General features: G+C 69.2%; 52 protein-coding genes (2 of these 52 only partly in view). 22 read left to right on the top strand and 30 right to left on the bottom strand.

What is annotated here, in order from left to right:
- Together OED01_RS16175 and OED01_RS16170 are read left to right on the top strand one after the other, a co-directional pair.
- Positions 1-603: the 3' portion of an N-acetylneuraminate synthase family protein gene (locus OED01_RS16175; RefSeq protein WP_264156309.1), read on the top strand. 270 nt of this gene lie to the left of the window's left edge; only the last 603 of its 873 coding nucleotides appear in the window; its start codon lies beyond the left edge, outside the window; the stop codon is at positions 601-603.
- Positions 600-2057: a DUF6716 putative glycosyltransferase gene (locus tag OED01_RS16170; RefSeq protein WP_264156308.1), complete on the top strand. Its 1458-nt coding sequence runs from the start codon at positions 600-602 to the stop codon at positions 2055-2057. Before OED01_RS16175 ends, OED01_RS16170 begins: the two co-directional genes overlap by 4 nt.
- 35 nt (positions 2058-2092) lie before the next feature.
- On the opposite strand, the gene OED01_RS16165 is transcribed toward OED01_RS16170, so the two are convergent.
- The 6 genes from OED01_RS16165 to OED01_RS16140 form a co-directional block, all read right to left on the bottom strand.
- Positions 2093-3130 (bottom strand): LacI family DNA-binding transcriptional regulator, encoded by a 1038-nt coding sequence (locus OED01_RS16165; protein WP_264156307.1) that lies wholly within the window; start codon positions 3128-3130, stop codon positions 2093-2095.
- 4 nt (positions 3131-3134) lie between these two features.
- On the bottom strand, positions 3135-5927 hold the full coding sequence (locus OED01_RS16160; protein ID WP_264156306.1) for an FAD-binding and (Fe-S)-binding domain-containing protein: 2793 nt from the start codon (positions 5925-5927) through the stop codon (positions 3135-3137).
- Positions 5924-8500, bottom strand: coding sequence for a glycosyl hydrolase (locus tag OED01_RS16155; RefSeq protein ID WP_264156305.1), 2577 nt, complete (start codon positions 8498-8500; stop codon positions 5924-5926). Before OED01_RS16155 ends, OED01_RS16160 begins: the two co-directional genes overlap by 4 nt.
- Positions 8501-8502: 2 nt before the next feature.
- Positions 8503-9336, bottom strand: coding sequence for a carbohydrate ABC transporter permease (locus tag OED01_RS16150; protein WP_264156304.1), 834 nt, complete (start codon positions 9334-9336; stop codon positions 8503-8505).
- Positions 9333-10265: a carbohydrate ABC transporter permease gene (locus OED01_RS16145; RefSeq protein ID WP_264156303.1), complete on the bottom strand. Its 933-nt coding sequence runs from the start codon at positions 10263-10265 to the stop codon at positions 9333-9335. Before OED01_RS16145 ends, OED01_RS16150 begins: the two co-directional genes overlap by 4 nt.
- 70 nt (positions 10266-10335) lie before the next feature.
- The gene (locus tag OED01_RS16140; protein WP_264156302.1) at positions 10336-11640 is read right to left on the bottom strand and encodes an ABC transporter substrate-binding protein; all 1305 of its coding nucleotides are present in this window, start codon (positions 11638-11640) and stop codon (positions 10336-10338) included.
- Positions 11641-11962: 322 nt separating this feature from the next.
- On the opposite strand from OED01_RS16140, the gene rpsF reads away from it, so the two are divergent.
- The 4 genes from rpsF to rplI are packed head-to-tail and all read left to right on the top strand — an operon-like array spanning position 11963 to position 13582.
- The gene (rpsF, locus tag OED01_RS16135) at positions 11963-12328 is read left to right on the top strand and encodes a 30S ribosomal protein S6 (RefSeq protein WP_264156301.1); all 366 of its coding nucleotides are present in this window, start codon (positions 11963-11965) and stop codon (positions 12326-12328) included.
- A gap of 5 nt (positions 12329-12333) precedes the next feature.
- Complete coding sequence (locus tag OED01_RS16130) at positions 12334-12837, top strand: single-stranded DNA-binding protein (protein WP_264156300.1); 504 nt, start codon at positions 12334-12336, stop codon at positions 12835-12837.
- Between the two features lie 26 nt (positions 12838-12863).
- The gene (gene rpsR / locus OED01_RS16125; RefSeq protein ID WP_071641238.1) at positions 12864-13118 is read left to right on the top strand and encodes a 30S ribosomal protein S18; all 255 of its coding nucleotides are present in this window, start codon (positions 12864-12866) and stop codon (positions 13116-13118) included.
- Between the two features lie 11 nt (positions 13119-13129).
- On the top strand, positions 13130-13582 hold the full coding sequence (gene rplI / locus OED01_RS16120) for a 50S ribosomal protein L9 (RefSeq protein WP_264156299.1): 453 nt from the start codon (positions 13130-13132) through the stop codon (positions 13580-13582).
- Between the two features lie 70 nt (positions 13583-13652).
- Here rplI and OED01_RS16115 read toward each other — a convergent pair whose 3' ends face one another.
- From OED01_RS16115 to OED01_RS16105, 3 genes are all read right to left on the bottom strand, one after another.
- Positions 13653-14603 carry a DNA topoisomerase IB gene (locus OED01_RS16115; RefSeq protein ID WP_264156298.1) on the bottom strand — a complete coding sequence of 317 codons (951 nt, stop codon included), beginning with the start codon at positions 14601-14603 and terminating at the stop codon, positions 13653-13655.
- A 258-nt stretch (positions 14604-14861) separates the two neighbouring features.
- Positions 14862-16904, bottom strand: a complete 2043-nt coding sequence (locus OED01_RS16110) for a beta strand repeat-containing protein (RefSeq protein WP_264156297.1) — start codon at positions 16902-16904, stop codon at positions 14862-14864.
- A gap of 101 nt (positions 16905-17005) precedes the next feature.
- Positions 17006-18154 carry a hypothetical protein gene (locus OED01_RS16105; protein WP_264156296.1) on the bottom strand — a complete coding sequence of 383 codons (1149 nt, stop codon included), beginning with the start codon at positions 18152-18154 and terminating at the stop codon, positions 17006-17008.
- A gap of 503 nt (positions 18155-18657) precedes the next feature.
- Between OED01_RS16105 and dnaB the strand changes: the two genes are divergently transcribed.
- Both dnaB and OED01_RS16095 read left to right on the top strand, forming a co-directional pair.
- Positions 18658-20055 (top strand): replicative DNA helicase, encoded by a 1398-nt coding sequence (dnaB, locus tag OED01_RS16100; RefSeq protein ID WP_264156295.1) that lies wholly within the window; start codon positions 18658-18660, stop codon positions 20053-20055.
- Between the two features lie 35 nt (positions 20056-20090).
- Complete coding sequence (locus tag OED01_RS16095) at positions 20091-21038, top strand: alpha/beta hydrolase (protein ID WP_264156294.1); 948 nt, start codon at positions 20091-20093, stop codon at positions 21036-21038.
- A gap of 33 nt (positions 21039-21071) precedes the next feature.
- On the opposite strand, the gene OED01_RS16090 is transcribed toward OED01_RS16095, so the two are convergent.
- The gene (locus OED01_RS16090) at positions 21072-21371 is read right to left on the bottom strand and encodes a Dabb family protein (RefSeq protein WP_264156293.1); all 300 of its coding nucleotides are present in this window, start codon (positions 21369-21371) and stop codon (positions 21072-21074) included.
- A gap of 198 nt (positions 21372-21569) precedes the next feature.
- Here OED01_RS16090 and OED01_RS16085 point away from each other — a divergent pair, with 198 nt between their 5' ends.
- Positions 21570-21878 carry an Rdx family protein gene (locus OED01_RS16085; protein ID WP_264156292.1) on the top strand — a complete coding sequence of 103 codons (309 nt, stop codon included), beginning with the start codon at positions 21570-21572 and terminating at the stop codon, positions 21876-21878.
- 78 nt (positions 21879-21956) lie between these two features.
- Complete coding sequence (locus OED01_RS16080; RefSeq protein ID WP_264156291.1) at positions 21957-22904, top strand: NADP-dependent oxidoreductase; 948 nt, start codon at positions 21957-21959, stop codon at positions 22902-22904.
- A gap of 19 nt (positions 22905-22923) precedes the next feature.
- Here OED01_RS16080 and OED01_RS16075 read toward each other — a convergent pair whose 3' ends face one another.
- From OED01_RS16075 to OED01_RS16050, 6 genes are all read right to left on the bottom strand, one after another.
- Positions 22924-26277 carry an AAA family ATPase gene (locus OED01_RS16075; RefSeq protein WP_264156290.1) on the bottom strand — a complete coding sequence of 1118 codons (3354 nt, stop codon included), beginning with the start codon at positions 26275-26277 and terminating at the stop codon, positions 22924-22926.
- 85 nt (positions 26278-26362) lie between these two features.
- Positions 26363-29293, bottom strand: a complete 2931-nt coding sequence (locus OED01_RS16070) for a hypothetical protein (protein WP_264156289.1) — start codon at positions 29291-29293, stop codon at positions 26363-26365.
- Positions 29293-31836, bottom strand: coding sequence for a S8 family serine peptidase (locus OED01_RS16065; RefSeq protein WP_264156288.1), 2544 nt, complete (start codon positions 31834-31836; stop codon positions 29293-29295). The genes OED01_RS16070 and OED01_RS16065 overlap by 1 nt, the downstream gene beginning before the upstream one ends.
- A 143-nt stretch (positions 31837-31979) precedes the next feature.
- Positions 31980-32207 (bottom strand): RNA-binding S4 domain-containing protein, encoded by a 228-nt coding sequence (locus OED01_RS16060; RefSeq protein ID WP_264156287.1) that lies wholly within the window; start codon positions 32205-32207, stop codon positions 31980-31982.
- A gap of 9 nt (positions 32208-32216) precedes the next feature.
- Positions 32217-32759 carry a putative immunity protein gene (locus OED01_RS16055; protein WP_264156286.1) on the bottom strand — a complete coding sequence of 181 codons (543 nt, stop codon included), beginning with the start codon at positions 32757-32759 and terminating at the stop codon, positions 32217-32219.
- Entirely contained in the window at positions 32756-33202 is a 447-nt protein-coding gene (locus tag OED01_RS16050; protein ID WP_264156285.1) for a DUF6194 family protein, read from the bottom strand. The genes OED01_RS16055 and OED01_RS16050 overlap by 4 nt, the downstream gene beginning before the upstream one ends.
- Before the next feature lie 82 nt (positions 33203-33284).
- Between OED01_RS16050 and OED01_RS16045 the strand changes: the two genes are divergently transcribed.
- Positions 33285-33983, top strand: coding sequence for a MerR family transcriptional regulator (locus OED01_RS16045; protein ID WP_264156284.1), 699 nt, complete (start codon positions 33285-33287; stop codon positions 33981-33983).
- A gap of 27 nt (positions 33984-34010) precedes the next feature.
- Here OED01_RS16045 and pnuC read toward each other — a convergent pair whose 3' ends face one another.
- Positions 34011-34724 carry a nicotinamide riboside transporter PnuC gene (pnuC, locus tag OED01_RS16040; protein WP_264156283.1) on the bottom strand — a complete coding sequence of 238 codons (714 nt, stop codon included), beginning with the start codon at positions 34722-34724 and terminating at the stop codon, positions 34011-34013.
- A gap of 29 nt (positions 34725-34753) precedes the next feature.
- The gene (locus tag OED01_RS16035) at positions 34754-35764 is read right to left on the bottom strand and encodes a LacI family DNA-binding transcriptional regulator (protein WP_264156282.1); all 1011 of its coding nucleotides are present in this window, start codon (positions 35762-35764) and stop codon (positions 34754-34756) included.
- A gap of 112 nt (positions 35765-35876) precedes the next feature.
- On the opposite strand from OED01_RS16035, the gene OED01_RS16030 reads away from it, so the two are divergent.
- Genes OED01_RS16030 through OED01_RS16010 form a run of 5 tightly spaced genes read left to right on the top strand, consistent with a single transcriptional unit; the run spans position 35877 to position 41749 of the window.
- Positions 35877-37256 (top strand): extracellular solute-binding protein, encoded by a 1380-nt coding sequence (locus OED01_RS16030; protein ID WP_264156281.1) that lies wholly within the window; start codon positions 35877-35879, stop codon positions 37254-37256.
- 59 nt (positions 37257-37315) lie between these two features.
- On the top strand, positions 37316-38299 hold the full coding sequence (locus tag OED01_RS16025) for a carbohydrate ABC transporter permease (RefSeq protein ID WP_264156280.1): 984 nt from the start codon (positions 37316-37318) through the stop codon (positions 38297-38299).
- A complete protein-coding gene (locus OED01_RS16020; protein WP_264156279.1) occupies positions 38296-39111 on the top strand; it encodes a carbohydrate ABC transporter permease in 816 nt (271 codons plus the stop codon). The genes OED01_RS16025 and OED01_RS16020 overlap by 4 nt, the downstream gene beginning before the upstream one ends.
- Before the next feature lie 2 nt (positions 39112-39113).
- On the top strand, positions 39114-41531 hold the full coding sequence (locus OED01_RS16015; protein ID WP_264156278.1) for a glycoside hydrolase family 31 protein: 2418 nt from the start codon (positions 39114-39116) through the stop codon (positions 41529-41531).
- Between the two features lie 38 nt (positions 41532-41569).
- On the top strand, positions 41570-41749 hold the full coding sequence (locus OED01_RS16010) for a hypothetical protein (protein WP_264156277.1): 180 nt from the start codon (positions 41570-41572) through the stop codon (positions 41747-41749).
- 16 nt (positions 41750-41765) lie between these two features.
- Here OED01_RS16010 and OED01_RS16005 read toward each other — a convergent pair whose 3' ends face one another.
- Complete coding sequence (locus tag OED01_RS16005; RefSeq protein WP_264156276.1) at positions 41766-42737, bottom strand: FUSC family protein; 972 nt, start codon at positions 42735-42737, stop codon at positions 41766-41768.
- A 104-nt stretch (positions 42738-42841) separates the two neighbouring features.
- Between OED01_RS16005 and OED01_RS16000 the strand changes: the two genes are divergently transcribed.
- Complete coding sequence (locus OED01_RS16000) at positions 42842-43228, top strand: SHOCT domain-containing protein (protein WP_264156275.1); 387 nt, start codon at positions 42842-42844, stop codon at positions 43226-43228.
- 67 nt (positions 43229-43295) lie between these two features.
- Here the strand turns inward: OED01_RS16000 and OED01_RS15995 are convergent, their stop codons facing one another.
- The 4 genes from OED01_RS15995 to OED01_RS15980 form a co-directional block, all read right to left on the bottom strand.
- Complete coding sequence (locus OED01_RS15995; protein WP_264156274.1) at positions 43296-43967, bottom strand: GAP family protein; 672 nt, start codon at positions 43965-43967, stop codon at positions 43296-43298.
- Positions 43967-45625 carry a SulP family inorganic anion transporter gene (locus tag OED01_RS15990; protein ID WP_264156273.1) on the bottom strand — a complete coding sequence of 553 codons (1659 nt, stop codon included), beginning with the start codon at positions 45623-45625 and terminating at the stop codon, positions 43967-43969. The genes OED01_RS15995 and OED01_RS15990 overlap by 1 nt, the downstream gene beginning before the upstream one ends.
- A 93-nt stretch (positions 45626-45718) precedes the next feature.
- Positions 45719-46621, bottom strand: a complete 903-nt coding sequence (locus OED01_RS15985) for a DnaJ domain-containing protein (RefSeq protein ID WP_264156272.1) — start codon at positions 46619-46621, stop codon at positions 45719-45721.
- A gap of 138 nt (positions 46622-46759) precedes the next feature.
- Positions 46760-47275: a GNAT family N-acetyltransferase gene (locus OED01_RS15980; RefSeq protein WP_264156271.1), complete on the bottom strand. Its 516-nt coding sequence runs from the start codon at positions 47273-47275 to the stop codon at positions 46760-46762.
- 128 nt (positions 47276-47403) lie between these two features.
- On the opposite strand from OED01_RS15980, the gene msrA reads away from it, so the two are divergent.
- Positions 47404-47940, top strand: coding sequence for a peptide-methionine (S)-S-oxide reductase MsrA (gene msrA, locus OED01_RS15975; protein WP_264156270.1), 537 nt, complete (start codon positions 47404-47406; stop codon positions 47938-47940).
- Between the two features lie 105 nt (positions 47941-48045).
- Here the strand turns inward: msrA and OED01_RS15970 are convergent, their stop codons facing one another.
- From OED01_RS15970 to OED01_RS15955, 4 genes are all read right to left on the bottom strand, one after another.
- Positions 48046-48963 carry a DUF808 domain-containing protein gene (locus OED01_RS15970; protein WP_264156269.1) on the bottom strand — a complete coding sequence of 306 codons (918 nt, stop codon included), beginning with the start codon at positions 48961-48963 and terminating at the stop codon, positions 48046-48048.
- A gap of 33 nt (positions 48964-48996) precedes the next feature.
- Positions 48997-50184 (bottom strand): MFS transporter, encoded by a 1188-nt coding sequence (locus tag OED01_RS15965; protein ID WP_264156268.1) that lies wholly within the window; start codon positions 50182-50184, stop codon positions 48997-48999.
- Between the two features lie 184 nt (positions 50185-50368).
- The gene (locus OED01_RS15960) at positions 50369-51511 is read right to left on the bottom strand and encodes a sensor histidine kinase (RefSeq protein ID WP_264156267.1); all 1143 of its coding nucleotides are present in this window, start codon (positions 51509-51511) and stop codon (positions 50369-50371) included.
- 1 nt (position 51512) lies between these two features.
- Positions 51513-52235, bottom strand: coding sequence for a response regulator transcription factor (locus OED01_RS15955; protein WP_264156266.1), 723 nt, complete (start codon positions 52233-52235; stop codon positions 51513-51515).
- 112 nt (positions 52236-52347) lie between these two features.
- Between OED01_RS15955 and OED01_RS15950 the strand changes: the two genes are divergently transcribed.
- The 3 genes from OED01_RS15950 to OED01_RS15940 are packed head-to-tail and all read left to right on the top strand — an operon-like array spanning position 52348 to position 54355.
- Positions 52348-53010: a glycosyltransferase family 2 protein gene (locus OED01_RS15950; protein ID WP_264156265.1), complete on the top strand. Its 663-nt coding sequence runs from the start codon at positions 52348-52350 to the stop codon at positions 53008-53010.
- Positions 53007-53690: a TIGR04282 family arsenosugar biosynthesis glycosyltransferase gene (locus OED01_RS15945; RefSeq protein WP_264156264.1), complete on the top strand. Its 684-nt coding sequence runs from the start codon at positions 53007-53009 to the stop codon at positions 53688-53690. Before OED01_RS15950 ends, OED01_RS15945 begins: the two co-directional genes overlap by 4 nt.
- Positions 53687-54355, top strand: a complete 669-nt coding sequence (locus tag OED01_RS15940; protein ID WP_264156263.1) for a methyltransferase domain-containing protein — start codon at positions 53687-53689, stop codon at positions 54353-54355. Before OED01_RS15945 ends, OED01_RS15940 begins: the two co-directional genes overlap by 4 nt.
- A 94-nt stretch (positions 54356-54449) precedes the next feature.
- Here OED01_RS15940 and OED01_RS15935 read toward each other — a convergent pair whose 3' ends face one another.
- The 3 genes from OED01_RS15935 to OED01_RS15925 are packed head-to-tail and all read right to left on the bottom strand — an operon-like array spanning position 54450 to position 55874.
- Positions 54450-54701: a hypothetical protein gene (locus OED01_RS15935; protein ID WP_264156262.1), complete on the bottom strand. Its 252-nt coding sequence runs from the start codon at positions 54699-54701 to the stop codon at positions 54450-54452.
- Positions 54701-55309: a molybdopterin-dependent oxidoreductase gene (locus OED01_RS15930; protein WP_264156261.1), complete on the bottom strand. Its 609-nt coding sequence runs from the start codon at positions 55307-55309 to the stop codon at positions 54701-54703. Before OED01_RS15930 ends, OED01_RS15935 begins: the two co-directional genes overlap by 1 nt.
- On the bottom strand, positions 55302-55874 hold the full coding sequence (locus tag OED01_RS15925; RefSeq protein ID WP_264156260.1) for a cytochrome b/b6 domain-containing protein: 573 nt from the start codon (positions 55872-55874) through the stop codon (positions 55302-55304). The genes OED01_RS15930 and OED01_RS15925 overlap by 8 nt, the downstream gene beginning before the upstream one ends.
- 142 nt (positions 55875-56016) lie before the next feature.
- Between OED01_RS15925 and OED01_RS15920 the strand changes: the two genes are divergently transcribed.
- Positions 56017-56125, top strand: the 5' portion of a protein-coding gene (locus OED01_RS15920) for an MTAP family purine nucleoside phosphorylase (RefSeq protein ID WP_264156259.1). 752 nt of this gene lie beyond the right edge of the window; 109 of the gene's 861 nt are visible here — the first part of the coding sequence; the start codon lies at positions 56017-56019; its stop codon lies off the right edge, out of view.

The raw sequence follows: 56125 nt of genomic DNA, 5'->3' as shown, positions 1-56125 counted from the left end.
TACATCGAGATCGGCGACCACGCGACCATGCTCGGTCTCGACTGGTTCGCCTCCCCGTGGGATGTGCCCAGCGTGCACTTCCTCGAGGACCTCAACGTCGTCGCCCACAAGGTCGCCTCGGCGAGCCTGACCGACACCGAGTTGCTCGAGGCGCTGCGCGCGACCGGCAGGCCGGTGATCCTCTCGACCGGGATGTCGACGCTCGAGCAGATCGACCGGGCGCTCGAGGTGCTCGGCACCGACCGGGTGGTCCTCATGCACGCCACCTCGACGTACCCGATGGAGCCCGAAGAGGCGAACCTGCGGGTCATCGCGTCGCTGCGCGACCGCTACCCCGGCATCCCCGTCGGATACTCCGGCCATGAACGCGGCCTGCAGATCTCCCTGGCAGCCGTCGCGATCGGCGCGGTCGCCGTCGAGCGTCACATCACCCTCGACCGGACGATGTGGGGGTCCGACCACGCGGCATCCCTCGAGCCGACGGGTCTGGATCACCTCGTCCGCGACATCCGCGTGATCGAGACGGCGCTCGGCGACGGCATCAAGCGCGTGTTCCCCGGCGAGCTCGCCCCGATGGCGAAGCTGCGTCGCGTACCGGCATGAGCGGCCGCCTGCGCGTTGTCGCGATCGCCGACGCGGACTCGTTCGTGAAGTGGGCGGCGTCGCTGCTGACGGGTGTCAGCGGCGTCCGCCGTCATCTGCTGATCGTCGACACGCCCCTCACGGTCAGCCGTGAGCAGGAGCGGACCGCGCTGACGGGGACGGCCTTCACGGATGCCGAGGTCACCCGGCTCTCGTTCGACGAGGTCCGCGGGTGGCTGTCCGGACACCAGCCGGATGCCGTGGTCCTGGCGGGTCGCGGAGCGTTCGTCCGCCTGATCGGCGCTCAGATCGACCGACTCGAGAAGCGGCCGGTCGTCGTCGGCGGGCTGCCGGGGATGTCGATCCCGGCGCAGCGCGGCGCGCTCGAGTACCGCAAGCACTGCGACCTGGTCGTCCTGCACTCGCATCGTGAGCGACGCGCATTCGCGGAGCTGGGGGAGCGGATCGGGGTGCGCGTGCCCCTCGGGCTCGCGACGCTGCCGTACGCCGCGCCCGCCGAACGGCCCTCGTTCGTCGAGCGCGTCGCCCCCGCGTCGTTCGTCGAGCGAGCCGAGCGGGCTGAAGCGGGTACTCAGTCGCGGACGCGTTTCGACTCGGTCGGCTCCGCCGTGCTCACTCAACGAGCGGGGGGAATGTCGGAGTCCGCCGTGCTCACGGGGGGAGCGGGGCGAGGGCAGGCCACCCTGCGGCCGCCGGCCACCGATCTCGTGTTCGCCGCACAGGCCATGGTGCCGGTCGAGCGTCACGAGCGCACCGCGATCGCGGACATCCTCGTGCGGGCCGCCGAGGCGAACCCGCGCCGCCGTGTCGTCGTGAAGCTGCGGTCGCGCCGAGGCGAGGCCGAGACGCATCTCGAACGGGATGCCTACGCCGACCTGTTCTCCTCGCGACCAGCCAACCTCGTGTTCTCGTACCAGCCGATGGCTGCGGCCCTCGAACGCGCCGACGGACTCGTGACCGTCAGCTCGACCGCGGCGATCGAGGCGCTCGCGGCTGGTGTCCCCGTCATCGCTCTGGACACGTTCGGGGTGAGCAAGCAGCTGCTGAACACGGTGTTCATCGGCAGCGGCCTGCTGGGCAGCGGCGAGGAAGTGGTGCGCCGGCAGTTCCGGCATCCGCATCCCGGGTGGATGTGGGAGAACTACTTCCACCCGGCATCCGAATCGGACTGGTGGACCCATGTCGAGCAGCTGATCGCGCAGCGGCGAGCGGGAACGCTCGCGCCGCGGCCGGTTCCGCCGCCGCGCGGGGGAGCGCTGCACGCGGCGTGGCATCGCAAGAGCGTGCTCGGGTCGGCCGACCGCAGCCTGGCCGGTGCGGTCGCCCTGGCTGTCGGAGCACCGCTCGTGCGCGGCATCCTCTCGCGCCGTCGCGCCGCCACGGACACCTGGTCCGAGACCGGCACCGATTTCACCCTCGAGCCGTCCCCGCACGCCGACTCGCTCCGCCGCTGAGCGCTGAGAGGCGCGCACGCCCATTCTGTATCGTGTCAGGCGATCGGTGCGCTCGACGCCCTCACGAACAGTTCCGGCTGGAACACCAGGTGGGAGCTGGTTGCGGTGGGGCGCTGCCCGGCGGTCATCTGCTCGAAGAGCAGGTCGAAGGCGGCCTCCCCGTAACCCGCGCGCGTGGCGCGCACAGAGGTGAGGGGAATCACGGATGCCGCGGCGAAGGGCACGTCGTCGTAGCCGACGACTGCGAGGTCCTCCGGCACACGAGTCGAACCCTCGGAGACGAGTGCTTGCATGACGCCCATGGCGAGCAGGTCGTTCACGGCGAAGACCGCATCCGGTCGCTCGGACGCGGGGCGATCGGCGAGCATCCTCCCGATACGCACACCGTCCTCAAGCGATCGGTTTGGGCTGTCGATCACCTCGATCGAGCTTGTGGGGACGGAGCGCATGGCTTGTTGGAGTCCCGCGAACCGTTCGGCGACCTGGCGGATGGCGAACGGTCCACCGATGAACGCGATCCTGCGGCGGCCGGTCCGCAGCAGATGCTCGCCGACCAGTTCGCCGCCTCGCACATCGTCGACGGTGACTGAAGGCTGATCCGTCGTACGTGCCTGGCGGCTCACCAGTACTGACGGGATGCCGCGCTCGCGGATATCCGCGAGCTTCTCCTCGATGTCGTGACGTGCGGCGACCAGGATGCCCTGCACGCGCTGTTGTTCGAACATGTCAAGGTACGAGACCTCCCGATCGAGGTCGCCGTGCGAGCTCGCGATCAGCACCGAGTAGCCGATCTCGGACGCGCGGCGCTCGACCCCCTCGGAAACGACGCCGAAGTACGGCGTCGAGATCTCGGGGGCGAGGTAGCCGATCAGAGCATTGCGGCCGTTGCGCAGTTGGCCTGCCGCACTGTTGCGTACGAAACCGAGTTCGTCGATGGCGGCCTGAATGCGCGCGCGTTTCTCCTCCGACACCCGGTCTGGTGTGTTCAGGTAATGCGAGACGGTCCCTAGGGAGACTCCGGCCGCGAGGGCGACCTCCCGTACGCCGACCCTCTCGCGTCGAGGCGTGTCCACCCCGCTACGCTACCCCGCGCGGCGGACGGATCAGCTCAGCCAGATGCACCGAGTCACGCGCCATCAGATCGGATGCCTGGGTTCGGCAGGAGAGTCCGTCTGCCAGCAGCACCGCATCGGCGTCGGAATCGACCGCAGGTGCCAGGGCGAGCCGGGCGATCGACGCTGAGAGCTCGTAGTGACCGGCCTCCATGCCGAAATTGCCGGCCATGCCGCAGCACCCGTCCAGCGTGTCGACTTCGGCGCCGCTCCGGCGCAGCAGTTCCGCATCCGCGGAGAACCCCAATACTGCGTGCTGATGGCAATGCGGCTGGGCGATGATCCGTGTCCCGCTGAGATCCGGAGGCCGCCAGCTCGCCGCGTGCGGCGCGGCCGGATCGGTCAGGAACTCGGCGAGGGTCCGCACGGAAGCGGCTGCCTGCCGTGCCCGAGGATCGTCCGGCAGCAGTTCGAGGACGTCCTTGCGCAGCACCGCCGTGCACGAGGGCTCGAGGCCGATGATCGGGATGCCGGCGGCGAGCGACGGCTCGAGAATGTCGAGTCCGGCCCTCAGACGGCGACGCGCGCCGTCGAGCTGGCCGGTGGTGATCCAGGTGAGGCCGCAGCAGACGCCGGGCGGCACGAGCCCCACCCGGTAACCGGCGTCCTCGAGCACGGCGGCGGCCGCCTCGCCGACCTCAGGGGAGATGCGGTCGGTGAAGCTGTCCGCCCAAATGAGCACGTCCGGCCGGTCGACGCCGCCTCGGCCTCGCCATCGCCGCTGCAGAGAGCGAGCGGGCAGCCGCGGCAGCGAGCGGCGCGGGTCTGCGCCGATGAGCCGCATGAGCAGTCTGCGGATGCCGGGGACGCTCTGGACCGCGTCGAGCGCCCACGGGGCGATTCCGGCGATGCGCAGCCATTGCGGCAGGCGCCCGAAGGTGTAGTGACTCAGCGGACGAATCCTTCCGCGATACTTCTGATGCAGCACCTCGGATTTGACGGTGGCGATGTCGACCTCGGCTGGGCAGTCCGATGAGCACGCCTTGCAGGAGAGGCAGAGGTCGAGGGAGTCGGCCAGAGCGGGCGAGCGGATGCCGTCGACGAGCGTGCCGTTGACCGCCTCCTGCAGCACGCGGGCGCGGGCCCTGGTGGTGTTGCGCTCGTCACCGGTGGCGCGGAACGAGGGGCACATGAACCCCGCCGCGTTCGCATGGCTGGCCCGGCACTTCCCGACGCCGGTGCATCGGTGCGCAGCCGCGCCCAGATCGCCGCCGTCGTGGGCGAACGCGAACCCGATCGTCGGGAGGGGGCGCACGCCTGGCAGACGCAGGTCGGCCGAAATCGGTGCGGGGTCGACGACGATCCCGGGGTTCAGGATGCCGTCGGGGTCGAACACGGCGCGGAAGGCGGCGAAGGCGCGCAGGGCATCCGCGGAGTACATCCGCTGAAGCAGGTCGCCCCTGGCCCTGCCGTCGCCGTGCTCCCCGGACGGCGAGCCGCCGCGTTCCAGTACGAGCTCGGCCGCAGCGGAGATGAACCGGGCGAACCCGTCCGGATCGTCGGCGATCGGATAGTCGATGCGGGTGTGCACGCATCCATCGCCGAAGTGGCCGTAGCTCAGGCCGCTGACGCCATGCTCTGCCTTCAGCGCCTCAAAGGCGCGCAGATAATCGCCGAGATGTTCCGGGGGCACGGATGCGTCCTCCCACCCGGCCCACGCCGGAGCGCCCTCGGCGGTGCGACCGGCGAGGCCGACACCGTCCGCCCTGATGCCCCACAGACGTGTCGCGTCGGCGCCGGCGGGGAGCACTGCCACATCGATTGCGGACGATGCCCCGGCGATCCGCTCGGCCTCAGCCAGTGCGGTCGCGGGAGCCTCGCCTGCCGTCTCGACGAACAGCCATGCCCTGCCGCCGGGTAGAGGCGGGATGTCTCCGCCCGCTCGTCGCACCACCTCGACGAGCTGGGCGTCGAGGCTCTCGATCGCGATGGGCCGGAGCGGCAGGAGGGCCGGCACATCGTCCGCGGCCAGGGTGATGTCGTCGTAGCCGAGCACCGCCAGCGCGGTGGCGGTCGGGATCGGAACCAATCGGACTGTCGCTTCGAGGATGACGCCGCAGGCGCCCTCGGTCCCGACGAACGCCTTCGCGGCATCGCGGCCGTTCTCGGGCAGCAGATGCTCGAGCCCGAACCCCGAGCCCTGCCTGGCGTAGCGGCCGAACTCGGTGCGGATCGTGGCGAGATGGGCATCCGCCACCTGCTCCAGCTCCGGCACCGGGTTCGAGGGGCCGAGGTCGCGGATGCGCCCCGTCCCGTCGACGATCCTCAGGGCGGTGACGTTGTCGGATGTGCGCCCCCAGTGCATCGCCCTCGGACCGCACGCGTTGTTGCCGATCATCCCGCCGATCGTGCATCGGGACTGCGACGAAGGGTCAGGGCCGAACCGCAGTCCGTGCGCGGCGGCAGCCCGTTGCAGGTCGGCCAGCACGACACCGGCCTGCACCCGCGCGGTCCGCGCCTCCGCGTCGATCTCGATGATCCGGTCGAGGCCGCTGAGGTCGAGCACGAGGCCCGCACCCACGGCGTTGCCCGCGATCGAGGTGCCGGCGCCCCTGGCCGTGACGGGCAGGCGATGCTCCCTCGCCAGGCGAACCGCGGAGACGACATCGTCCGTACCCTGCGGGAAGACCACGGCCTCCGGTACGACCCGGTAATTCGAGGCGTCGCTGGAGTATTCGGCCCTGCGTCGGATGCTCGTGTCGATGCACTCGCCGAGCGCCGCCCGCAGGGCAGACAGCGCCTCTGCAACGGTGCTCACGCCTGCGTGCCGACGCGCAGCACGGGCACGCAGGCCAGACCAGAGCGCACCCGGTCGGCGGCGAGGTCGAAGTCCTGCATCCGGAACCGCCGTCCGTACTTCGCCGTGGTGGCCTCGGCATCCGCGACCACGCGCGGATCGGCCGCGACGGCGTTGCCGCCGGTGTTGGACACCTTCAGGACCACGGTGTTCTCGCCGGCGTGCAGCAGCCCGCCCACGGCGAGCCGGTACGGCGTGCCCCAGACGACCCCGGCGTGCCGCCCGTTCACGATCACCTCGGCGATCTCGCCGACCGGGGGTGCGACGGCGACGCGGAACGACCGACCGCGGATGCCGATCTCCTCGTGGTCGCCCGCCGGGTGCGGGGCGCAGCGGCCGAAGTCCAGGACGAGGTCTGCGAACGGCTCCTCGTCGAGCACGAATTGCGTGGTGTACTCGGCGGTTCCTGAGTAGTCGGGGCGACCGTCGCGCTCCCAGATGTGCGGCGTCGTCACCGGCACGGCGGCCTCGTCGTCGGGGAACCGCACCGACCACGTCGGCAGGGCGATCCGCACCCCATCCGCCGAGGCGGGAGTCGTCGCGTCGACGCCCTCCGCCGCGACGGGCGTCGTCACGATCACGGTCGCGGCGTAGGGCTCCAGATGCAGCGGGATGCCGGCGGCGACGCCCGCGCGCACGCGAGCGGTGCCGGTGGCAGCGTCCCACTCCTGGACGGTGCCGAAGGGGGTACGCGGGTGAAGCCGGGTGCGGACCTCTTCGGCGCCGGTGTTGGCGACGAAGTACACCTCCAGATCGCCGATCGACCGGTGCGCGACCCCGACGTCTGCCGAATCGGTCAGCGCGTCCGGACCGCCGAGGAGCGCGGCGAGGCGTTCGGGGAGTGCCGATTCGCCGGCCACGACGGTCGCCCCCTCGACACCGGTCGGCGCCTCACCGAGAGCGAGCACGACCCCGCCGTCCAGGATGTGTGCCGACAGTCGTTGGGCGACATCGGCCGGTACCACAGAGCCGCGGGGGAGCACCAGCGCGCCGTACCGCTCGATGGCGGGGAACACTGCGTCGTCGTCCCACGCGTCGTAGTCGAACCCGCCCTCGCGGATCGCGCCGGTGAGCGCGTCGCCGACGAAGTCGTTGGTGGATCGCCACAAGTTCAGCTCGCTCGGCTCTCCGGAGCGGAGAATTGCCCCGACCGCCCTCGGGCTCGTGTAGACGCCGACGTCGGCGATGTGGCGGCCTTGCCGCATCAGCCACGACAGGCGGTGCAGATAGGAGATGAGACCGGGCATCGCCGGAGACCACGGGTTGCGGGTGTCGAACGCCCCGGCGGCGTACAGCATCCAGCCCTTGCCGGGCACCGACGACGGCGAGTGCGGCCAGCCGTGGCCGATGAACTGGTTGATGCCGGCCAGGAGGTGCTCGTGCGCCTCGCCGCGGAGGTCCATCGGCGTGGCGCGGAACGATGGCGAGTGGATCCACGTCCACGTCTCCGAGGACACCACGTCCCGGTCGTAGAGATGGGCGGCGGACGTCGCCCAGCGAGTCTGGGTGAGCTCGCGCCACCCCCATCCCTCGCCTTCGAAGGCATCCGCGAACCTGTAACTGCTGATCCCGGCGGGCGGCTCGCCGTAGCCCTGAATGCGCAAGGGGACGCCGCGGCCGGCCGCCCAGGCGCGCAGCGGCACGACGAAGTTCTGCTCGTACAGCGCGGTGAGGGTGCCGTAGTAATCGGCGCGGAGGTCCCTGCCTGCGGCGGACCCGGTGTGCAGCCGGTGCAGCACGGGGACTGGGTCGTACCCGTGCTTCGCCCGGAATGCCTCGAACACACCTAAACTCCAGTCCGCGGCATACGCCTCGAGGCTGTCGCAGAACACCGACCCGAGTAGTTCGGCAGGGACCGCGTCGAGGAGCGGGTCGCAGACGGCGGCGATGTGCGCTTCGGTGGCGGCCCTGCTGAAGTGATCGAGCACGGGCCCCTCCGCACCGACCGCGGCGCGCTTGACCTGCTGGCCGGTGAGCCGGGCGGTGCACAGCAGGAGCAGCCGTGGGCCGTTGCCTGCGGGGATATGCAGAACGCCGTCCTCGACAGCGACGACATCGTACTCCTCCGGTGGCTCCTGAATGGACCCGTCGCCTACGTAGGCCGCGATGAACCGGTCGCCAGGCCAGCTGTTGGCCACGGGGATATCCGCGGCGGCGACGCTGATGTCCCTCCGATCCCACGACAGCTTGCGCGCCGCGGTCTCGTCGGTGATGTGCGGGCCACCGAAGGACCAGCCGCTGCCGAGGGTGAGGTCGAAGCGCATCCCCCGTTCGGCCGCCGCCTCCGCGGCGAAGCGGGCATCCGCCAGGAAGGTCTCTGAGAGATAGCGGTCGGAGTCCTCGGAGAGCGGATAGACGACCGAGAGCTCGACTCCGCCGATCCCCGCTGCGCGCATCGCATCGAGATCCGCGATCAGGTCCGTGCGGTCGACGCGCGGCCCGAACCACCACCAGCGCATCATCGGCCTGGCGTCGTCCGGCGGCGCGGCGAACCCGTCGCGGAGTTCGGAGAGAGCGGTGTCTGGCGTGGTCATGGTCATCCTTTGACTGCGCCGGCGGTCATGCCGGCGACGATCTGGCGATTGAAGAAGAGGTACAGCACGAGCGGGATGACGGTGATGATCAACACGGTCATGAAGAGCAGGTTGAAGCTGTTCACCTCTTCGCTCTGGAAGTTGAAGAGCGTGAGCTGGGCGGTCACGTTCTCGTCTCCGGGCAGGAAGTACAGCGGCCCAGTGAAGTCGTTGAACACGTGCACGACCTGGATCACGATCACGGTGACGACGACGGGCTTGAGCAGCGGCAGGATCACGCGGAAGAAGATCCGCAGCGGGCCTGCCCCGTCGATGAGTGCGGCTTCATCGAGCTCCCGCGGGATCGTCGAGATGAACGCCCGGAACAGGATGATGCTGAAGGAGAGGTTGAACGAGATCTCCATGAAGACCATGCCGGGCATCGTCTTGAAAAGCCCCAGCATCTGGAGCACCCAGATCGTCGGGACGACGGCGGGCGGGATGATGAGCCCGGAGAGCACGAGCGCGTTGACCAGCCCCGACCAGCGGGTGGGGCGCCGCTGCAGCACGTAGCCGACCATGGCGGCGAGGATCACGATCGCGGTGACGCTGAACACGGTGAGGATTGTGCTGTTCCACAGCGCGCGGGGGAGCATGTTCTCGCGGGTCTGCAGGACCTCGACGAGGTTCTCCCAGAACACCCACTGGGTGGGGATCGTGAACTCCAGCAGCGACGCCTCCTGCTGCGTCTTCGACGCGGTGAGCACGATGAACACGAACGGGATGACGAACACGACGACGGCGATGACGATCGCCAGGATGCCGAGAGAGACGTGGCGGATGCGTGCGGCGTTCACTGCTGCACCTCCTTGCGGTTGAGCCAGCGGTAGAGCGGGAAGACGATGACGGCGACGACGAGGAAGAGCACGACGTTGCCCGCGGTGGAGAGCCCGAAGAACCCGGACTGGTACTGCTTGAAGATCGCCGAGGCGACGACCTCACTGGCGAAGCCGGGTCCGCCGCCGGTCATCGCCCAGATGAGGTCGAACGAGCGCAGGCCTCCGATGAGGGAGAGCGTGATGACGCTGGCGGTGGCGGGCCTGGCCAGCGGCAGGGTGATGTTCCAGAAGATGCGCAGCGCGCCGGCGCCGTCGACACGGGCCGCCTCGATATATTCGCCGGGGATGGCGACGATCCCGGCGATGTAGATGAGGGTGGCAAGGCCCACGCCCTTCCACACATCCACGAGCGCGACGGAGACGAGGGCGAGCGAGGGGTCGGTGAGCCAGCCGGGGCCGTCGATGCCGACCGCGCCGAGCGCGGAGTTGACCAGGCCGTTGAACGGGTCGAGCAGCACCTCGAAGGTGACCCCGACGCCGATCGTGGAGACGAGCACCGGGAAGAAGATGACCGAGCGCAGGAACCCGCGGGCGATGATCTGCGAGGTGAGGAACACCGCGAGCACCAGGCCGAGCACGACCTTCAGCCCGCTCGTGATGACCGCGTAGACGAAGGTGTTGGCGAAGCTCTGCAGCAGCATCGGCTCGCGGAAGAAGGTCACGAAGTTGTCCAGGCCGATGAACTCGATGTCGAACAGCGACCACCGGGTCAGGCTGAAGTAGAAGGCCGCTATCGTCGGCAGGATGAAGAACAGCCCGTAGACGACGCCGGAGGGGATGTAGAACCATCCGGGGTACGGAGACCTGCTCCGGCCGCGGCTGCGCGCGGTCGCGGTCGCGGTCGCTGTCGTGCTCGAGGTCGGGGGTGGAGCGGTCGTGGTGGACATCGGGACTCCTTGGTCGGTCGATCGGGGTGCGCGGACGGGGAGGCCCGGCGTGCGGGCCTCCCCGTCGCGATCACCAGCCGGGCAGTCCCAGCTGCTGTGCCTGCTTGAGCACGTCGTTGTCGTACAGCGCGGCCGCATCCGTCGCGTTGCGCATGCCCGATCCGACCTCGACCGCGAACTGCGGCAGGCTCGAGCCCTTCACCGGAGACAGGAACTCCAGGGCGGGAGCGGACTCGCCGGCGCTGAAGTAGGTGTCGACGTCGGTCACGATCGGCATGGCCGTGTCGGGGACCTCGCACCCCTCGATCAGGTACGGGCCGGCGGGCGATGCCACCTCCGCGTGCACCGCGCAGCCCTCGGGGCTCGCGATGAACGCCAGGAACTCCTTGGCAGCGTCCAGCTTCTCGGGCGCGATGCTCTTCGCGATGAACGCCCCCAGTGGCATCCACATCGTCAGCTTCGCCTCGTCGGATGTGGAGGTCGGCACGGCGAAGAAGCCGATGTCGTCGGCCGTGTCCGGGTAGTTCGCCGAGACGTTGGTGGCGACATAGTTCGTGAGCATCGGGAAGTGCGCGGCCTCGCCCTGTGCGACGCGACGGATGCCCTCGTCGTACTTGGCGCTCGCGAAATCCTCGTTGAAGACCCCGGCGTCTGCGAGGTCGGCGAGCTTCTGGAAAGAGGTGAGAGCCGGCTCGTCGGCGAACTTCCGATTGTTGGCGGTGTACTCGTCCGCCCAGTCCGGGTCGGCGTCGAGCACGTTGGCGAAGTCGCCGAGCACGATCAGTTGCGAGGTGAACGCGTCGCCGTAGGTCTGCACCACGGGGGTGAGCCCAGCGTCAGCGATGGCGGCGTTGTTCTTCTCGAACTGCTCCCAGGTCTGGGGCACCTCGAGTCCCAGGTCGGCGTAGACCGTCTTGTTGTACATGATCCCGCCGGCGCGGGTGGTGCCCCAAGGCACCCCGTACATGCCCTCTTCGCCGGAGACCACGGATGTGAAGTCCTCCGAGATCACGCTCGCCCAGTCCTCCCCGGACAGGTCGACGAGCGACTGGTCGGGGCTGATGGTGGTGAGCAGGGCGCCGCTGTTGAACACGAACAGGTCGGTCATCTCGCCGGTGGCCAGTCGCGTCTTGACGACGTTCTCGCCCTCGGCCCCGGTCGGGCGGTTCTCGATGGCGATGGTGATGTTCTCGTGCTGGGCCTCGAAGGCATCGGCGAGCGCTTCGGCGAAGTCGACGTCGGTCGTCGCGGGGACGAGTAGAGAGAGTTCGACCGGCCGGTCGAGATCTGCGGCGGGTGCGGTGCACGCGGCCAGGGATGCGATCAGGACGCTCGCGCCGGCGGCGAGGGTGATCCTTCGAAGGTAACGGGACATCAACAGCCTCCTCGTTGAAACGGTTCAGAACCACCATACACGTGGCAGTCGGATCGCAAAAGGCATTTATGAACCGGTTCAAGCTTGAGAGAACGAAGTCGGCAAGGGGGGTCGTGCGGTTCTCCATGGATGCACCAAAGAACGACCAGGAGTACGTGCTACGTCGAGTGACGCTCCGTTCGCGACACGCCCGGAACTCCGCTAGACTGTCACGGTTGTCTGCCTGCCGGCATCCATTCGGATTCCAGGGCGGACACGTGCACACACCCTCCTGCTTCCAGGAAATCCCTGGAAGCCGTTCTAGTCCGAAGGAGGTGGGTAAGTGACGCACCAGTACGAACTCATGGTCATTCTGACCCCCGAGATCGACGAGCGCCAGGTCGCCCCGACACTGGACAAGTTCCTCAAGGTCATCACCAACGATGGTGGCACTGTGGACAAGGTCGACATCTGGGGTAAGCGCCGTCTGGCCTACGAGATCCAGAAGAAGACCGAAGGCATCTACGCCGTCGTGAACTTCACCGCGACCAGCGAGGCCACTCAGGAGCTGGACCGTCAGCTCGGCCTCAACGAGCAGATCATGCGCACCAAGGTGCTGCGTGCTGAAGAGGCTCAGGCGATGGTTGCCGCGGAGGCGAAGCGCTCCGAGGAGAAGGCCGCTCGCAAGTCCAAGGCTGCGAAGGCCTAAGACCCATGGCCGGCGAAACCGTCATCACCGTGGTGGGAAACCTCACGGCCGACCCCGAACTGCGTTACACGCAGAACGGGCTGCCGGTGGCGAACTTCACCATCGCATCGACGCCGCGCAACTTCGACCGTGCCGCGAACGAGTGGAAGGACGGCGAAGCGCTGTTCCTCCGCGCGTCCGTCTGGCGCGAGTTCGCCGAGCACGTGGCAGGTTCGCTGACCAAGGGCATGCGCGTCATCGCGCAGGGCCGTCTGCGTCAGCGCTCCTACCAGGACCGTGAGGGCAACAACCGCACGGCGATCGAGCTCGAGGTCGACGAGATCGGCCCGTCGCTGCGTTACGCGACGGCTCAGGTCACGCGTGCGGCTTCCGGCGGTGGCGCCGGTGGCGGGCAGTCGCGTCCGCAGCAGCAGCAGGTGTCCGAGGAGCCGTGGTCCACGCCCGGTTCTTCGACCAGCGCCGATGCCTGGAGCACTCCGGGCAGCTTCGGCGACGACACCCCGTTCTGAACAAACACTTCATTTAAGGAAAAACCATGGCTGGAAAGTCGAGCGGCGACCGCCGCAAGCCGCGGAAGGGTGGCAAGCCCACCGCTCCCGCGAAGTCGATCCGGGTCGGCGTCATTGACTACAAGGACGTCGCGACCCTTCGCAAGTTCATCTCGGAGCGTGGCAAGATCCGCGCCCGTCGTATCACCGGTGTCTCGGTTCAGGAGCAGCGTCTGATCGCCAAGGCGATCAAGAACGCACGCGAGATGGCTCTCCTGCCCTACGCCGGCGCTGGCCGCTGAGGGGTACGGACATGGCAAAGCTGATTCTCACGAACGAGGTCGCCGGGCTCGGAAGCGCCGGTGACGTGGTCGAGGTCAAGAACGGGTACGCCCGCAACTACCTCATCCCCCAGGGCTACGCCACGGCGTGGACCCGCGGCGGCGAAAAGCAGGTCGACCAGATCCAGGCTGCCCGCAAGGCGCGTGCGATCCACGACCGCGACGAGGCCGTGGCGCTCAAGGACAAGCTCGAGGGCACCAAGGTCCGTCTGGCCGTCAAGGCCGGCGCGACGGGTCGCCTGTTCGGCTCGGTCAAGACCGCCGACATCGCGGATGCCGTCGAGGGCGCTGGTCTCGGCAGCATCGACAAGCGCAAGGTGCACATCACCAACGCCATCAAGGCGACCGGTGACCACGAGGCCACCGTTCGTCTGCACGACGACGTGACCGCTGTCATCACGCTGCAGGTCGTCGCCGCCAAGTAAGGCGTGACACCCGCAACGAACGGATGCCGTCCTCCTTCGGGAGGGCGGCATCCGTCGTTTCCGACGATGCTCACGCGCGGCCGAGCAGTCGCAGCAGGGCGTTCTCCGGCGACTGCGTGGGGTCGACGAATCTCCCCTTCCGCGCCGCGGCGAGGACCCTCGGATCGATGTAGCTGGCCTTCGCGACCGCACTCGTGTTCCCCAGGGCGGTCGCGACGGCGTCGATGGCCACGCGCTCGCGCGCCTCGGCATCCTCGTCGGCCCGCTCCGCGAGGACCAGCGCAGCTGTCGTCGTGCCGCGGAGCGTTCGGAAGTCCTTGGCCGTGAACGGCTCGCCCGCGGCTTCCGCGAGGAACGCGTTCACGTCGGCAGGGCCGATGGCGCGGCGCCGACGTCCGTCGCTGTAGCGCAGGAGGAACGCCCGGGGTGGATGCGCCGCGTGCGAGGCGATCCACGCGAGGAGGTCCTCGTCCTCGAACTCGATCGCGTGGAGGAGGCTCATCTTGCCGCGAAAGGTCAGTGTGATGGTCGCGGAGTCCCAGGAGACGTCGGCCCAGCGCAGCGTCGTCAGCCCGCGGCTGCCGTACCGGCGGAGGTAACCGGGGGATCCGATCCGGATCGCGGTCCGGTCGAGGAGACGGAAGGCCACGGCGAGCACGCGTGCCCGTTCGTCATCGCCGCGCAACGCCCGCGTGGCCTGGGCGCGCAGCGCAGGGAGGGCGGCGGCGAGCCGAAGGGCCCGCTCGAACTTCTCGCCGTCTTGGCGGGTGCGCCAGCGCGGGTGGTAGATGTACTGGCGTCTGCCTGCGGCATCCGTGCCGGTCGCCTGCACGTGCCCGTCGGGATCGGGGCTGATCCACACGTTCGTCCAGGCCGGCGGGATCACGAGAGCCGCGATGCGCTCGCGGTCGTCTGCGCTCACGGCGCTGCCGTCCGGGTTGCGGTACCGGAAACGGCCGCGTGAGCGGACTCTTCGGATGCCGGGCAGGGATGCCGGGTCGACACGACGGATTCGCGGCATGACCACCTCCTGAGGAACAGCAGACCGGGTGGATCCGCTGTCCGTCAAGGGGCTTGATGCCCTGGGGCGAAGGAGCGGCGGATGCTCGGAGGGAGGAGCTCGGAGCATCCGCCGCTTGCGTGCGCGACCGGTGTCGGTGCCGGGTACCGGCAGCGTGGGGCTCAGGAGGGGTTCCCGGCTCCGCTGGGCGCGCACGCACCGGACGAGGACCGGACGACTCCTCCCCCGAGGGCGTCGGTCCTCGCCCGGTGGTGGGCGCTACGCCGTGCGGCGGCGCAGGAGGCTCGCTCCGAACAGCAGGCTCGCCAGACCCAGGACCGCCAGCGGCACGATGTCGGTCGCGCCGGTGCTGGCCAGGGCCTGTGCACCGTTGCCGGTGGCCGCCATCGCAGCGACCTGTCCGCCGCTGAGCGGTGCGGTCACCGAGGTGGAGCCCGGGTCGGTGCCCGGGTTGGTGCCCGGGTCGGTCCCGGGGTCCGTGCCGGGGTCGGTTCCGGGGTCCGTTCCGGGATCTGTCCCGGGGTCTGTCCCCGGGTCGGTTCCAGGATCCGTGCCGGGGTCGGTGCCCGGGTCGTCGACTTCCGCGTCGCCGATGACTCCGATGGCGTTGCCGCCGATCGTGATCGGAGCGGTGATCGGGAGTGCGACCTGCGTGCCACCGAGGATGGAACCCTCGCCGGTCGTCACAGCTCCGCCACTCGGCGTCACCGGTCCCGCCGTGCCGACGTCTCCACCGGTGACGGTTCCGTCGCCGGCGACACCGATGGCGTTGCCGCCGACGGTGACCGGTGCGGTGATGGGGGCGACGACTTGGGTGCCGCCGGCGGTGGAGTCATCCCCGCCGGTGGTCGGTCCCTCTTCGGATGCCGGTGCGGTGCTGCCGCCGGTGTCTCCGTCCGTGACGCTGCCGTCACCCGCGACGCCGATGGCGTTGCCGCCCACGGTGACGGGTGCGGTGATGGGCGCCACGACCTGGGTGCCGCCTGCGGTCGAGTCGTCCCCGCCGGTGGTCGGTCCCTCTTCGGATGCCGGTGCGGTGCTGCCGCCGGTGTCTGCGCCGGTGACGGTTCCGTCGCCGACGACCCCGATGGCGTTGCCGCCGACCGTGATCGGGGCGGTGACCGGTGCCACGACCTGCGAACCGCCGAGGGTGGAATCATCCCCGCCGGTCGTCGGTGCGCCGGCAGATCCTGCCGGCGCGGTGCTGCCGTCGGCGCCTCCTCCGGAGACGTTGCCGTCCCCGAGAACCCCGATGGCGTTTCCATCCACGGTGGCGGGTGCGGTGACCGGTGTCACCACCTGCGTGCCGCCAGCGGTGGAATCATCCCCGCTCGTGGTCGGTGCCTCAGCAGATCCCGTCGGTCCAGTCGTGCTGTCGGCGTCTCCGCCGTTCACGCTGCTGTCGCCGAGAACACCGATGGCGTTGCCGCCGACGGTGATCGGTGCGGTGACGGGCGCTGCGACCTGCGATCCGCTGGCGATCGAATCATCGCCACTCGTCGATGGCGCCGCGCGGGTCGTTCCTGGCGATGCCGCGGTGTCGTCTCCGCTGCCTGCGACGGTGCTGTCACCGGCGACGCCGATGGCGTTCCCGCCGATCGTGATCGGTGCGTTCACCGGTGCCACGACCTGGGTGCCGCCCAGGATCGAGTCCTCCCCGCCGGTGGTTGCGCCCGCACTCGGAGCGGAGGAGGCCGGTGCCGCGGCATCCTGTTCCGCGGACGTTGAATCGACGTCGCTCGAGCCGAGCACCGAGATGCCGTTTCCGGCGACCGTGATGGGTACGTTGACTGCGACGAGCGCCTGCGATCCGCTGAGGAGCGAGTCGGTGCCGTTCGTCTCGAGGACGGGGTCCTCCGCCGCGGGAGCCGGGTCGGCTTGGGGAGCCGGGCTCTGCTCCGAGACCCGGGGAGTCTCGTCTGGGGGTACGGCGGCGGAGGCCCCGGTTTCGGAGGATCCGAGAACGCCCACGGCGACGTCCTGCACGGTGACAGGCACGTTGACGGTCACGACGGCTTGCGAGCCGGATGCCGTTCCTGACGAGCCGTCTGTCGTCGCAGCGGGCGCCGGTGCCGCCGGGGCGGCCGCGGGCTCGGATTCCTGGACTGTGGATTCGCCGAGCACGGAGACCGCGTTGTCGACGATGGTGACGGGCACCGAGATGGGGGCGACCGCCTGGGTGCCGGAGAGGAGACCTTCGTCTCCGTCGGTTTCGGCCGCGTTGGCGACCGTGGCGCCGAACAGGGTTATCCCGCCGGCGAGCAGCACACCGCAGAGGGCGTGCTTGGTGAATGTACGCATGATTCAGCTCCTGACTGAATGGGTGATCTGGATGGCGCGCGCAAGTGTGGGTGTGCGCGCAGCACCTCGTGACCGTCCGGAAAGGACGGCGTGATCACCGGTCAGTCAGGAGAGACGTCGGTGTCGGCGACCGGCGACGACGGCACATCGTCATCCGGATCGGCGGTGGTCAGCATCCAGGCACGATGCGGACCGTCGGATGCGTCGCTGACGCGAGCGCCGTCCGTGGGGGAACCTCCGCCGTGACCGGCGGAGGATGTCGGGGTGGAGCCTTGCGGGGATATCGGCGAATCGGATGCCGGGACGCCGTCCGATCCGCCGGAGGCGACGGCATGTGCGCCCGCCGTCGGGGCCGCCAGCGCCGAGAGCTGCTCGGAAGCGACGGAACGCGCGCCGTCCGACGGCGCATGGCTGGTCAGCATCGGCGCGGCAACTCCGGCTACGGGCGCGAAGAGCGCGAGGGCGGAGTCCGGCCCCGCGACCGTGGGAAGTCCGGGTCGCGTCCCCGGTCCTGCAGGAGTCGTCGGATCGAGCCCGTCCACGACCCCCTGGGCGGACCCGTCGAGTGCGTTCCCGATCGTGGCCGTCGTCTCGTCGACGATCGCTGTGGTGCTGTCGACGACGGAGCCGACTCCGGAGTCGACGATGATGTCGCCGACGATCGGCAGACCGGTGATGGTGTCCACCAGAGGGTCCACGATTCGCGACACCGGCTCATCGTCGAAGAGGCCGATGATCGGCCCCGAGACGTCTGCGACGGCATCCGAGACGGTTTCGAGGACGGGAGCTGCGACGTCCCCGACCACGGGCGCATCCGCGACCGTGTCGGTCGCGGACTCGAGAGCCGGCGGAACCGTCGCCGTCACAGGAGCGGTCGCGGCCGGCACGACCGGCTGCACCACGTCTGTCACGACGGGCTTGACGACATCGGTGACGACCGGAGCGACGACCTGCGTGACCACGGGCTTGACGACCTCGACCGCCGGTCGAGTGACGGGCTGGACCGCAGTGGTGACGGGAGCGATCGCGGTGACGACCGGGGCGGTCACCTGCGTCACCGTCGTCGCGACCTTCTCGGTGGTCGTCGTGACGAGAGCGGTGAGCGGCCCCGTGGGCGCATCCGGATCGTCTTCGGAGGCCTGCGCCGAGCCGCCGCCGGCAAGAAGTGTGAACCCTGCCCAGGCGAGGATTCCGAACGCGCCCCACAGGACAGCGCGGGAGATGCGCGGACGTACGACTGCGGAGGTCACGTTCACCTCCCCTCCGAGGGAAACGCTGGCGACGCACGATGCGCCGATCCGCTGAGATTACTCCCGTCCGTCGGTGCGTGTCCAGGGGGTGCGGCGGCGAGTTTCGCGGCGTGTCGACTGGAGACGCGCCCGGCTGGAAAAGGACTTGACTTTCCCCAGGTTGTACACATGTGGGTATAACGAGGGCAACCTTAAAGCGCCCGTTGAAACTGGATTCCATCCACAGCCTGGGGAACGAGGCAAGCCCAGGTCAGAAGCCAATATTCGGGTACATGAAACTTCGTTTCACAGGCTTATCCACAACCGTTGTACACAGACACTCCGGTGTTGTCCGCAATCTCTCCACAGAGTTATCCACAGGCCGTGTTGCATGTGGAGAACCGCACTCCTAGCGTGGTCGAGCGACGAGATGTCTGAAGTCCGTGGTTCGCTGTGCTCGACCGCGGACGGCGTCGCAGCAGGGCTCGTCGGCCCGCACCGTCCACCGCACCGAAGGGAGCCCTGTGTCGATCGCTGACATCTCGGAGGAGCGACTCGGTGGGAAGCGACCCCCGGAGCGCACACCACCTCACGACCTGCTCGCCGAGCAGAGCGCGCTGGGCGGCATGCTGCTGTCGAAGGATGCCGTGGCGGATGTCATCGAGACCCTCAGGGGCGCGGACTTCTACATCCCCAAACACGAGCTCATCTTCGAGGCGATCCTCTCGCTGTATTCGCACGGCGAGCCGACGGATGTCGTCGCCGTCACCGATGAGCTCATCAAAACCGGTGAGCTGAGCCGAGCCGGTGGCGCCGACTATCTGCACACGCTGACCTCGATCGTTCCGACCGCGGCGAACGCCGGTTACTACGCGGGCATCGTCTCCGAGCGCGCGATCCTCCGCCGTCTCGTCGACGCCGGCACCCGCATCGTCCAACTCGGCTACGACGGCCAGGGTGACGCGACCGACCTGGTCAACAACGCGCAGGCCGAGATCTATTCGGTCACCGGCACCGAGACCGCCGAGGACTACGTGCCGCTGACGGTCGCCGTGGATGCCGCGCTCGAGGAGATCGAGGCCGCGAGCGGGCGCGACGGATCCATGACCGGCATCCCGACCGGCTTCAAGGAGTTGGACGAGCTCACCAACGGCCTGCACGGCGGACAGATGATCGTCGTCGCCGCTCGGCCGGCCATGGGTAAGTCCACGCTCGCGCTGGACTTCGCGCGTTCCGCGTCCATCGGCCACAACATCCCGTCGATCTTCTTCTCCCTCGAGATGGGCAAGAGCGAGATCGCGATGCGCCTGCTCAGCGCCGAAGGGCAGATCCCGCTGCAGAGCATGCGCAAGGGAACCCTCGATCCACGGGACTGGACCACCGTCGCGGCCACCCGTGGCCGCATCAACGATGCACCGCTCTACATCGACGACAGCCCGAACATGACGCTCGTCGAGATCCGAGCCAAGTGCCGACGCCTCAAGCAGCGCGAGGGGCTGCGGATGGTGATCATCGACTATCTGCAGCTGATGACCAGCGGCAAGCGCGTCGAGTCGCGTCAGCAGGAGGTCTCGGAGTTCTCGCGCAGCCTCAAGCTGATCGCCAAGGAGCTGCAGGTCCCCGTCATCGCGCTGTCGCAGCTGAACCGTGGCCCCGAGCAGCGTCAGGACAAGAAGCCCGCGATCAGCGACCTCCGTGAGTCCGGCTCGATCGAGCAGGATGCCGACATGGTGATCCTGCTGCACCGCGACTCCGTCTACGACAAGGACGTCCGGCCCGGTGAGGCCGACCTGATCGTCGCCAAGCACCGCAACGGCCCGACCGCGACGATCCAGGTCGCCTTCCAGGGGCACTACTCGCGCTTCGCCGACATGGCGCCAGGCGACTTCGGTGGCGGCGGCCCTGGCGGCGACTTCCACTAGTCGTCGACGTCTGGTCGCAGAACGAAGGGCCGGTTATGGATATCGCACGAGTCGATCCCGCACTGCGGAAGGCGACACTGAAGCTGCCGTCGACGGACCCCTCGAAAGCGTGGATGCGCACGGTCATGCGACTGGCCACACGCATCATGCCGGTGACCCGGATCGATGGCGTCACGGTGTCGAACATCACCATCGGAAGCGTCCGACTCCGCATCTATCGACCGGAGACCAGCGGTGGCGGCGGCGCTCTGCTGTGGATTCACGGCGGAGGTCTGCTGTTCGGCGACGCGCGTCAGGACGAAGTGCTCTGCGGTGAGACGGCCCGCGAACTCGGCATCCCGATCGTCTCCGCGAACTACCGCTTCGCACCCGACCATCCGTTCCCCGCTGCGATCGACGATGTCCACGATGCGTGGGTGTGGCTCTGCGAACAGGCTCGGAGCCTCGGCGCCGATCCCTCGCGACTCGCCATCGGCGGCGAGAGCGCCGGCGGCGGACTGGCGGCGGCGCTGGTGCAGCGGTTGCACGATGAAGGGGGAGTGCAGCCGGTGGCGCAGTGGTTGTTCGCGCCGATGCTCGACGATCGCACGGCCGCCGAAAGGTCGCTCGATGAGATCGATCATTGGATCTGGAACAACCGTGCGAACAGGGTCGGCTGGAGCGGATATGTCGGCGAAGCCATCGGCGCGCCGGATCTTCCGCCGTACGCGGCTGCCGCCCGGCGAACCGATCTGACCGGACTCCCGACGGCCTACATCGCCGTCGGGGACATCGAGCTCTTCTTCGGCGAGGACGAGGACTACGCCCGCCGCCTGCAGAAAGCCGGCGTCGATGTCGAGTTCGACATCGTTCCCGGCGCGCCGCACGGCTTCGAGAACTGGGCGCGGGACACCCAGCCTGCGAAAGCGCTTATGGGCAGGGCGCGCGCATGGCTGGAGCGCGCTCTGGATCCGGTTCAGGCGGTTTGCAACGAGCGGCGCTGAGCGCGGCGCCGTGACGACGCCTCCTGCGCGACGTCACACGGCGACGTAGTCGAACTCCTGGAATGCCGCGACCTCCGGCACCCACCGCTCTGCCACGAATGCGACGTGCGCCGGATGCTGGTCATAAGCCGCGCACACGTCCTCGTTCGCGAAGACCATCGAGAACTGGAACGCGAGATCGCTCTTCGGGCTGACCTGCGCATGGATGCGGAAGTCCTCCACACCCGGGATGGAGGTCAGTGTCGTGCGCGCATCGCCGAGAAAGCCCGCTTCGGCCGGAGACCCTGCCGGGTGGACGAGGCGGAAGGTCACGGTGTGCTGAATGCGCGGCATGGTTTCATCCTGGCATCCATCGCGACAGGGCGACCGGAGCGAGCGCTCCGCCACGCCGATCGCGTGGCGGACGCAGTGGTTCTGCCACGCGCACGAACGATCCGATCAGAACGCGCGATCCGATCCTCCGGACCGTGTGAGGTCCTCCCGTTGCGCACCATCGATCGGCTGTAACAAACGCCGAGTACCGTGGCGGGGATGAGCCACAGCATCCGGATCGAATACTGCACGCAATGCTCCTGGATGCCGAGGGCCACCTGGGTCGCACAGGAGCTGTTGACGACATTCGTCGACGAGCTGCGCGGCGGCGGTGTGACCCTGGTTCCCGGAACGGGGGGCATCTTCGAGATCCAGGCGGACGGCGACCGGATCTGGTCGCGCGCTGACGACGACGGGTTCCCCGACATCGTCGAACTCAAGCGCCGGGTGCGCGATCGAATCGCCCCGGAGCGCGCGCTCGGTCACGCGGACCGCGCAGCGGCGCGCGCCGACGACACCGCATCGTGACGCACGTCTGACCGCGGAGCTCGCTTCACTCACGCGCACTCTTGGCAGGATGGAGGCCAGGACTCGAGAGGAGACGGCATGGCATCGCACTGGATCGCACCGGAATGGGGAACCCCCGACGTCTGGCGGTTCGAGGACTTCACCCCACCGGCACCGGGGGCGGGCGAGGTCACGATCCGCGTGCGTGCTGCCGGGGTGAACCCCGCCGATGCCAAGCATGTGGCGGCCGAGCGGCCGGGCGTGAGCCTGCCGGTGGCGATCGGGTACGAGGTCGCAGGCTCGATCACGGCGATCGGTCCTGACACCGAGATCGGCTCCGGCCCGGCATCCGTCGGCGATGAGGTGCTCGCGTTCCGGATCAGAGGCGGGTATGCGACCGAGGTCACCGTCCCCGCCGAGAAGGTCTTCCACAAGCCGGCCGCGTTGAGCCACCCCGAGGCCGCGAACCTGCTGCTCACCGGGACGACCGCCGCCGAGATGCTCTCGGTCACCCGTGTGGCACCGGGCGAGACCGTGCTCCTGCACGCGGCATCCGGAGCCGTCGGCGTGAGCGTCCTCCAGCAGGCGGCACTCGTCGGCGCGCGCGTGATCGGCACGGCGAGTCCGGCCCGTGCCGACGAGGTGCGCCGCTTCGGCGGCATCCCCGTCGCCTACGGAGACGGGCTGGCCGACCGCATCCGCGCGGCCATGGCGGATGTCGGAATCGATCGGATCGATGCCGCATTGGATGCTGTCGGCACCGACGAGGCCGTCGTCACGTCCCTCGCGTTCGTGCCAGACCGCTCGCGGATCGTCACGATCGCGGCTCCGGCATCCGCACGAGCCGAGGGCTTCACCGCGATCGCCGGATCGATGCCGGCCAGCGCGACGTTCCGCGACGAGGCGCGTGCCGGGTTGATCGAGCTCGCCGCCCGCGGCGAGCTCGTCGTGCCGGTCGCGCGGACGTATCCGTTGAGCGAGGCTCAGGCCGCCCACCGCTTCCTGAGCGAGGGGCACCCCGGCGGAGCGCTCGCGCTGATCCCCTGACGCGGTCGGCGACTCCGGCCTAGACCTTCCGGACGACTCCGTCGGATCCCCGGACCGCCGCTCTCGCATCGGCGAGGCGGCGCGAACCGGCCGGATACGGCAGCCGCTCTGCGAGCCCCTGGGCCGTGTCGAACTCCTCCTCGGCACGCGGCATCTGCCCGAGCGCCGCGAGCGCCGACGCGAGCGCGATGCGCACATCGACCTCGGTCAGCGCCTCTCCGGCGGCGGCAGCCCGCGCGAGCTCACCGCGGGCGATCCGCTCGGCCGTCGCCGCATCGCCGAGTCCGAGATGCGCGAGAGCCGTCGTGGTCGCCGATCCGCGCGGGAGCGCCGTGAGCAGATCGAGCGCCTCGGCGTGCGCACCGATCGCGACGAGCCATTCGGCGCGAGCCTGACCGATCTCGTCCAGCGCCTGCCGGTCGGAGGATTCCTCCGCGCTGGCCTGTGCGCGATCGAGCAGTTTGAGGGGACTCTCGCCCCGTCGCATGCGGACGCGCGCGAGCGCGACCAGCGCGTACGTCGTCGACAGTCCGGCCTCTCCCGCCGGTACAGCTGCAGCCGCGTTCGCGAACTCCTCGGCCCGGTCCACCTCCTCGACCAGGAGGTGCAGTTCGGCGAGGTTCGCCTGCTCGAAGGCCTGCATCCGCCTCTCACCCGATCGCGCAGCCAGTTCGAGCGCGTGCTGTCCGGTCTCGAGCGCCTCGTGCAGCCGGCCGGATCGACGTGCCTGCTCCCGTTGCACGGACAGCACCGACGCCAGGATCTGTGGATCGCCGTACGCCTGCGCATGCGGCAGCGCCTCGTCGGCGAAGGGACCCGCTTCGGCGAAGCGCCCGTCCAGCGCGAGGGACACCGCCTGGTACTGGATGGCCCGGGCGAGCAGTCCGCGGCGCTGAGGTTCGGCGGTCAGGCTCGCGGCGGTCCTCGCCAGCGCTGCCGAGGCCACAGCCTCGAGGTAACCGCCCACGACCAGAAGGGCGCGGGTGCGCGCGAGGTGGTGCGTCGCGGCGCTGAACGGTGCGGTGTCCGTCCGCGCAGGGTCGGCGTCGAGCACGGACAGCGCCACCTGCGCCATCGCGGTGCTCACGAGCACCTCGGCGATCCGGGCGGTCGCGAGAACGACGCCGTCCTGATCGCCGCGTCGGCGCAGTTCGCCGAGCGCCTCGTCGAGCACGGCGCGCGCCTCGTCGTACCGGCCCGTCCGTTTGAGCACGATGCTGCGGTCGAGGCGCACCCAGGCCGCCTCGGCGCTGACGGCGTCGAGGCGACTGATGAGCTCGGCGTAGTACAGGTCGGCGGTGTCGTTCGCGCTGAGAGCGGCGGCTCGTTCGGCCGCCTGACGCAGATACGTCGTGGCGCGAGGGTCATCAGCGCGGGCGAGGTGCATGGCGAGGGCATCGACCGCGTGCGGACGCCGGCGCAGGACCGCATCGGCATACGCGCTGTGCAGCACCTGGCGGCGCACCGCGGAGAGCTCGTCGTAGGCGGTGAGGCGGACGAGCGGATGCTGGAAGACCAGGCCGGGCACCGGACGACCGTCGATCACCACGTCGCGCTCGAAGAGCACGGCAGCGCGGAGCGCGGCATCCACCGCTTCGGCGACCTCGCCCGTCGACCAGGTCGGATGCAGAGCCTGCGTCGCGACCTCGACGACCTCGGCGGCCGCGGCCTCCCCACCCGCCGTCGCCACGATCTCGGCGACCCTCCTGGCCGCGGGACCGAGACGAGCCAGACGGGCCGCGACCAGGTTCCGCACCCCGGGCGAACGCGCCGCGCCGGGATCCTCCCGGCCGTTCTCGCGAGCGAGTTCGACCACGAACAGCGGATTGCCCAGCGACAGCTCCCAGACCCGATCGCTGATCTCTGTACCGGCGATGTCGGTCGCGAGCGCGAGACAGTCCGCCCTCCCGAGGCGTGGAAGCTCCAGCCACTCCAGCAGACCGTCTCTCGCGAGCGCGTCGAGGACGCCCCGGCGCGGATCCGCCGCAGACAGGTCCTCGCTCCGCAGGGTGGCGATGGCGTGCCAGCCCGGTCCGGAATCGTCGCGGTGGCGGAGGAGACTGCTCAGCAGCTGGAGGGTTCCGAGGTCTACGGCGTGCAGATCGTCGAGGACGAGGACCACCGGCGCCGAGCTCGCCAAGTCGTCCAGCAGGGCCGCGACGGCGTGGAACAGGCGACGTCGCTCGTCGTCCGGACTGCGCTGCATGCCGGGCACCGTGCCGCCGAGGCTCGGCAGGAGGGCGGCGAGTTCCGCGTACTCGTTGCCCGCGCGTGCCCGTTCGACCGCTGGGCGGCTGGAGAACCAGCCGTCCAGCGCCTCGACGATCGCGCCGTACGGCGGCTGACCCTCGGCGTCGCGGCCCGCGCCCCACAGCACGATGGCGCCGGCGTCGAGCGTTGCCCGCGCGGCCTCGGCGACCACGCGGGTCTTGCCGATACCGGACTCACCGGCGACGACGATCAGACCGGCGGCATCCGGAGCACTGAGCCGACCGATCGCCTCATCCCGTCCGCGGACGGGCGTGCCGCCTCGGATGCGCAGGGCCGGCGGAGCGGCGACCGCGACGCCGGTGGGCCGTGCCGCGTTGCCGTGGGTCTCGAGGGCACGCAGATGCAGTTGCTCGGTCTGCGAACCCGGCCGGATGCCGAGCTCCTCGTCGAGGGCCTCGCGGCACAGGTGGTACTGATGGATCGCCTGCCTGCGCAGTCCGAGCGACAGGTATGCGCGCATGATCGTGCGGTGGGCGCTCTCCTCGGCCGGTTGCCCGGCGAGCACGTCTCGTGCCACGGCGACGGCATCCTCGGCGCGGTCGCCGTCCAGGAGCGCCTCCGCCAGGGTCAGCAGCACGCGCAGCCGCGTCTGCGCCATCCGTTCGCGGGCCGGCTGCGCCCAGACCGCGTACCGATCCTCGGGCAGCACCTCGCCGGTCAGGGATGCCGTCGCCCTCGTCAGCTCCGGGATGCCGCGGATCCTCAACGCCTCGGCTGCGGAGCGTTCGGCCTCATCGACGTCGACCAGCACGAGACCCGGCTCGAGGCGCAGCATCGCACCGTCGCTCGTGAGATAGCTCGACGGCTGCCGGGGCGCGAGTTCGGGTTGCAGGGCGCGGCGCGCGGCGTGGAGCGCGACGCCGAGGCTGCGAGAGGCGGCGTCGGGTGCGGCATCGGGCCAGCATGCTGCGATGATCTGCTCGCGGTGCAGGCGGTGTCCCGGCGTGACCGCGAGCAGCTTCACGAGCGTGCGCGCGCTCGGACGCGACCACTGCTCCGGCAGCGGAACGCCGCCGTCGCGGGTCGCCCGGAAGCCGCCGAGCAGGTGCACGTGCAGGCGGGGCGCGCCGTGCGCCGCGGGGGCATCGGTCGCGGTCGCCATTCCTCTGAGGATACTCGCCGCATACGCGCGTCGGCCCCTCCTCCCCGGAGGGACAAGGGGCCGACGCGCGTAGCCGAGGCCGGTGTCAGGGCACGTCGATCGTGGTGACCACGAACTGCCGCATCGCGGTGAACGGCGTCGCGTACCCCGAGCCGAACAGGCCGGCGGCGCGGTCTGCGCCACGCGCGTCGAAGTTCAACGAGACGGCCTCGAGGCGCCCGTCGCCGTCGAGATCGGCGAGGGCGAGCTCGCGTCCGGCCGTCACGTTGATCGATGCCGTCGCCGGCTCGAATCCGCTCCCGGTCGAGGTCAGCAGCAACGACGCAGGGTACGAGGTCAGGCCTCCCTCCGAACCGGCGACGAGGATGCGCTCGCCGTCGGGGGAGGTCGCGAATCCGGCATCCTGCAGGGTCGACACCGTGCGCATCATCGATTCCTGACCGTCCGCGCGGAACGTCGTGACCCGACCCGTTGTCACGGCCATGAGGCCCTCGGGGCCGGCCAGCCACGCGCCCAGGTTGTGCGGCCCGCCCAGCAGCGAGGTGTGCAGCACGTCGCCGGTGCGGCCGTCCCGGATCTCCATGAACATCGTCGGCGCAGCAGCGGGAGTCTGGCGGCCGAGCCAGGTGTAGACCACCGCGTGCCCGTCCGCATACGAGATCTCGGGCGACGCGAAGGTGGCCGCGCGCTGCGTCGCCCCGTACACGACTCCGTCCAGTCCGAGAGCCGTCGGCGCGGACGGCGTCGCCGACCATTTCACGGCACCCGACTTCGCATCGAGGGCGACCGCAGCCGCCGAGACGTCGGCCGGCGCGAGCCCGAGCGAGCCGCGCGACGAGTACTCGGCGTACACGGTTCCCTCACCGAACGAGATGTCGCCGAACACGACGCCGTCCTGCGGAGCGTAGCTCCAGGCGCGCTTCCCGTCGCCGCGGTACGCGTGGATCGCATCGGTCGCGAGCACGACCTCGGCCTTGCCGTCGCCGTCCAGATCGGTCGCGGCGACCGTGCGAACGAACTGTCCATCGCCGTCGAACGTGCGGATCACCTTGCCGGTGTCCGCATCGATCACGGCAGCGGCCGTCTCGGCGGCGACGACGATCTCGTCGCGGCCGTCTCCCGTGACGTCGGCCCGGAGCAGTTCGTGCACCGAGCCGGGCACCGTGGCGGTCCAGACCGGCACGCGCTCGCCGTTCACGAGTGCGCGCCCGTCGTACGCGAAGACACCGCGCGAGTTGCCGCCGACGATGAGCTCGTCCGCGCCGTCTCCGGTGATGTCGATCGCCGTCGCCGACGACGAGTCGGCGGGCAGCGGTGTGATGGCGCTCTCCTTGCCCGAGCCGAGGTTGTAGGCGTGCACGTTCTGCAACGTGTCGACCGTGCGGACGCGCGTGTCCTTGCCGTCGACGATCACCTGCGACCACAGCTGGGACGCGGCAGTGCCGGTGTGCTCCCACTTGAGCGCACCGTTGGAGCCGGCCAGGGCCGAGATCCGGCCGTACCAGCTTCCGCTGCGGTTCGCGCCCGTCGCCGAGTCGGCGTCGTCGCGGTAGTTGACGATCACTCGGCCGTCGGCGATCTGCACACCCCAGGCCATGATTCCGGTGGCCGTGTTGTCGGCATCCCGCTTGAGCGTGCGCGACCAGAGCTGCGCGCCGGAGTCGCCGTCGAGCGCGCGGGTCGTCGTGGCGTTGAACTGCGCCGCGCCGTCGAGCGTCGCCTCGTTCACCACGATCTCGGCGCCGTCCGCACGATCGAGTTCGCCCAGCGCCGAGGCGAGCGGCATCGCGTTGACGCGCGTGTCGAGCACGGCGCGCGCGCCGTCCTCCAGCGCGTAGGTCACGACCTGGTACTGCACGCCCTCGTTGGCATCGGACTGCTCGAGCGCGACGAGGCGCTCGCGCGAGGCATCCAGACGCAGCTGGCGCGAGTACATCCGATCGGTCGCCGTCCATGCGACCTCGCCGGTGGCACTGTCGAGGATCAGCGTGTGACCGCTGGGCACCGTCTCAAGGGCGTCCTTGCGGCGGTTCCACGAGACCGCGATCAGCCCGTCGCCGACGGGCTCGATGTCGGCCCAGCCGGATGCCGTCGGAGCGTCCGGCTGGTAGGTCCACGTCGAGGCCACTTCGAGACGGTCACCCGCTCGGTCGAACGTCAGGCCGCTCATGGTCATCGCGGAGCCCGCTGGCGCGTTGATGTTGAACACGGGGGAGTCGGCGATGACGAGCGTGTCGTCGACGAGCTGGATCGAGTACACGGCCGCATAGAGGTTCGACCACAGCGTGTGGCCGTCGGCCCCGTCGACGATCGTGACGAACGTGCCGGTCGACAGCGCACCCTGCATCGGTCGGTACGGGTCCGACCCGACCGAGGCGGAGAAGGCGAGGTCGTCCACCCCGTCGCCTGTGAGGTCGCCGGTTGCGAAGCCGTCCTCAGATGCCGGTGTGAAAGGGCTGACCGCGTTGAACCCGACGACGATGCGCGCCGGGAACGGCTCGATCTGCCACGGCCGCACGGGCTTGACGCCCCAGTCGGCGAACCACGACGTGTTGTCGCGGCGCCAGACCTCGCCGCCATCAGCAGTGCGCCGCTGCAGCATGCCGAGTGAGTCGATCGCGAAGTAGTCGCCTGCGCCGCCGGCGGCGGGGACCGTCGCGGCCATGCCGTAGTTGCCCTCGACGGATGCGCGCACGGTGTGCTTCCAGCCGGTCCCCGCCGTCTCGTCGAGAAGCGTGTTCCCGTCGGCGGGGGACTCCTGCTCGGCACCGGGCTCCACCGCGCTGCCGAGTTCGGCGCCCGTGGCGGCATCCGATTCCGCTGCGCCGGTGAGGTCCTCGCGGTAGACGTCGGCCTGCGCCTGTGTGGTCAGGGACTCGATCTGCTCCGGAGACAGGACGAGCGGATCCTCGGTGCCGTCGGCCGCGAACGCCGGCGACACCATGCCGAACGACATCGCGACGGCCGCACAGGCGGCGGTGATGCCGATCGTTCGGCGTTGTGTGCGGGTGAACATCATGCTCCCTTTCGGATGAAGCTGATCGCCGAGCCGTCGGTGACGACGGACTCGTTGAAGGAGTACTGCAGTGCGTCGGTGCCGGCGGCGTTCTCGATGCCGATGGTGGCCGAGGAGCCGCGTTCGAGCGGAGAGGTGCCGACATCCTTGTACTGCAGGGTCACGGCTCCGGACTTCTCGTCGAAGACGACTTCGAACGAGAGGCGGATGCTCGTGTCGTCGGCGAGGGCGGCGTTGTTCCAGACGATCGCGAACCGGCGCGAGCCGGGTGCGCCCGTCGTCGCGGTCTGCACGCTCGCCTTCTTGTCGATCACGAGGTCGTCCCAGAACACGGCGATCGCGCCGTTCGGCGCGGCTGCCGTCGGCATGGCGCTGTTCGCGTAGTCGCCGACCCGTGGTGCGACGAAGTTCACGAGGCCGTTCGTGGTGACGGCTGCCGACGTGTACGTCGTCCCGTAGTGCGTCACCGGGAACGGCAGAGCGATCGTCTCGGCATCCTCGTCGCCCGAGACCGCCACCTTCGATGCGCCCTTGATCCACGAGTAGCTCGCGGGCAGACACGAGGTCCCCGCGGCATCCGTGCGGGCGGGGAGGTCGATGTCGTTCACGACGTCGCCGCCGACGGTCAGGCCGGCGCGCGAGACGCCGTTGCAGAGCACCGGGGCCGCAGGCGAGGCCGCGAGCGAGAACGAGCCCTCTGCCACGTCCGGCAGGGTGTATCGCCCCTGCGCGTCGGTCGTCACGGCGGCGACCGGGGTGTTCTCGACCGTCACGGTGACGCCGGCGATCGGTGCGCCGACGACGTCGCGCACGACGCCGGTGACGATGTGATGCGCAACCGAGGTCAGCGCGATGTCGTGCACGGCGTCATCCCCGGCGGCGACGGTGTAGCCGTCCTCCACGAGCGTCGCGTAGCCGTAGCCGCTCACCTCGAAGTCGAACGTGCCGGCCGGAAGCACCACGCGGTAGTGGCCGTTCGCGTCGGTCGTCGTGGTGCGCTCGAAGCCCTCGCCCGTCACCTTGACCGTCAGGTTCGACAGGATGGCATCCGTGGCTGCATCGGTGGCGGTGCCGGTGATGATCGCGCGGGTGTGCGGTGCGGCGTCGACGGCGGCGAGCACGTCGAGCCTGCCCTCGCCCCAGACGTTGTTGCGCGCGGGCGTGCCGCCGCAGTGGGTGTCGTCGACGTCGCGGGCCGTCCCGTTGAGCAGCGCCTGCGTCGCGTCGATGTCGCCGATCAGCGTCGGCGCCTCCGACCAGAGCAGTGCGACGGCGCCGGAGACGTGCGGGGTCGCCATCGAGGTGCCGTTCAGCGCGCTGTACCGGCTGCCCCGAACCGCGGAGCGCACGTTGACGCCCGGCGCCGAGATGTCGGGGCGGAGCGAGCCGTCCACCGGCGAAGGGCCGAAGCCGGAGAACGACGCGATCTTGCCGTTGACGTCATAGGCGCCGACGCCGTACACATCGCCGAGCCCGCCGGGTGCGTTCGTCGTCATGCAGGTGACACCGTCGCCATCGTTGCCGGCGGCGAAGGCCTCGAAGATGCCGGCCGCATTCCAGGCCGCGATGATGTCCGTGTAGAAGTATGCGTCGTCGCTGCCGCCCCAGGAGTTGTTGATGATGTCCGGGGCCAGGTCGGGACGCGGGTTCTGTCCGTTGCGATCAGTCGGGGCGAGCATCCACTGGCCGGCCGACAACAGGTACGAGTCGGAGCAGGACTTGCCCTCGCAGCCCTTGGCGGCGATCCACGTCGCGCCGGGGGCGACGCCGATGCCCTCGGCTCCGACCATCGTGCCCATGGTGTGCGTGCCGTGGTCGTTGTTGTCGCAGGGAGCGCTCGTGGGGCAGAGCCCGGTCGGGTCGAACCAGTTGTAATCGTGCGAGAAGGTTCCGTCGCCGAGGTTGCCCCGGTAGTTGCCCACCAGAGCGGGGTGGTCGTACTGCACACCGCTGTCGATGTTGGCGATGACGATCCCCTCGCCGGTGACGTCGTACTGCGACCAGACCTGATCGGCCTTCACATCGGCGATGCCCCATTCGACCGGAGTCTCGGCGGTGACGGCGGTGGTGCTCGTCGAGGCAGCCACCACGGTGTCATCGAGCGCGTAACTCTGCTCGGGGACGATCTGCGCGACGTCCTTGCGTGCGGCGAGATCCTCGATGATCTCGGCATCCGCGGAGGTCGCCCTGATCGCGTTCGTGATCCAGTACGGCTGGTACAATACGTCGTGCTTGTCGAGGAAGTTGCGCAGCGGCCGCTGCGTGTTGGCGGCCGTGGTCGTCAGCTCCTGGTACGCGAGCGTCGCCTTCTTCTCGTGACCCTTGGCCTTGCCGGCAGTCGCCAGGTCCGCCTTCTCGGTGAGGAGGATGTAGAACGTGGCGTCCTCGCCGCTTCGGGCGACGTCGAGGACGGACTGATCGATCTTGTCGGAGTGGTCGTCGGCCGGCGCTGCGGATGCCGGCGGCACGGCGACGAAGATCGCCGACGCCGCGGCTGCGGCCGCCAGCGACGCCACCCATCGGGTGGTTCTGGGCTTGTGCATGACGTGTTCCTTCGTGACGGGTGAGAACTGACCCGCTCACGAACGATCACTCGACGCCTACGGGATCGCAGCAGGCTATCGACGCGCTCTTACTGGGGAATTACCGGTGACATCCGGTGGATGGCGGTCCCAGGCGCGCGAGATCAGGGGCGCACGCGGACGGTGCGGCCTTCGAACGTCACCAGGTCGCCGTCGTGCAGCTGCCGTCCACGGCGCCGGTCGACCTCGCCGTTCACCTCGACGTAGCCGTCGATGATGACCTCTTTGGCGTCGCCGCCGGAGTCGAGAAGCCCGGCGAACTTGAGGAACTGGCCGAGGCGGATCATCTCTCCGCCGATGTGCACGTCTTCGATCGGGGCGTTGGAAGTCACGCTTGAATGCTAACCGCGTTCCGCATCCAGCTCGTCCTGGATCGAAGCGATGATCTCGGCCAGCGCGCCGGTGGCCAGCAGGCCAGGGCCGAGCGGTCCTGCGCTGTCCTCCCCGACATGCGGCAGCCGTCGCAGGGCCGCGCGCACGTCGTCCGTCATCGCGGCCACCTGCCATGCGACCTCACCCGCCACGGCATCCGGATCGTCGGGGGCTGCGAGCCCGGCGGCACTCGCGGCGTACGCGGCGGCGCCGAGCGCGTGCGCCCCCATGTGGGCGACGCCGGCGGCCTGCGCGGCGGAACGCGCCGACGCCACCGCGGCGGGTGCGGTCAGGCCGCGTGCGGCCCGACCGGCGACGAAGCGGCGGTGGATCTCCTCTGCGGCGGTGAGCTCGCCGCGTGCGAACGCCCGGGCGCGGGCGATCGCATCACGAGGGCGGTCGTCGTCGGAGCTCTCCGCTTCGAACAGCCCGAGCACCCGCTCGGCGCAGGATGCGGCCCAGTCCGCGACCGCGCGTCTCTCCTGCTCCGAAAGGGACTGCGGCGAACTCACGACGTCGCCCGTCGCCGCTCGGCCCTGGCGCGCGCGGCCTCGTGCGCGTCCCGCAGCAGTTCGAGGACCGAATCGGCCGTCCGCGCGTCGGGGTTCACGACCGAGATCCATCCGGCGTCGCCGTACACCGGATGCGGCACAAAGATATCGGGTTCGGCGGGATCGGCATCCGCTGCGGCGAGTGCGGCAGCGCGCTCCCGCGTCAGATGGATGTTGACCCGGAAGCGACCGGGGCCGTTCAGTCTGCTCCTCACATCGTCGGGGTAGTCCTTCGTGATGATCGTTCCGTACGGCTGAGTCCGTTCGGGCATCACGCCATCCGGGGCGTAGTAGAAGAACGCGTCGCCCCATGCGAGCGGAGGAAACGCGCTGCGCTCGTCCGGCTCGATCACGAGCGAACCGTCGAGTGCATGGATGTGATCGATGATCTCGTACATCTTCATACATCGATGATGGCGTTCATGTGCTTATGTGGAGTGCATGCCCGGGACGATGGGATTTCGCATACCGAACCCTCAAGAGCAGGTGTACACGACGATCGAGGTCGGCCGGATCACCGGTTACTCGACGCAGCAGATCCGCGACCTCGAGCGGCTCGGGGCGATACCCGAGGCCGAGCGCGGCGCGAACGGCTATCGGCGCTATCGGCCGCTGCATGTCACGGCTGCGCACGCCTACCGCGCTCTGGCGGCCGCGATCGGTCCCGTACCCGCCCGTCGGCTGATGCCGCGCCTGCTGCGGGGCTCCGTCGACGATGCCGCGGAACGCATCGACGCGCTTCATGCGGCGCTCGATCGCGAGCGGTCACGAGTGCGCGGCGCTCGCCGCGGCCTCGACGCCGTGCTCTCCGAGCCGGAGACGCCGTTCGACAAGCGCGACGTCATGACCATCGGTGAACTGGCGCAGGCCCTGGGAGTACGGTCGTCCGCCCTGCGGCACTGGGAGCAGGAAGGACTCGTCCGTCCGGAGCATGAGGCGCGAACCGGCGCGCGCCAGTACGGCGACCGCAGCATCGCCGAAGCCAGGATCGTCGCATCCCTGCGCGAGGGCGGCTATCCGATCCCTCGCATCCGTCAGGTGCTCGACCAGCTGCGCGAGCACGGGCTCAGCGCGCAGGCTCGGGAGCTCCTGGACGAACGCCTCAGGGCGCTGACTCGGCGAAGCGTCGAACTGCTCGCCGCCGCCAGCCATCTGCACGCGCTTCTCGCCGCTCGACTCGAGTGAGCGATGCCGCCGGCAGGGCGCGGCGGTTCAGTCCGCCGCATCCGTCCTGTGCACGGTCGGATCCGGCAGGATCGTCTCGATCTGCGGCTTCGCGTTCGCCTGCGCACGGCACCACACCACGAAACCGATCGCGGTGAAGACGCCGTAGAAGACGTACATGAATCCGGTCGCGTAATAGCCCGAGCTGAACAGCAGCGGCACCCCGACGACGTCGACGGCGATCCAGATCAGCCAGAACTCCGTGTATCCCTTCGCCATGCCATAGGTCGCCAGCAGCGAACCGACGAAGGTCCAGGCATCCGCCCAGACCGGCTCCCAGGAACCGAGCGCCCGGAACACCGGGGTGAGGGCGACCGTCCCCACGACGAGCACGACGACGAGGCCGACGCGCTCACCGTTGGATGCCCAGCGCGGCGTCAGCTGACCGCCGTTCTCGGTCGCGCGGCGCCAGCGGACCCAGCCGTAGATCGCGACGGCGATGAACATGATCTGCCGACCTGCCTGCCCGAGCAGTGCCGGCAGCGAGTGCGCCGGGTCGAGGATCGAGGCGAGGAAGACGGTGAGCAGCAGCAGGTTGCCGATGATGCCGATCGGCCAGGCCCAGACTTTCCGGCGCATGCCGCCCAGCGCGCTGGCGAGACCGAAGGCGTTGCCGACCACCTCTCGCACGAGCAGCGTCTGCCCACCGGGCAGCACCCACTGCGACGAGAAGGCGTCGACGAGCCAGTGCAGGAGTTCCATCGGGTCAAGTCTCTCAGGGGACGGCTCCGCTAACGCGTCAAAGGCGGCGCCACCGTTTCCCGCTGCACGAGCACGGGATCCAATGTGATGCGACGAGGCTCGCGCCGTCCGTCGAGCTGGTCCATCAGCAGCTCGACCGCAGCGCGGGCCTTCTCGGCGATGTCCTGCCGCACGGTGGTGAGCGACGGTGTCACCATGTCGGCGATCGGCAGGTCGTCGAAGCCGACCAGCGAGAAGTCCTCCGGCACTCGGATGCCGCGGCGAGCGAACGCCTTGATCAGACCGATCGCCAGGATGTCGGCGGTGACGACCGCGCCGGTGAACCGCGGCGATCGGCTGAGCAGATCCTCGGCCGCGGCATCCGCGTCGGCGAAGGTGAGATTCGCGACCACCCGCTGGGGGTCGGCGGACATGTCGTGCTCGGCGAGAGCCCGGGCGAACCCGGTGAAGCGGGCGTTGATGACGCCCGCGCTCGTCGCCCCAGGACCGACGAACGCGATCTCGCGGTGCCCCATGTCGAGCAGGTGCCGCGTCGCGGCGTAGCTTCCGCCGGCGTCGTCGATGCCGATCGTGGAGATCTCGGCATCCGTGTAGGCGTCGATGAAGACCATCGGCACGTCCTGGTGGCGGCGCAGCTGCTCGACCTCGTCGGCCAGCACGCCGAGGAACACGGCCCCGTCCACGTTCCAGGAACGCAGGCGGCGAGCGGTGTCGGCGGCATCCGTCGCGGCATGGATCATCAGGTGCTTACCGGCGGCGCTGACGTGACGTTCGATCTCACCGAGGAGCATCGCGTCGTGCGGATTGGAGAGTCCGAGGTCTCCCTCGGCGGCGGCGTAGTAGACGAGCGAGATGATCTCGCTGCGCGCCACCGACAGCGACCGTGCCGCGGCACTGGGCTGATAGTTCAGCTCGGCCGCAGCCTCGAGCACCCGCGTCCTGGTCGCCGCCGACACGCGACCGTCCCGACCGTTGAGCACGTTCGAGACGGTCATCTTCGAGACGCCGCATACTCGCGCGATATCCGCGATCGTCACCATGTCCGTCGTCCCCCTCGTCCCAAGACATCCTGCCCCTTGACGGGAACGGTCTCGCTGTTGCATCATAGTTTACCGGTAAAGGTATACCGGTAAACCTGACAAAGGAGTCCAGATGTTCCGACCAACGAGGCGCACCAGGGCCGCCGTGGCGATCGGTGCGGCCACAGCGCTCGCGGTGGCGTTGACGGCGTGCACGAGCGGCAGCGCCGGTGTCGAAGACACCGAAGCCGACAAGGGGCTGCCCATCGCAGGCGACACCCTGACCTACGATCCCAACACGCTGGTCAACGACGGCAAGCCCATCGAGCTGGAGTGGTGGGCCTGGAGCCACATCGAGCAGTTCCAGGCCATCGCAGACGCGTACCAGGAGATCCACCCCAACGTCACGATCAAGGTCGTGAACCAGCCATGGGAGGACTATTGGACCAAGCTCCCCCTTGAGCTGCAGTCCGACGGCGGCCCGGCGATCTTCAACGTGCACAACTCCCAGCACGACAACCTCATCGACAAGATGGAGCCGTACGACATCGACGCGGCCGACCTCGAAGCCGACTACACGGGCGCCGCCGCCCACGTCATCGACGGGGAGACGTACTACATCGACCTCGGCCTCATGAGCGGGTCGATCTACTACAACACCGACATGTGGAAGGCCGCCGGGCTGACCGACGCCGACATCCCGACCACCTGGGACGAGTTCCGCGAGGTCGCCGAGAAGCTCACCATCCGTGAGGGCGACGAGCTGCGCCAGGCCGGGTTCAACTTCAACGGCGGCGGCCAGGCGATGCAGATGGGCATGGCCTATCAACTCGGCCAGAACCTGTTCGCGGAAGACGGCACCACGCCCACGGTCGACAACGAGGCGAACCTCGAGGTCATCAACCGCTTCCTGGACATCTACGCCGACGGTTCGGGCGACGCGAACTTCGGCGCATCCGGCACGGAGAGCTTCGGTCAGGGCCTGTCGGCCATGACCTACGCGTGGGGCTGGTACTCCGGCACGCTGACCAACGACTACCCCGATCTGCCCTGGAGCGCCTTCCGCACGCCGGTCCCGGATGCCGCGGAAACGCCGTACGCCTTCGACCGCTACAACGGCGAGTCGACGTTCGGCATCAACGCCAACGCGACGGATGCCGAGAAGGAAGTGGCTCAGGACTTCCTGCGCTACTACCTGACCGACGAGGAGTCGATGAAGGAGCTCTCCCTGGCCTTCAGCATCTTCCCCGCGTACAAGCCGATCGCCGATGATCCGGCGTTCGCCGAGAACCCGGCGCTGGCGGCCTTCGGCGACATCGAGCGCTACATCTGGCCCGGTCCCGTGCCGGCGACCTTCGAGACGTCGACGGCCACCATGTGGGAAGAGATCCTCTTCAACGGCGTCGCCCCCGAGGACGCCCTCGCCACGGCGCAGGCGACCATCGAGAAGGACCTCGATGGCAAGGACTTCGTCTCCGCCGAGAACCTGTACGCGTTCTACGCCGCCAACTGAGCACACCCTCGCAGGAAGGAGCGCCCCCGGCCGCCACGGCGGCCGGGGGCGGCACCCGCATGACCCTTCAGACACCCACGCGCTCGGATGCCCCACAGGCGCCCACCGCGGTCACTCAGGCCACCCGCCGCATCAGGAAGCCGGCGAGCGAGCTGTGGCTGCGCAATCTCACGGTCGGCATCATCATGCTGTCTCTCGTGGTGCTGCTGCTGATCCCGATCGGCATCGCCTTCGTCGGCAGCTTCCACGACTGGAACCCGCTCAACGGCACGTTCGACTTCACCGGCATCGACAACTACACCGAGCTCTTCGCGGACGCGACCTTCTGGCGGGCCTCCGGCAACACGCTGATCTTCGGCATCCTGGCCATCGTCGGCCGCGTCGTGCTGGGGCTCGCGATCGCCTACGCGCTGTTCTCGAAGCTCAGCCGGTGGCGGACCTTCTTCCGGACGATCTTCTACCTGCCGACCGTGATGCCGCTGGTGGCCGTCGCGTTCCTGTGGACGCTCATGTACAACCCGCAGTTCGGTGCCATCAACACGCTGTTCGGCCTCGACATCAACTGGCTGTTCGACCAGCGCTACTCGCTGCTCGCGATCGTGATCATGACGATCTGGAAGGACTTCGGCTTCGCCGTCATCCTCTTCCTCGCCGGCCTCTACGCGATCCCCGAGGACGTGCTCGAGGCGGCATCCGTCGACGGTGCGAGCGCGTGGCGCGCGTTCTGGCACATCATCCTGCCGCTGCTGCGGCCGATGACCTTCTTCATCGTGATCACGTCGATGATCGGCTACCTGCAGGCGTTCGTGCAGGTGCTCGTGATGACCAACGGCGGCCCTGGCACCTCGACGCAGCTCATCTCGTTCATGATCTACGACCAGGCGTTCGTGAAGTACGACTTCGGCTACGCCTCCGCGATCGCCTTCGTGCTGCTGATCATCACCGCCGTGCTGACCGCCGCGTCCTGGCGGATGAACCAGTCGGCACTCGATGCCCCGCGGCGTCGACGGTTCGCCAAGCGCTCCGAAGGGAACCCCTCATGAAGGTGCGCGTCTTCGCGTTGAACGCGATGCTGCTGGTCGTGGGCCTGATCATCGTCCTTCCGTTCTTCTGGATGATCCTGTCGGCTTTCAAGTCCAACGCCGAGATCGTCGGATTCGATCAGACCTTCTTCCCGAAGGAATGGACGGTGGAGAACTTCATCTCGATCCAGACGAAGCTCGATTTCTTCCGGCTGTTCTTCAACAGCGTTCTCCTGTCGGTGACGATCACGGCGCTGTCGGTCTACACGAGCCTGGTCGGCGGCTTCGTGTTCTCGAAGTACCGCTTCCGCGGCCGCGGTCCGCTGTTCGCGGTGATCCTGTCGACCATGATGGTCACCTGGGCGGTCGTCATCATTCCCCGGTACACGATGTTCCGCGAGGTGGGACTCGCCGACAGCTACGCGTCCATCATCGTCCCCGCGGTCATCAGCGCGTTCGGCATCTTCATGATGCGCCAGAGCATGGATGCCGTGCCGGACGAGATCCTCGAGGCCGCGCGTATCGACGGGGCGTCGGAGTGGTTCATCTTCCACCGCATCGTCGCGCCGATGAGCGTCAACGCCATCTCCGCGCTGTCGATCTTCATCTTCCTCTGGGTCTGGGAGGACTACCTCTGGCCGTATCTGATGATCTCGTCCGAGGAGAAGCAGGTGCTCGCCGTCGGGCTCACGACCTTCAGAGGGCAGTACGGCACCGACTACGGTGGACTGTTCGCCGCCACGACACTGGCGATCGTGCCGGTGATGATCGTCTACATCGTGTTCCAGCGCCGGTTCATCGCCGGGGCTGCGAGCGCAGCACTGAAGGGTTGAGGATGCCGGTACGCACGAAGATCTCATTGTCGGACGGAGCGCCGGCGCCGGCGGCCGAGGCGGCGATCGTCACGGGTCCCGGATACCGCATCTCGGTCCTGACGGACCGTCTGATCCGCATCGAGTGGGATCCGCAGGAACGGTTCGTCGACGAGAAGACGCAGCAGGTGCTCAACCGCGCCTTCCCCGCGCCGGACTATCGGCTCGTGCGGGACGAGCACGGCATCGAGATCACCACCGCAAGCCTGCGGCTGAGGTACGACGAGCGGATGCCGAGCACGGCAGGGCTGTCGATCACGCTGCTCAACGGCGCCACCGATGTGCACTACACGACCTGGCGTCCGGGGCAGCAGTACCCGCAGACCCTGCCGCTGCGCGGGAACCTCGGCAGCACGGCGCGCACCCTCGACGAGGTCGACGGGGCGATCGAGATTCCCCCGGGAATCCTGTCGACCTTCGGCTTCGGCGTGCTCGACGACACGGAGTCGCTGCTGCTCGGGGAGGATGGCTGGATCCGCCCGCGGGACACCCAGGGACAGGACTTCTACTTCTTCGGCTACGGCCGCGACTTCGCCGCCGCGCTTCGCGCCTTCCACGAGCTCACCGGGCCGATTCCGCTCGTCCCGCGGTTCGCGCTGGGCAACTGGTGGAGCAGGTACTGGGCCTACGACGAACCCGAGTACCTCGCCCTCATGGCGCGGTTCCACGACGACGGCATCCCGCTCTCCGTCGCGGTGATCGACATGGACTGGCATCTCGTCGATGTCGATCCGGCCATCGGCACAGGCTGGACCGGGTACACCTGGAATCCCGCGCTCTTCCCCGATCCGGAACGCTTCCTCGGGGAGCTGCATGACCGCGGCCTCGCCGTCACGCTGAACCTGCATCCGGCAGACGGGATCCGCCGCCATGAGGCGTCGTACGAACGCGTCGCCGAGGCGATGGGGATCGACCCGTCGGTCGGGAATCCGATCGACTTCGATGTCGCCTCCCAGACCTTCATGGGCGCCTATCAGGACCACGTGCTCGGCCCGCTCGAGGACCAGGGCGTGGATTTCTGGTGGATCGACTGGCAATCGGGCGAGCACTCCCGGATGGCCGGTCTGGATCCGCTGTGGATGCTGAACCACACGCACTTCCACGCTTCAGCGCGGCACGGTCGCCGGCCGTTGACGTTCTCGCGTTACACCGAGCGCGGCGGACATCGCTATCCCGTGGGGTTCTCCGGCGACACGATCGTCAGCTGGGCCTCTCTCGCGTTCCAGCCCGAGTTCACGGCCACCGCCGCGAACGCCGGCTACACGTGGTGGAGCCACGACATCGGCGGTCATATGCACGGCGTGCACGACGTCGAATTGGCCGTTCGCTGGCTGCAGTTCGGCGTGCTCTCACCGATCAACCGGCTGCATTCCTCGGCCAACCCGTTCAGCTCGAAGGAGCCGTGGGCGTACGGCGAACCGGCCGCGACGGTCATGCGTCGCTACATGCGCCTGCGCCACCGGTTGATCCCGATGCTCTACACCGCGGCATGGGCGGCGCACCGCGACCACGTGAGCGTGGTGCGGCCGCTGTATCACGACGCCCCGCGCGAGCATGCGTCCTACCGGCATCCGCACGAGTATCTGCTCGGAGAGCATCTGCTCGTGGTCCCGATCACGGCGCCGCGGGAGCGGGCCTCCGAGCTCGCCACCGTGCGCGGCTGGCTGCCCGAGGGCGACTGGGTCGACCTGATCACCGGCCTGCGGTACCGCGGTTCACGCGAGGTGCTCCTGACGCGTTCGCTCGACGAGTTCCCGGTGCTCGCGCGTGCGGGTGCCGTCGTCCCCCTCGATGCGGATCCGATGTCGCACGCCGCCGACGCTCCGGAGCACCTGGAGCTTCTGGTGATCCCCGGCACGGCGACATCGACCCTGATCGAGGACGACGGTTCGGCCGCGCCGGAGCCGGGAACGCTGACGTTCAGCCAGACCCTCGAGGTGCGCGTCGACGGCCGCGCCGACCTCACGATCACGGCATCCCACAGCGGGGAGCCGATGCGCGCCCGACGGGTGTCGGTGCGGGTCCCAGGCGTGCGCGGCGCCGCGTCGGTGTCGCTCCAGAACGGGCGGGTGCTGTCCGCGAGGCTTCTCGCCGCCGACCCGGACGCGCTCGCGCCCGCGGGACTCGGCATCGATCTGGGCGAGATCTCCGTGGAGGACGGGTTCACGCTGCGGATCACGGGCGCCGAGCGGTCGGCGGCGTTCGATCCCGAGCGCGTCTTCGGCCAGCTGCAGCAGGCAGGGATCGGCTACGAAACCAAGCGGATCGCCTGGAGCGTCGTCACGGAACAGGGAGCACCGAACGCGCTCGCCGCGATGGACCTGCCTCCCGAGCTCCGGGATGCGCTGGTCGAGCAGCTGTCAGCGGTGCAGGCCTGGTGACCACCGCCGTCGCGCCGCCGACTCCGTAAGCTGGAGCGATGACGAAGAACACGATCTGGACCATCGTCGGCGTGATCGCGGCCGTGGTGATCGCCTGGTGGCTGGTGGGTGTGCTGTTCTCCGTGCTGTGGTTCATCGCGAAGCTCGCGATCGTCCTCGTCGTCGCCCTGGTCGTGTTCCTCGTGCTGCGCAGCGTGTTCAGCAGGAGCGACGTCTGACCCGGCCCCGGCACGCTCACCGCGACAGCTGCGCTCGCAGCACGGCGTACAGCGAGGGAATCGCCGCGCCGAAGATCAAAGCCAGGCCGGCACCGACGAGCGTCTCGACCGTCCGCTCGACGAATCGGACCCCCGGTGCCTGTTCCGACGTCGACAGGATCAGCGTCAGCGCGACCAGGGTGGTGAAGGCCGGCGCCACGTACCACCGGCTCTGCTGCATCGCGCTCATCGCGCCGATCGCGAGGGCGATGAGGAGCCCGGTCAGGACGCCACCCGGCTCGAACAGTGCGAAGACCACGGCGGCCATCGCCCCGAGGAAGACGGATGCCGAGCGACCGGCGCTGCGCAGGATCACCTGCCCTCGCGCGGGGCGCATGACCAGCAGCACCGTTGCCGTGGCCCATCCCACGTGCTCGACGTCGAGCAGATACCCCAGCGATGCGGCGATTCCGCTGGCCAGACCGAGCAGGATGCCGTAGCCGACGAGGTCGGCACCCCGGGTGATCGGCGGCGAGGGCGGCAGCGGCTCGTCACGCTCGGGCCAGAGGAGCGACACCAGCCAGGCGTACACGGAGCCCACGACGATGCAGCCGGCCATGACCGTCGTCGTCGGCAGGTCGGGGAAACTCAAGCCGATTCCCACCAGAGGCAGCACGAGTACGAGCAGCAGCTGCCCGACCCGGCCCCATCGGGTGCTGAGACTGGCCGCGATCGACATGACCAGCAGCGACGCGACAGCGACAGGCGGGACGCCGGTGAGCACCGAGCCGAGCAGCAGGCCGAGGGCGCTGAGTACGCCGACGATCGGCAGGATGGCCCGCCGGCTGCGGCGAGACGGAAGGCCGAAAGCCGCCGCCGGAAGCACGCCGATCGCGAGGGCGAGACCGGCTGTCGGAGAGAACGGTGCGACGAGGATGCCCGGCAACGCGAACACGACTCCGAGAGCGAAGCGCGACCACTGCCACGTCAATCCCGTCGGAGGGTGCATGACACCGTTATACACGGGCCGAACCATGGACGCGGATGCCGCGGAAACGATAGCGTTCGATCATCCGCTGCGTTTCCGCGGCGGGCCTCATCGAAAGGTTCAACATGAACTTCTGGACTTCGTTCTGGGACATCATCTGGTGGTTCGTCTGGGCGTTCGCCTTCATCGCCTACCTGTTCGCGCTGTTCGCCATCATCGGCGATCTCTTCCGCGACCGGAAGCTGAACGGCTGGTGGAAGGCGGTCTGGATACTCTTCCTGATCTTCGTGCCCTTCCTCACCGCGCTGGTCTACCTGATCGCGCGCGGCAACGGCATGGCCGAGCGCAGCGCGGCCGAGGCGCAGCAGGTCAGGCAGGCCACGGACTCGTACATCCAGCAGGTCGCGGGCTCCAGCCCGGCCGAGGAGATCGCCAAGGCGAAGGCGCTGCTCGATTCCGGCGCTATCACGGCTGAGGACTTCGCGCAGCTCAAGGCCAAGGCACTCAGCTGACCCGCTGAACACGACGCACAAGAGGGACGATCCGGTTTCGGATCGTCCCTCTTGTCGTTGTCGCAGGTCAGAAGCTGCCGATGCCCTTGCCGATCATCGAGAACCCGATGACGAGCAGCAGAATGGCCATGATGACCGCGTTCTCCTTGGTCAGCCACGTGCGCAGGGCATCCAGTGCACCGCCGAGTCTGTCGGCGGCGAACAGGTAGCCGACCACCGGGATCAGCACGGTGGATGCCGCGACCAGGGTGTAGATCGCGATCACGCCGATGATCGATCCCGTCGACAGCTCGGCCGCCCCGATGTCGGTACCGGCACCGGCGGCCATGATGAGGTTCTTCGGGTTCAACGCGGAGAGCAGGAACCCGAGTCCGAACGCGCCGAAGAACGACACCTTGTCGATCGCCTTCATCCAACCGGGCAGTTTCGGCTCCTCCCCGGGCTTCGGCCGGCCGCGCCATTGCTTCAGCGCCAGCAGGAACAGCAGAGCGCCCAGGACGAGCTGGATGACGCCCTTGATCGGCTGCGAGGCATCCTCGTCGCCCTCAGGAAGGATCGACGACAGCAGGGTGAAGACGGTGACCGCGAGGATGATGCCGATCAGCCAGCCCAGCAGGAAGCCCACGCTCGTCACCCTCGCCTTGGGAGAGAGGAGCATGAGGATCGCGGCGATGATCGGGATCGGACTGATCGCGACACCCAGCGCGAGGGGGAGGATCTCCCCGATGACGGAGTTCATCAACTGTCCTTCTTCTCGGTACCGGTGAGATCGACGATCGCGGCGCGGTTGGTGGCGTAGAGCTTCTCGCCGGAGAGCAGTTCGAGCTTCTCCAGGCGGTTCCGGGTCTTGGCGCGAACGCGGCTGAAGCCGAGCGTGATGTGTCGATCGGCGAGCCACGTCTTCAGGGCGGCGAACGATTCGGCGCCGGTCACGTCGATGTCGGTGACGGCCTCCATGTCCACGACCACGTGCTTGACCTCACCGTCGCCCGCGGCCGTGACGGCATCCTTGACCGCGGTCGTGAAGACCGCGCCGTTGGCGAAGAACAGCGGTGCCGCCATCCGGACGACGATGACGCCCGGTGCCGTGACGGTGCCTTCCGGCGCATCCTCCAGCAGTGATTCGCCCGGGTCGCCGGACGACTCCAGGACGTCGATGGCCGGGTTCGCCGCACGCTTGGCGATGTTGATCAGCGCCAGCACGAAGGCGACGAGGATGCCGGGGATCGACCCGACGAACAGGGTCACGAGGAAGCAGATGGCCCCGATGAGGAACTCGAAGCGGTCGGCCTTCCACAGCTCGATGAACTCGCGGATGCCGAGCAGAGGGATGACGGCGACGCCGACGATCGCCCCGATCACGGGGGAGGGGATGTCGGCGAGCAGCTCGGTGCCGAACAGGAGCAGCAGCAGCGTGCCGACCGCGAGGACGAGGGAAGGAAGCTGCGTGCGCGAGCCGGCCTGATCCATCGCGGCGGTGCGGGAGGTCGATGAGCCCACCGAGAAGCTGCCCTGCGCGCCGGCCGCGATGTTCGCGACGCCGAACGCCATCAGGTCGCGGTTCGCGCGGAACGGGTAGCCGTGCTTCTCGGAGTACGAGCGCGAGACCAGCAGCCCCTCGGCGGTGGTGACCATCGTCAGCGCGATCGCTGACGGGATCAGCGCCGCCCAGGTCACCCAGTCCAGCATCGGCCAGGTCAGCGCAGGCGCGCCCGCCGGCACTTCGCCGAGCACGGCGACGCCCTTCTGATCGAGACCTGCCGCGACGACGACGACCGTCGCGAGCACGAGGACCACCAGCGCCCAGGGCACGGCCCTCAGATAGACGCGTCCCACGAGCAGGATGGCCACCGAGACGACGGAGATCAGCAGAGACCAGCTGTTGAGCGTGCCGAGGCCCGTGACCAGGTCGGTCAGCTTCTCGATGAATTCGCCACCCGATTCGATCTTGACGCCGAGCATCTTGGCGACCTGGCTGACCATGATGTCCAGCGCGAGTCCGCCGACGAAGCCGACGAGGATCGGTTTGGAGAGGAAGTTGGCGAGGAAGCCGAGCTTGAACACCGCGAGCAGGATGAACATGATCCCGCAGATGATCGCCTGCGCCAGGGCGAGCGTCGCGTAGTCCGCGCTGCCGGCGGCGGCCAGCCCGCCGACGGACGAGGCGACCAGGGCGGCGGCCGCGGCATCCGGCGAGGCCACCACCTGGCGCGACGAGACGACGAGCGCGTAGATGATCGTCGGGACGATCAGAGCGTAGAGCCCGGCGGTGGGCGGCAGGCCGGCGATCTGCGCGTATCCGATGTTCAGGGGGATCGCGATGGCGAGAAGGGTGACGCCGGCGGTCAGCTCTGTTGCCAGGTTCTTCGTCGTGAGGCCGGCCAAAGGACGCTGCATCGTGGATCCTCTCGTTCGTCCTGTCCCACATTGGCACCTGCGGGCATCTCGCGGCCAGCGGCTGGCCGGAAGATCACGCGGGGAGGATGAGGATCACCGCGTCCGGATGGCCTGCTTCAAGCGGGTGCGCACATCGAACAGCTCGTTGCCGCCGACGATCCGCGCCCCTGGCACTCCAGCCCGCAGGACCGTGCGCAACGCACTGCGCCGCACGGCGATCACCGGGAGCTTCCCGACGATGCCGAGCGGCGTGAGCGGCTGGACGACGTCGCCGTCCGGCAGGACCACGATCGCGCCGCCGAAGCGCACGCGGGCGGCGCGCGAGACCGCGCGCATCCGTGCGAGCAGTTCGCCGACCGGCATCCGATCGCCGGCCTCGGGCCCGGTGATCTCTTCACGGCGGAAGCCGACCGGGCCGCCGAAATCCTCCGAGACCAGGCCGTAGAGTCCTGTCGGACTCAGCACGACGTGGTCGAGCGTCTCGTCTCCCGGACCGGCGACGACGTCGTGCCAGACCGTGAAGCCGATGCCGAGGTCGTCCATCGTGCGTGCGGTGTCCTCCTCCGCGAGGGCATCGGCGAGCAGGCGCCGCAGCTCCCAGGTGGCCGTCCGGACGAACGCCGGCGAATAGGGGTCCGCGACCTCCTGCCCGGTCCACTCGCGCACCAGCGCCAGGTAGCGCTCCCGACGCCAGGACCCGGCCCGGCCGTAGGATGCCGTCCGCGGACGCGTCCCCGACCTGGTCGCGTCGGTGCGACCGCCCCACTGCAGGCGCTCGCCGTCGTCGTGGCCGCGCTCGTACGCCAGGCGTGCTTCGGCGGTGCCGATCAGCTCCCACGCGTGCTGGACCTGGATGAACGCCGCGGCATCCCCGCCGGTATCCGGGTGCGTCTCGCGCAGCCGCAGGCGATAGGCGCGGCGCAGGGTGTCCTCGTCGACGTCCGGGGCGACGCCGAGCACCTCGTACGCCGAGGCTGAGAGAGGGCTGTCGAACACCGGTTCAGGCTATCGTCGCCCCGCGGGTGTGTCGGCCGGCTTCGGAGACTCTGGCGTGATTCGTGAGACGTGGCCTGCGGGGTGATACTTGGCCAGGTCAGCCAAGTCTCACCCCGCAAAGTAAGTCTCGCGGGTGGATCAGGATGCCGGGGGCACCGGATGGTCATCCAGGACGAGCTGCAGGAACGCGAGGTCGAGCCATGCGCCGAACTTCGTGCCGACCTGCGGCAGCAGGCCCGTCTGGACGAATCCGTGCTTCTCATGCAGTCGGATCGATCCGGCGTTGCGGCTCTCGATCGCGGCGATCATCACATGCACGCCGTGTGCGCGTGCGCGGTCGATCAGGGCCGTCATCAGCTCGTTTCCGATGCCGCGACCCTGATGGTCGGGGTGGACGTAGACGGAGAGCTCGACCGTGTGGCGGTACCCGCTGCGGGCGCGCCACGGACCGAACGTCGAGTATCCGACCACTCCTGAATCGTCGACGGCGACGAGCACAGGGAAGCCCTGACCGGTCCGCTCGGCGAGCCATGCGGCACGATCGGCCACGTCGACGGTCTGCTCGTCCCAGACCGCCGTGGTGTTGGCGACGGCCTCGTTGTGGATCTCGGTGATCGTCGGAAGATCGGCTGTCTCGGCATCCCTGATTTGCACGGTGTCGACGGTATCAGCGCCCGCACCGGGCGCGCGTACGCTGGAAGCAGGGCGACTCGGGACCAAAACCGAACGGTTCGTCGTTGTCCTCTGTGGACGCACCTCGCGTCAGAGAAGGAGTGCCACTCATGACCGACACCGGAACCATCACCCGCACCCCCGGAACCGAGACCGCCGTCCTCGCCGGCGGCTGCTTCTGGGGCATGGAGGACCTGATCCGTCGTCAGCCCGGCGTGCTCGACACCCGCGTCGGATACACCGGCGGCGAGAACGACCACGCCACCTACCGCAATCACCCCGGTCACGCCGAGGCCGTCGAGATCGTGTTCGACCCGACGAAGACGACGTACCGCGACATCCTGGCGTTCTTCTTCCAGATCCACGACCCGTCCACGCTGAACCGTCAGGGCAACGACGTCGGGTCCAGCTATCGGTCCGCGATCTTCCCGCTCTCGCCGGAGCAGGAGCAGGTCGCGCGCGACACGATCGCCGACGTCGACGCGTCCGGACTGTGGCCGGGCAAGGCCGTCACCACGATCGAGCCGGAGGGCCCGTTCTGGGAGGCCGAGCCGGAGCACCAGGACTACCTGCTGCGCATCCCCAACGGGTACACCTGTCACTTCCCACGGGCAGGCTGGGTGCTGCCGCGCCGCGAGAACGCCTGACCGTACGCCCGCGAGACTTGGTTTGTGCGGTGAGGCCCCGCCACTCCAGCCAAGTCTCGTCCCGCAGAACAAGTCTCGCGGGTACGGGTACGCGTGCGCTGCGGATCAAGCGTGGACGTCCGCCGGCGATTCCCCGCCCTCGGTGAAGGTCGGCTCCTTGCCCAGCATCCGACCGATCAGCAGCACGATCCCGACGATCACGAGCCCGAGGATCAGGCCGGCGATCGCGGACATCAGGGTGTCTCCGAACCACACGACGAAGCCTCCGAGCGGCTCGAGCAGGTGCTCGACGCCGTGCACGAAGTCCGTGATCGCGGTCAGACCGACCGCGCCGAGGTTCGCCAGCACGAGGTGGCCGCCGACCCAGAGCATCGCGACCGTGCCGACCACCGAGATCACGCGGAACACCGCGGGCATCGACCGGACGATCCGCGTGCCGGTGTGCCGTACGCGACGGTCCGAGTTCTTCGCCATCTTCAGTCCGATGTCGTCGATCTTGACCAGCAGCGCCACGGCGCCGTAGACGATTCCCGTCATCAGCAGGGCGATCACCGCGAGGATGCCGAGGGTCATCCAGATGCTCAGACCCGATTCGAGGTTCGCCAGCGAGATGAGCATGATCTCGGTGGACAGGATCAGGTCGGTGCGGACGGCGCCGAACACGAGCTTCTTCTCGTCGCGGGCGCCCTCGTCGGCATGGCCGTGGTGGAACCCGAACCACTCGAGGACCTTCTCGGAACCCTCGAAGCACAGGTACGTGCCGCCGATGATGAGCAGGTAGGGCAGCACCCACGGGGCGAACGCGGTCAGCAGCAGCGCGATCGGGATGATGATCACGAACTTGTTGACGAGCGATCCGAGCGCGATCTTCAGCACGACGGGCAGCTCGCGTGCCGGCGTGATGCCCTGCACGTACTGCGGGGTGACGGCGGCGTCGTCGATCACGACACCTGCCGCCTTGGACGACGCCTTCAGCGCCGCGCTGAGGATGTCATCGACGACGGCGAGCAGACCAACCGACATGGGACCCCCTGAGTGTGCTGTCGGGTTGCAACTCTAGCGGGCGGGCGTCGCCGTCTCGCTCGACGGGTGCCTCAGCATCCGCCAGGCCGTCGCACCCATCCCCGCCGTCAGCACCGCGAGGATGCCGAGACCGAACGGAACCCCGGCGACCGTGGCGACGCCGCCCACGACCAGCGGACCCGCCGCGTCGCCCAGTTCGCGGCCGAGCTCGGCGCTGCCCATCGTGCGGCCCATCCGGTCGGGCGGCGTCGAAGCGGCGAGGTGGGCGAAGGCGAGCGGGGTGACGACGCCGAGCATGAGACCGATGCCGACCGCGGCGACGAACAGCGTGATGACGTTCGGCGCCAGCGCCAGCAGGACGAGCGCGACGGCGGCGATGGCGAGCCCGGCTGCGGTGCCGCTTCCCGTGTGCAGGCGGCCGCGATCGCGGGCGTTGCCGGTGAGCGGCTGCACGACGGCGGAGGCCAGCGCGAGCAACGCGACGGCCGCCGCGCCCACCAGCGGGTGGAGTCCGAGCCGGACCGCCAGCAGCGGCAGGAAGCCGACGGCGACACCGAGGATCGCCGTGCTCGTGGCGAGCGTCAGCGTCGGGATGAGGAACGACCGGTCGATGAGTTGCGCTGCCAGGTCTCGCACGGTCGCCCTCTTCTTCGGCAGCGGGGCCAGGTGCGGCACCCCGACGGCGACGGCGATCGCGGCGACCAGCGCGAGGATCACGAGCACGCCGTAGACGGCTTGCAGCCCGAACGCGTAGGCGAGCCAGATGCCGAGGATCGGACCGAGCATGTAGCCCATGCTCTTCCAGGCGCCGTAGCGGCCGAAGTACCGCCCGAGCAGCTCGTCGCCCGCGAGCCGCGCGACGGCCGCGGACGACGAGGGCGAGAACGCCGACGCCGCGGCGCCCTGCCCGAGCCGGACGAGCGCGAGTGCCAGAGGGCTGGCGAAGAACAGCGCGACGGCGGATGCCGCGGCGAACGCGACGAGACCGCCGAGGATCACCGGCTTCACGCCGATCCGGTCGCTGAGCACGCCGAAGACCGGTTTGAGGAACACCTCGGCGACGTCGTACAGCGCGAGGACAGCACCGAACGTCAGCAGCGACATCCCGATGTCGTCCGATTCCGCACCCAGCACGCTGGCGACGCCGTGCGCTCCGAACGCGGTCGTGAAACCGGCCAGGTACAGCGGCGCGACGGTCAGCCGTCCGCGGGAACTCGTCACCGGGTCAGCGTAGCGGGGCGGCGTCCGACCCCATCCGGATGCATCCGTACGGGAGGGCGCTCGCCCCTCCCCGGACGCATCCGTAACCGGAGGAGAACACGCGAACGGGAGGACCGATTGCCGCGTTGCGGACCTCCCGATCGCGCGTTCTCCTCCGGATCGTACGCCCGCCTTCCGGATGCTGTCAGCTCGCCGCCGCTGAGGGCAGCCGCACGTCGAAGCGGCATCCGTTCGGCTCGTTCGTCGCGCTGATGCGCCCCTGGTGCGCCTCGACGATCCCGCGCACGATCGCGAGTCCGAGGCCTGCGCCGCTGGTACCGCTGATGCCGGAGACCGGTGTGCGGGCATGCGTGCCGCGCCAGCCGGGGTCGAAGATCCGGTCGAGGTCCTCCTCGGCGATGCCGGCGCCGGAGTCGCGGACCGAGAGCATCACGCCGTCGGCATCCTGTGCCGTGGTGATCCGAACCTCGCCGCCGGTCGGCGTGTGCTCCAGCGCGTTCATGAGCAGGTTCGACACCACGCGTGACAGTTCGCGCGGATCTCCGACGAGCGTGTGGTCGGGGCTCGTCCGTTCCACCAGAACGATGCTCTTCGCCTGCGCCACTGGTGCCAGCTCCGCCGCCGCATCGCTGACCAGGTCGTGCAGCGAGAGCGGTTCGAGGGCGAGCACGAGCGTTCCGGAGGAGATCTTCGACAGTTCGAAAAGGTTGTCCACGAGCGAGGTCAGCCGATCGACCTGCAGACGCATCTGATGGTGGAACCGGGCGGTGTCGTCGGCGAGGCCGTCCTCGAGCGCCTCCGTCATCGCCCGCAGCCCGCTCAGCGGGGAGCGCAGGTCGTGCGAGATCCACGCGACGAGCTCCCTGCGGGAGGCGTCGATGGCCTGCACCTCCTCGCGGGCCTGCGCGAGGCGGTGGCTGGTCTCGGCGAGTTCGGTGGCGAGCGCCTCGAACTCGGCGCTCGGCGCCGCCGACGGATGCTGGTCGACGAGCTCTCCTTCTCCCATGGCGTGGGTGAGGCGGCGCAGTTCGTCCCCGGCCCTGGCGATGCGCAGACCCAGCAGCAGCGCGACGCCGACCGAGACGACGGCGGAGACGAGCGTCACGGTCACGACGACGAGGAAGTCGTGCGCCGAGATGTACATCGCGAGCGCGACCGCGAGCACCCCGGCGGCCAGCGACAGCACCGAGGTCAGAACGACGACGAACAGTTGCGCGATGAGCGGGCGTCGGTGCAGGAGCCGCAGCGCGAGCAGACCCAGTGCGCCGACGACCAGCGCGCACGCGAGCGCCATGCCGACGATGGTGAGGAAGTCGGGCAACGGCATGTCAGCCTCCGAGGTCGAGACGGTACCCCACGCCCCAGACGGTGACGAGGATCTGCGGATGTCCGGGGTCGGCTTCGATCTTCTCGCGCAGTCTGCGCATGGTAACCGTCACCGTGGAGAGGTCGCCGAACTCCCAGCCCCACACCGTCCGCAGCAGGGTCTGGCGGTCGAAGGTCTGCCGCGGATGCTTCAGCAGGAACGCGAACAGGTCGAACTCGCGGGCCGAGAGCTCCAGCGGCGTGCCGGACGCCGTCACGATCCGAGCCGAAGGGTCCAGGTGGAAGTCGCCGAGATCGAACGGCGCCTCCGGCGCGAACGCGGCGAGGCTGCGGCGCAGCACCGATTGCACGCGCAGCACGAGCTCGCGCGGCGAGAAGGGCTTGGTCAGGTAGTCGTCCGCACCGGCTTCGAGCCCGTCGATCCGGTCCTCGGGTGCGCCGAGCGCGGTCAGCATGATCACGGGCACCAGCGACGTCGCCCGGATGCGGCGGCACACCTCGACCCCGTCGACACCGGGCAGCATGCGGTCCAGGACGACGAGATCCGGTTGCGTCGTGGCGACGGCATCCAGCCCGGAGAAGGCGTCGGACGCGACGTCGACGAGGAAGCCGGCCGTTCGGAGGTACGTCGCCGCGACTTCGCAGACCATCGGGTCGTCCTCGACGATCAGGACGCGACGGTCGACGAGGTCCCCGGCGGGTTCGGCGGGCGCGGTCGACGTCATGGACCCAGAGTAGGTCGGCGCCCGCGCGAACGGGGGTGGTCAGGGCAGCTCGTCCGCGGTTCGTAAGGGTTTGGGGGCGGCGCAGCGCGCGTGCGGTTCCTACATTCTGGGTATGAGTTCTTCCGTCGACGTGATCCTGCCCTGTCTCGATGAGGCACGGGCGCTTCCGTCATTGCTCGCCGAACTGCCGTCGGGCTATCGCGCGATCGTGGTGGACAACGGCTCCACCGACGGGTCGCCAGAGATCGCCGCCCGCTTCGGGGCGACGGTCGTGACGGCCGCTCAGCGTGGATACGGGTCGGCCGTCCACGCCGGTCTCATGGCGGCGACGGCCCCGATCGTGGCGTTCTGCGACGCGGACGGCTCGTTCGACATGCGCCAGCTCGACCGCGTCGTCGACCCGGTTCGTCGCGGCGAGCAGGATCTCGTGCTGGGTCGGCGCGTCAGCGTCGCCGCGTCGGCCTGGCCGCTGCACGCGCGATTCGCCAATGCGGTGCTGCTCTGGTTCGTGCGTCGTCGGATGCATGTCGACCTCCGGGACCTCGGTCCGATGCGCGCGGCGAACCGCGAGCGACTTCTCCAACTCGGCATCCGGGACCGCCGCAGCGGCTATCCGCTGGAGCTCGTGCTGCGTGCACGCCGCGCCGGATGGCGCATCCACGAGGTGCCCGTCGACTACCGGCCCCGCGTGGGCAGATCCAAGGTCACCGGCACCGTCGTAGGGACGGCTCAGGCCATCGGCGACATGCTCCGGATGCTGCGGAGGTACGCATGAACGACGTCACGGTCATCATCATGGCGAAAGAGTGCGTCCCCGGTCGGGTCAAGACGCGGTTGCATCCGCCGTTCTCGCTCGAGGACGCAGCGTCGATCGCGCGGGCCGCGCTCGATGACACCATCGCGGCGGTGCGCGAGGTCGACGCAGGCCGGGTGCTGTGCGTGCAGGGAGAGCTCGCGCCGGTCGAGGGGTTCGATCAGGTCCCGCAGGCCGCCGGTGATCTCGATGATCGGATCGCCGACGTCCTCGACCGCGTCGCTGGACCCGTGCTGCTCATCGGCATGGACACGCCGCAGGTCGACCCCGAACTGCTCGGCGCGCTGGCGCACCGGTGGCCGCTCGGCGTCGACGCCTGGTTCGGCCCCGCCGCCGACGGCGGGTTCTGGTTGCTGGGGCTGCGCGAAGCTCACGTCGGAGGGAAGCCGAGAGGAGACCTCGTGCGCGGGGTCGCCATGTCACAGGACGACACCGGTGCCGTGCAGCGGGCTCGGCTGGTGGATGCCGGCCTGAGCGTCGCCGATCTGCCGCTGCTCACCGACGTCGACGACCTCACGAGCCTGAGGACCGTCGCCGCCGAACTCGACGGGTCGAGTGCGCTTCTGCGATTGCTCGATGCGCGCCACCGTGACACCGTGCCCACGGCATCCGCGCTCGGGAGTCGAGGAGGTGCGTCATGACGCTTCCGGTCACGACCGCGCCGCACTTCGGCGCCGGAGGCGGCTCGCCCTACGCGACGGCGTTGCGCAGCGGCGGGGGCGTGCTGCGGATGGTCGATCACGACGGTGTGCACGGCGCACCCGTGGAGCTGGCGCGGTTTCTCGCGGCGGCCGACGATGCCGATCGCACCGTGCTGGTGCGCGCGGAGGGGGCGGTGCTCGACATCGGGTGCGGCCCGGGGCGCATGGTGCGCGCCGCCATCGTCGCGGGTCATCTGAGCCTCGGCATCGACGTCGCGGCCGCCGCCGTCGCGCATGCGCACGCACAGGGGCTGCCGGTGCTGCACCGATCGGTGTTCGACCCGGTGCCGCGCGAGGGTGAGTGGGGGACCGCTCTCCTGCTGGACGGGAACGTCGGCATCGGCGGGAACCCGACTCTGCTGCTGGCGCGCTGCGCCGAGCTCGTCCGGCCGGGTGGTCTCGTGTGCGTCGAGGCGCACCCGGATCCGCGCCGAGACCGCGGCTTCCGCGCGACCCTGATCGACCACGAGGGGCGGGCGAGCCTGCCGTTCCCCTGGTACGAGATCGGGCTGAACGGGCTGCGTCGGCGTGCGCAGGATGCCGGGCTGCAGGTCGAGGAGACCTGGTCGCAGGACGAGCGGGTGTTCGCTCTCCTCGTTCGGTGAGGGGGGCCCTTCCCCGATCGTCGGCCCTTCCCCGTTCGTCGAGCGAGGACGGCGGAGCCGCCCGAGTCGGAACGCGGTCGACGCCCTGGGGCGGTCAGTCCGTTTCGTCTCGCTTCGCTCGCTCAACGAGCGAGGGAGAGGATGGCCGCTCAACGAGCGAGGGGCGCGACCGCTTCATCACCGTGATCGCAGGGACGATCACGAAGTCGTGCAGGATCACCGCGGCCGCCAGCCACAGCGCGAGGTTCAGCAGTTGATCGGGTCTTTGCGTGCTCACGAGGAGCCACCCGCTCCAGAGCAGCGCTGAGACGCCGAGAGCGCCGAGGACGATCCGCGCGGCGCGCATCAGATCACCTCGATCGAGGTCAGCCACTTGGTCTGCAGTACCCCGGGGCGCCCGGGGGCGATGATGCGCGCCGGGTAGCCGTGGTCCAGATCCAGGCGCTCGCCGTTGACGTGCAGAGCAACGAGCGTCTTCGCGTCGCGCGTGTACTGCGGCGGCATCGTCGTGGCGGCGAACGCCCCTCGTTGCTGCATGCTCTGCAGGCGCACGGTGGCTTCCGGCGGGGCATCGACGAGATCGAGGAGGTCCGCGAGGCGCACGCCCTGCCAGGTGGCCGTCACCGTCCACCCCTCCACGCACGCGATCGGGAGCTCTTCGCGACGCTGCGGAAGCGCATCGAGTTCGGCGAGGCTGAGATCACGCATGCGGTCACCGCTGATCACGGTGAGCCGCCACTCCGGGTCGGAGGCGAGCGCGGTGACACCTGCCTCGCGCGCCGAGCGGTTGACGGGCAGCGCCTGCGCCGCGGTGATCCGACGCCGGTCGTCGGTCACGCTGAACGGACCGACGGGCAGCACCGCATGCGTGAGCGCCAGCGCACCCATCGCCGCGGATCCGGCGCCGACCCCGATCAGGAAGCGCCGTCGCGACACGGCATCCGGATCACTCATCCGACTCGCCTCCTTCTCGCCAGTGGCGGCGGATCTTCGGCAGCTGTACCGCGATGTGCAGCAGCAGCGCTCCCATCAGCGCCCAGGCCAGCGCGAAATGCGTGCGCCGGAACGAGAACTCCCACGGATACCACTGCAGGACGTTGAGGATGCCGGTCATCGGAAGGACCAGGGCCGTGGCGACCAGCACGCCCACCGACGCGCGCTCGAGCACGCTCACGGGACCGGACACGGGCGGCCACTGGAACAGTCGCGGATACACCACCCACAGCTTGGCGAGCAGCAGAGGCACCAGCATGCTGCCGACGATCACGTGAGCGCCCTGCGTCCACGCGTACAGGTACTCGGGTCGGGCCGGCGCGACGAACCAGCCCACCGGGCTCTGCAGAAAGTGGCTGTACAGCCCGGTGGCGAAGCAGATCAGGAAGGCGATCGCCAGCAGCCGCCCGACGACGACCGTCATCCGGGCGTTGCGCACCGGTGAGGCGAGTGCGCTCTGCACGCGTGCGGCCCGTGGCCGCAGGGCGCGGTCCAGGCGGTCGATCAGCGCGGTGCGGTCCGTCATGGCCTCAGTCTGCGCGGAGGCGCGGCCGTTGCGTGCCCCGATCGTCTTACAGGGTGGTGACGCCGCAGTGGGATGCCGAGCTGTCACGGAGGCGTAAGGAATGGGGGTGCCGCGCGGCGCCCGGGCGGTCCAGGCTGAGGGCATGGATGACGAACAGGTCGAGATCGCCGTGATCGGCGGTTCGGGGCTCGCGCGGCTCACCGTGGATGATGCACGATCGCTCGCGCCGATTCCGACCCCGTACGGCGCGG

Origin of the sequence: Microbacterium sp. M28 (assembly GCF_025836995.1) — a bacterium.
Classification (GTDB): domain Bacteria; phylum Actinomycetota; class Actinomycetes; order Actinomycetales; family Microbacteriaceae; genus Microbacterium.
The sequence above is the reverse complement of the archived record's forward strand: the minus strand, read 5'-3'. Positions and strand labels throughout refer to the sequence as shown.

What these genes read in the sequence shown, in the direction of transcription:
- OED01_RS16170 (WP_264156308.1), top strand. Translation starts at nt 600, where the DNA reads ATGAGCGGCCGCCTGCGCGTTGTCGCGATCGCCGACGCGGACTCGTTC.
- OED01_RS16155 (WP_264156305.1), bottom strand. Translation starts at nt 8,500, where the DNA reads ATGACCACGCCAGACACCGCTCTCTCCGAACTCCGCGACGGGTTCGCC.
- OED01_RS16145 (WP_264156303.1), bottom strand. Translation starts at nt 10,265, where the DNA reads ATGTCCACCACGACCGCTCCACCCCCGACCTCGAGCACGACAGCGACC.
- OED01_RS16140 (WP_264156302.1), bottom strand. Translation starts at nt 11,640, where the DNA reads ATGTCCCGTTACCTTCGAAGGATCACCCTCGCCGCCGGCGCGAGCGTC.
- OED01_RS16130 (WP_264156300.1), top strand. Translation starts at nt 12,334, where the DNA reads ATGGCCGGCGAAACCGTCATCACCGTGGTGGGAAACCTCACGGCCGAC.
- rpsR (WP_071641238.1), top strand. Translation starts at nt 12,864, where the DNA reads ATGGCTGGAAAGTCGAGCGGCGACCGCCGCAAGCCGCGGAAGGGTGGC.
- rplI (WP_264156299.1), top strand. Translation starts at nt 13,130, where the DNA reads ATGGCAAAGCTGATTCTCACGAACGAGGTCGCCGGGCTCGGAAGCGCC.
- OED01_RS16115 (WP_264156298.1), bottom strand. Translation starts at nt 14,603, where the DNA reads ATGCCGCGAATCCGTCGTGTCGACCCGGCATCCCTGCCCGGCATCCGA.
- OED01_RS16110 (WP_264156297.1), bottom strand. Translation starts at nt 16,904, where the DNA reads ATGCGTACATTCACCAAGCACGCCCTCTGCGGTGTGCTGCTCGCCGGC.
- OED01_RS16095 (WP_264156294.1), top strand. Translation starts at nt 20,091, where the DNA reads ATGGATATCGCACGAGTCGATCCCGCACTGCGGAAGGCGACACTGAAG.
- OED01_RS16090 (WP_264156293.1), bottom strand. Translation starts at nt 21,371, where the DNA reads ATGCCGCGCATTCAGCACACCGTGACCTTCCGCCTCGTCCACCCGGCA.
- OED01_RS16085 (WP_264156292.1), top strand. Translation starts at nt 21,570, where the DNA reads ATGAGCCACAGCATCCGGATCGAATACTGCACGCAATGCTCCTGGATG.
- OED01_RS16080 (WP_264156291.1), top strand. Translation starts at nt 21,957, where the DNA reads ATGGCATCGCACTGGATCGCACCGGAATGGGGAACCCCCGACGTCTGG.
- OED01_RS16075 (WP_264156290.1), bottom strand. Translation starts at nt 26,277, where the DNA reads ATGGCGACCGCGACCGATGCCCCCGCGGCGCACGGCGCGCCCCGCCTG.
- OED01_RS16070 (WP_264156289.1), bottom strand. Translation starts at nt 29,293, where the DNA reads ATGTTCACCCGCACACAACGCCGAACGATCGGCATCACCGCCGCCTGT.
- OED01_RS16065 (WP_264156288.1), bottom strand. Translation starts at nt 31,836, where the DNA reads ATGCACAAGCCCAGAACCACCCGATGGGTGGCGTCGCTGGCGGCCGCA.
- OED01_RS16050 (WP_264156285.1), bottom strand. Translation starts at nt 33,202, where the DNA reads ATGAAGATGTACGAGATCATCGATCACATCCATGCACTCGACGGTTCG.
- pnuC (WP_264156283.1), bottom strand. Translation starts at nt 34,724, where the DNA reads ATGGAACTCCTGCACTGGCTCGTCGACGCCTTCTCGTCGCAGTGGGTG.
- OED01_RS16035 (WP_264156282.1), bottom strand. Translation starts at nt 35,764, where the DNA reads ATGGTGACGATCGCGGATATCGCGCGAGTATGCGGCGTCTCGAAGATG.
- OED01_RS16030 (WP_264156281.1), top strand. Translation starts at nt 35,877, where the DNA reads ATGTTCCGACCAACGAGGCGCACCAGGGCCGCCGTGGCGATCGGTGCG.
- OED01_RS16025 (WP_264156280.1), top strand. Translation starts at nt 37,316, where the DNA reads ATGACCCTTCAGACACCCACGCGCTCGGATGCCCCACAGGCGCCCACC.
- OED01_RS16020 (WP_264156279.1), top strand. Translation starts at nt 38,296, where the DNA reads ATGAAGGTGCGCGTCTTCGCGTTGAACGCGATGCTGCTGGTCGTGGGC.
- OED01_RS16015 (WP_264156278.1), top strand. Translation starts at nt 39,114, where the DNA reads ATGCCGGTACGCACGAAGATCTCATTGTCGGACGGAGCGCCGGCGCCG.
- OED01_RS16010 (WP_264156277.1), top strand. Translation starts at nt 41,570, where the DNA reads ATGACGAAGAACACGATCTGGACCATCGTCGGCGTGATCGCGGCCGTG.
- OED01_RS16005 (WP_264156276.1), bottom strand. Translation starts at nt 42,737, where the DNA reads ATGCACCCTCCGACGGGATTGACGTGGCAGTGGTCGCGCTTCGCTCTC.
- OED01_RS16000 (WP_264156275.1), top strand. Translation starts at nt 42,842, where the DNA reads ATGAACTTCTGGACTTCGTTCTGGGACATCATCTGGTGGTTCGTCTGG.
- OED01_RS15995 (WP_264156274.1), bottom strand. Translation starts at nt 43,967, where the DNA reads ATGAACTCCGTCATCGGGGAGATCCTCCCCCTCGCGCTGGGTGTCGCG.
- OED01_RS15990 (WP_264156273.1), bottom strand. Translation starts at nt 45,625, where the DNA reads ATGCAGCGTCCTTTGGCCGGCCTCACGACGAAGAACCTGGCAACAGAG.
- msrA (WP_264156270.1), top strand. Translation starts at nt 47,404, where the DNA reads ATGACCGACACCGGAACCATCACCCGCACCCCCGGAACCGAGACCGCC.
- OED01_RS15970 (WP_264156269.1), bottom strand. Translation starts at nt 48,963, where the DNA reads ATGTCGGTTGGTCTGCTCGCCGTCGTCGATGACATCCTCAGCGCGGCG.
- OED01_RS15960 (WP_264156267.1), bottom strand. Translation starts at nt 51,511, where the DNA reads ATGCCGTTGCCCGACTTCCTCACCATCGTCGGCATGGCGCTCGCGTGC.
- OED01_RS15955 (WP_264156266.1), bottom strand. Translation starts at nt 52,235, where the DNA reads ATGACGTCGACCGCGCCCGCCGAACCCGCCGGGGACCTCGTCGACCGT.
- OED01_RS15950 (WP_264156265.1), top strand. Translation starts at nt 52,348, where the DNA reads ATGAGTTCTTCCGTCGACGTGATCCTGCCCTGTCTCGATGAGGCACGG.
- OED01_RS15945 (WP_264156264.1), top strand. Translation starts at nt 53,007, where the DNA reads ATGAACGACGTCACGGTCATCATCATGGCGAAAGAGTGCGTCCCCGGT.
- OED01_RS15940 (WP_264156263.1), top strand. Translation starts at nt 53,687, where the DNA reads ATGACGCTTCCGGTCACGACCGCGCCGCACTTCGGCGCCGGAGGCGGC.
- OED01_RS15935 (WP_264156262.1), bottom strand. Translation starts at nt 54,701, where the DNA reads ATGCGCGCCGCGCGGATCGTCCTCGGCGCTCTCGGCGTCTCAGCGCTG.
- OED01_RS15930 (WP_264156261.1), bottom strand. Translation starts at nt 55,309, where the DNA reads ATGAGTGATCCGGATGCCGTGTCGCGACGGCGCTTCCTGATCGGGGTC.
- OED01_RS15925 (WP_264156260.1), bottom strand. Translation starts at nt 55,874, where the DNA reads ATGACGGACCGCACCGCGCTGATCGACCGCCTGGACCGCGCCCTGCGG.